This is a genomic window from Telluria sp. ZB4P34 (genome assembly GCF_059686055.1).
Map to the genome: position 1 here is coordinate 56,716 of NZ_JCASIF010000013.1, position 55,333 is coordinate 112,048.

Consider the following 55,333-nt stretch of genomic DNA (forward strand, 5'->3'; position numbering starts at 1 on the left):
ATCAAGGCGGTCTACGCCGAGCTGCTGATCCCGGTGGTCAAGAACCTGGACGTGACGCTGGCGATCCGCCGCGACCACTACAGCGGCATCGGCAGCACCACCAATCCGAAGGTCTCGTTCCGCTACCAGCCGATCCCGCAGCTGCTGTTCCGCGGTTCGTACAACGAGGGCTTCCGCGCCCCGTCCTTCAACCAGCTGTACAACGGCGTCACCGAGTCGCCGTACGCCGGCAAGGACCTGGTCGACCCGGCCAAGTGCCCGAGCGGCCTGGTCGACGCCACCAAGCCCGGCTGCGAATCGATCACCCCGACCATCCTCACCGGCGGCAAGTCGGACCTGGGTCCGGAAACCGCCAAACAGGGCACCGTCGGCGTCGTGATCGAGCCATTCAACTGGTTCTCGGCCAACGCCGACATCTGGGAGATCCGCAAGCAGAACACCATCGACTCGTTCAGCACCGCGACCATGGTGGCGAACTACAACCTGTTCTCGGAGCGCTTCCTGCGTTTCCCTGACACGGGCCTCATTGGCGCGATCGACCAGCGCTGGGTCAACGCCGGCGAGCGCATTACCCGCGGCCTCGAAGTGGGCGCCCGCTTCAACGGCAAGTTCAGTACCGGTTCGCAGTGGACCCTGGGCATCGATGGTTCGCGCCTGCTGGAGAAGAAATCGCGCGCCACGACCAATGCCGAATTCGGCAAGAGCGAAGTGGGCCGTTTCGTCTTCACCGGCGACCTGGGCCTGAAGTGGAAGCACAGCGCCTATGCGACCTACAAGCACGGCAACTGGAACACCATGCTGCAGAACATCTATCGTTCCGGCTATGACGACCAGGTGCTGCCGGGTGTCGCGAATGGGCTGGTCAAGCCGTCGAACTACAATCCGAAGGTGGACGCCTATTCGATCTTCCACCTGACGACCACCTACACCGGCTTCAAGAACGTGACGCTGACCGCGGGCATCAAGAACATCCTGGATGAAGATCCGCCGTTCGCGATCACCTACGACAGCAACACCGGCGCAGGCAGCACCTGGGAACCGCGCGTGGCCGACCCGCGTGGCCGCGCGTTCACCCTGATGGCGACCTACAAGTTCTTCTAAGTTGATCGTCTTTGGCGGCCCGCTGTCGGGGGAGGCGCAAGCCTCCGCGGCGCGGGCCGTTTTCTTTTCAAGTCGCGTATGAAAATCAGCCGGCGCGGCTTCGGCGCTTCCGTCGCAGCCGCCATCTCCGTCCCCGGGCTTGCCGCAGCCGCGCCTGCGCGCGCCGTGAAGCGCCTCATCAAACCCCCGCGCCTGCGGCCTGGCGACCTGGTCGGCCTGGTCGCTCCCGGCGGCGTCGTCAACGACCGCCTGATCGAAAAATCCGTCCAGAATATCGAAGCGCTGGGCCTGCGCGCCAAAGTGGGTACTTACCTGGGAGCTTCCTTCGGCAACTACGCAGGCTCGGTACAGCAGCGCCTGGCCGACCTGCACGGCATGTTCGCCGACTCGGAAGTAAAGATGATCTGGCCGATCCGCGGCGGCTCCGGCTGCATCTCGCTGCTGTCGCAACTCGACTACGGCCTGATCCGGCGCCACCCGAAGATCCTGCTCGGTTATTCGGACATCACGGCGCTGCACCTGGCGATCTACAACAAGACCGGCCTGGTCAGCTTCCACGGTCCGGTGGCCTCGTCGACGCTGGCCGACTATTCGCGCGAGCACATGATGGCCGTGCTGTGCGATCCGCGTCCGCACTACACGATTCCGATGGCGCCGGAGAACGCACTGAAGGCGCAGACAGCTTCGCACTTCGGCATCCGCACCCTCACGGCGGGCACGGCGACCGGCCCGCTACTTGGCGGCAACCTGTCGATCGTGGCGGCCTTGTGCGGCACGCCATATGCGGCCGACTTCCGCGGCGGCCTGCTGTTCCTGGAAGAGGTGGACGAGGCGCCCTACCGCCTGGACCGCCTGCTGACCCAGCTCGATCTCTCGACAGGCTTTGCGCATGCGGCCGGCGTCATGCTCGGCATCTGCGAGGACTGCGCGCCGGAGGAGGGCAAGCGCTCATTGACGCTGGACCAGACCTTCGACCAGCACCTCAAGCCCTTGACCATCCCGGCGGTGACGGGCTATTCGATCGGGCATATCCGCCACCAGTTCACCATCCCGGTCGGCGTCAATGCGCGGCTCGACACCGCCAGCCAGACCGTGACCCTGCTCGAACCCGCAGTATCCTGAGGATGACATGATGATCAAACAGCTGTGTTGCGCCGTATTCTTTGTCACGCCATGCGCGGCACTGGCGGCCGATGCTGTCCTGGCGGCACGCGACGCCTCGTGGAATGCGCTGCGCCAACAGGCCGACGTGGCCGCCCTCGACCGGTTGATCGACCCGGCCTTCGTGCTGGTGCACTCGGACGGCAAGGTCCAGCACAAGGCCGACTACCTGGCCGACCTCAGCACGCGCAAGCGCGTCAATGGAGAAATCCGCAACGAAGGGGTGGCGATCCGCGAGTACGGCGACATGGCCGTCGTCAACGGCACCAGCGTGCAGTCCGCGCTTACCGACGGCAAGCCTTGGCAAGGGCGCTTCCGCTTCACCCGCGTATGGGTCAAGCGCGGCGGCGACTGGGTGCTGGTGTCGTCGCACTCCTCGCGGGTAGTCGAAGGCGGATGATCTCCGGTGCAGTCAAGGTCCGGGACGTCGCTTCAACGGTGGATGCTCCGTGATCGGCGAATTCAAGCTATGTAGAAAACTCACCAGGTCGGCCAGTTCAGATGCGGTAAGCGGGACCGGTTGACGCTCGTTGCGTCCGATGGCAGCCCGCGGCGCGTTCGCATAGTGGCGCACGACCTCCTCGAGGGTGGCGATCTGCCCCGCATGCATGTAGGGCGCGCGCTGGGCTACGTTGCGCAGTCCCGGCGTCTTGAACGCCCCCACCATGTGCGGATCGTCGGCCGCAATGAATTCCAGCTCGGCGCATTGCTCACGCCGGGCATCGCTGTACGGGCCCAGGCAATTGAACTCGTCGCGCAATACGGCGTCGATCGCCGCAGACCTGCCCGCATCGGGCCGGCTTCCCAGGCGCGGCGGTACGCCAGTGTTGTGAAAATGCTGGTCGCTCATCAAGGGGCCCGCATGGCAGCTGATGCACTGTGCCTTGCCCATGAAAAGACGCAGGCCGCGCTTTTCCGCGCTGTTCAGGGCCGCTGGAGCCTCGGGGCCCAGCCCGGTAACGCCGCCGATGTAGTCGTCCAGCCGCGAGGGCGCGAAATGCAGCGTCTTTTCGTAGGCGGCAATGGCTTTCCCCATGTTGGCGAATACGCGCGACACCTCCTGGCGTTGCAGCGGCGTCATGCTCTCCCAGGCAGCGCGTTCGGACGCGCTGCCGTTGGGGCCCGCAGCGCGCGGCCAGCCTGCGCTTGCGGGCAACGGCTGGAACACCGCTTCATAATCCGGGCGGTAGTGCTCCAGCATCACCCTGGCATACGCAACACGGTTGCCGCCGTGTTCTGCCGGATCTTCCATCGGCCCCAGGGCCTGCGACCACAGGCTGTCCTTGCGCCCGTCCCAGAACTGCCAGGCCCCGCGGGCGCTGTCGACCACGGGCATGGTCCGGCGCTTTCCGGTCGCGATGCCGATGCCCAGTGGCCGGCCATCCTGGAACTGCTGTGCAGGCACGTGGCAGCTCGCACGAGATGCGCCCGTTCGCGCTCAGGCGCTGGTCGAAGAACAGCTTCTTGCCCAGCGCCGCCGCATCCTGGCGCGACTCGACCGCGTTCGACGGATCGGGCGCGCCCTCGCCCAGGGTGCTGATATGCAGCGTCTTCATCAAGGACACTTCCCTGGCCGTCCAGCCGTCGCGCAGCACGCTGGCGATGCTGTTTCCCAGCACCGCCTGGCTGCCCGCGATGAAAATCAGGGCGCCGGCGCATGCCGGCAGCAGAAAGCGCGGCGCCACGGCTAGCCCTCGACCGGTTCGGTGACGATGGTGTTGAAGGTAACCTGATCCGTACGCTCGCCCGCCTGGATCTTCAGCTTCATTTCCCACCAACCGGTCATGCTGAACTTCACGCCATCGAGCCGGTACCGGCCATTGCCCAGGTCGGCGGTGACCCTCGGCTGCGTCGGGTAGCCATGCAGATGCTGCGGCATGCCGCCATCGACATCGATCTTCGCGCCGCTGACCGGCGCGCCGGTGGCGTTCCTGATGTCGATTTCCCAGGCATGGATCTGGTTCACAGGGATGCTCCGGACCAGCGGATGGATCGACACCTGGAACTGTCCGTCCGCCGTTACCCGGGTGGTGCGCAGATCGAGCTTGTCGGGCGGCGCCGTCATGGCGCATGCGGCGAGGCCAAGGGAGGCCGCCGCGATGAGTATCCGTTTAACGCTGAACATCATAAAATCCTTTCTGTTTGCAGAGGTCATGGCGCGACGCCGGGAGAATCCAGTATTCCGGAACGGAAGCGGCCAGGCCGGACAAAACAACCGGGAATCCTGCCAGGCCGCGCCCGGCCGGCCGCCTGGTTCTTATTTCCTTGGATGACAACGTGGTCGAGATCGGACATCAAGCATGAGCTCTCTGAACCTGACAGGACGGCACCGCGTCGTCATCGTGGCGCTGCCGCCGGTAATCGCCCTCGATGTCACCGGACCGCTCGACGTCTTCAGCATGGCCAATTCCCTGATGTCCGAGCGCGGCAAGGCCCCGCCCTACGAATTGCGCCTGGCAAGTCCGCGCGGCGAGCCGATCCCGAGCACCTCGGGCATGAGGATGTTCGCGGACTGCGCGGTGCTGGATGAGACGCTCACGACGGACACCCTGCTCGTGGCGGGCGGCCCGGGCGCCCGGCAAGCCGTCGGCGATCCCGTGCTGATGGATGGATTGCGCAGCCTGTGCGGCCGCGCCCGCCGTGTCGGATCGATCTGTACCGGGGCGTTCGCGCTGGCGGGAACCGGCTTGTTGGATCACAAGCGCGCCACCACGCACTGGGCCCATTTCGACGAGTTCGCCAACCTGTTTCCTTCGATCGAACTGGACCGGGACGCGCTGTTCGTCGACGTCGAAAGCTGCCATACGTCGGCCGGCATCTCGGCGGGCATCGACTATGCGCTGGCGCTGGTCGAGTCCGACCTCGGCCGGTCCATGGCGCTGGATGTGGCGCGCAACCTGGTCGTCTTCCTCAAGCGCCCTGGCGGCCAGGCCCAGTTCAGCGCGCAGCTGGCCGTGCAGTCGAGCGCGGCGGACACGGACCGCTTCGATGAACTGAACCGCTGGATCGAGAACAACCTCGCGCTCGAGCTGTCCGTCGAGCTCCTGGCGGAGCGGGTCGCGATGAGTCCCCGCAATTTCGCCCGCCGCTTCGTCGAGAAGATGCGGATGGCGCCTGCCAAGTACGTCGAGCTGCTGCGCGTCGATGCGGCGCGCCGCATGCTGACCGATACCGACCTGCCGCTTGCACGGGTGGCCCAACGCTGCGGCTTCGGTTCGGCCGAGACGATGCGGCAGGCCTTCCACCGGCACATCCGGTCTGCCCCGGGCGATTTCCGCGCCCGCTTCCAGAGCGCCCGCTCCGCCGACCCCGCTGCTGCCCGGCAGGACCCATGACGGGATCCGCTGTTTACTTCATGCCGCGCGTGTACTCGAAGTCATAGGCGACGCCGTCGGCCGTATTGCGCCCATAGTCGCTGTCGATGCCGTCCAGCACACGGTCGAATACACGCGCCGTGGGTTCGGTCGGCAGTGCCGGCAGCATGCGCGATGGCCTGGTGGTGGTGGCCACGCCGTCGGGGATGAAGCTCAGTCCGTTCCTGGTCACGAAGGGGGCGTCGCTGGATGCAAGCGCGAGCGCGCGGCTGCGCCCGGTGCGCGAGTAGGCATCCATCGTCAAGGCCAGCGCCACGTCGTCGACGCCGGCACGGACCGGCACGCCGACGCTGTCGGCCGAGTGGAACCATCGGTTCGCATACGCTGTCGTGAAGTGTCCGGACAGGTTGTGCCCGAAGCGCGGAACGAAACGTTCGCTGTCATGGCCCGGCCCCCAGTCGGCGACGCCATACCGGGCCGCGACCGTGGCCGCCCGTTCGCGCCCGGCGATGGCTTCCACCAGGGCGAGCGCGGTCGGTATGGCGGCGCTGATGCCTGCGCTCGACATGACGTTCCCGTCGACGACATAGCGCGTATTTTTCAACCAGACGGTGTCCGGAAACTCCTTCGTGCGCATCTCGTGCGTGAACCAGTGCGCAGTGCCGCGCCGGCCGTTCATCAGGCCGGTCCTGGCCACCACCAGCGCGCCATCGCAGATGCTGACCACCAGGGCGCCTTTTGCGCCCTGCGCGGCGATCCATGCCAGCAGGGTCGGTTCCGCGCGGTCGGCGACGGCCGGCACGACGACGATGTCGGCCCCGGTGGGATACTGGACGTCGAATTGGGCCAGCGTCCCATGCGGCAGCAGTTTCAGAGAGGTGGGCCGCATGGTGACGGGGCCGGGCCGAACGGCCAGCGCATGCACTTCGGCAGTGCCGGCTTCGCTCAGGATGCTGTAGGGGATGACGAAGTCGGTCATCTCGGTGCCGCGGTTCTCGCCGACCACGGCAACGACGGGGCGCGTGCGCCCCTCACGCGGCTGGAAGCGGCCAATCGATTCGGGCGAGGCCTGATCGGCGTGCAGCCGGGATTCCGGAAGGGTCTCGAACGCAGCGGCGCCGTGCCAGGGCATGATGGCCAGGGCCGCGTTGAGCGTGAGCAGCGTAATGAATTTGGATACGGGCATGGTGGTCCTCTGAAGTGGTTGAGCAGCACCATGGTGCCGCCCCGCCGCCGCTTCAAACGGACAAGATGCCAAACGATCCTGCCAAGCGCCAAGCGCCATGCGCGGCATCGGCGCGGCGAGCAATCAGGCCAGCCGAATGCTCATCGACACCGCCCCGACGGATGCTCCGCCGATGCGATACAGGTCCGGGGTCGCGCCGGTTTCGGTGAAACCGGCGCGTGCGTAGAGGCCGCGCGCCTTGTGGTTCTGCGCCAGCACCTCGAGGTCGACCCAGGCGAAGCCGCCGGCGCGGGCCCAGGCCAGCGCCTCCTGCACCAGGCGCGTGCCCAGGCCGGCGCGGCGCAGGTCGTGGCGCACGCCCATGCCGAGCAGGGTACGGTGGCTGCAGGCCGGTTCCGGACGGCCGCGCAGGTCGATGTGGCCGGCGATGCGGCCCGCCGCGTCGAGCGCGATCCACAGCTGGCGCCAGCCCGGCTGGCCGACTGGCGTGGCGACGCCGGCCGCGAAGCGCTCGCGCAGCGCCTGCGGCACGCCATCCGGCGTGGGCTCCATTGGCTGGAACAGCAGGCCGTCGCATCCGTTTTCCGCCAGCTGTTCGCCCAGGTAGGCGAACAGCGCCGGCAGGTCATCCGCCGTGGCGGGACGGATGGAGACCGCTTGTTGCGTCACAGCGCGCGGGCGATCAGGATCTTCTGGATGTCGCTGGTGCCTTCATAGATCTGGCACACGCGCACGTCGCGGTAGATGCGCTCGACCGGGAAGTCGGCCACATAGCCATAGCCGCCGAACACCTGCATGGCGCTGGAGACCACGCGCTCGGCCATCTCGGAGGCGAACAGCTTGGCCATCGCGGCTTCCTTCAGGCACGGCAGGCCAGCATCCTTCATCGACGCCGCATGCAGGATCAGCTGGCGCGCGGCTTCGATCTGCATCGCCATCTCGGCCAGGCGGAACTGCACGGCCTGGTGGTCGAAGATCGGCTGGCCGAAACTGGTACGGTCCTTGGCGTAGACAAGCGCGGCTTCGTACGCCGCGCGCGCCATCCCGACCGACTGCGAAGCGATGCCGATGCGTCCACCCTCGAGGCCCGACAGGGCGATCTTGTAGCCCATGCCTTCCTGGCCGATCAGGTTTTCCACTGGGACGCGAGCATTGTCGAACACGATCTGCGCCGTGTCCGACGAGTGCTGGCCCATCTTCTCTTCGATGCCGGCCACGATGTAGCCCGGGGTGTTCGTCGGCACCCAGAACGCGCTGATGCCCTTCTTGCCGGCCGCCTTGTCGGTGACCGCCAGGACGATGGCCACGTCGCCGTACTTGCCGCTGGTGATGAACTGCTTGCTGCCATTGATGACGTAATGGTCGCCATCCCGCACTGCCGTGGTGCGCAGCGCCGAGGCGTCGCTGCCGGTGTGCGGCTCGGTGAGAGCAAAGGCGCCCAGCATCTCGCCTTGCGCCAGCGGGCGCAGGAAGCGCTCCTTCTGCTCGTCGTTCGCATACATCATGGCGATCGAGCAGACCGGGCAGTTGTTGACCGAGATGATGGTCGAGGTGCCGCCGTCGCCGGCCGCGATTTCTTCCAGCACCAGCGCCAGCGACACGTAGTCGAGGCCCGCGCCGCCGTACTGCTCCGGCACCGCGACGCCGAAGGCGCCGAGTCCGGCCAGTTCCTTCAGCTCGTCTTTCGGAAAATAGTGATCGCGGTCCCAGCGGGCGGCGTTCGGGGCCAGGCGCTCCTGTGCATAGCTGCGCAGGGCGTCGCGGATCATCTGGTGTTCTTCGCTCAGAATCATGGTGTCTCGTTGGTTGTTATGCGTTGTCTGGGATTACCACGGGATCGGCGTGCCGTCGTGGTCGAGGAAGGCGCCATTGCTGGACTTGTCGAGCCTGGCCAGCGTGGCGCGCAGGTCGCGCACGCTTTGTTCGGGCGTGAGGGTGGCGCCGGCGCCGCCCATGTCGGTCTGGACCCAGCCCGGGTGGAAGGACACGCAGGTTGCTCCTCGCGCGCCATAGGTGATGGCGGCGTCCATCAGCACCGAGTTGAGCGCGGCCTTGCTGGCGCGGTACAGGGTGCCTTCGGTGGCGTTGCGCGCGCCGATCGAGCCCATTTTCGAGGACAGCACGGCCAGCTTGCCGCGGCTGTCTGCCAGCAGCGGGCCGACGATCGGGATCAGGCGCATGGCCGCCAGCACGTTGGTGTGCATGACGGCGTCGAATTCGGGACCGGTTGGGAAGCTTGAACCGCGCGGACCGTAGACGCCGGCCACCAGCCAGGCCACGTCGACCTTCTCGTCGTCGAGCCGCCAGCCCAGCGCGGCAATCGAGTCGGCGCTCAGGACATCGAGCTGGTGGGCGGTCGCGCCCAGGCGGGCCAGTGCGTCGCAGTCTTCCTGCTGGCGCGCGGTGGCGATCACGCGCCAGCCGTCTTCGCGGTATTGGCGCACCATCTCGTGGCCGATGCCGCGCGAGGCGCCGAGGATCAAAGCGGTGGGCATGGAAAACTCCTTAGGTTGTTCGTAGGGTGGGCGGGTCTCCCGCCCACGCGTTCAACCAACCCGTGCGTTAACAATATGCCGGTTGTATTTGGACGCGTGGGCGGACAAGCCGCCCACCCTACGGATTACACCAATTCGATCGCCATCGCCGTCGCTTCGCCGCCGCCGATGCACAGCGATGCCACGCCGCGCTTGCCGCCGGTGCGCTTCAGCGCGCCCAGCAGGGTGACGATGATGCGCGCGCCCGAAGCGCCGATCGGGTGGCCCAGGGCGCAGGCGCCGCCGTGGATGTTGACCTTGCCGTGCGGGATGTCGAGGTCGCGCATGGCGGCCATCGGCACCGCGGCGAAGGCTTCGTTGATCTCGAACAGGTCGACGTCGCCGGCCGTCCAGCCGGTTTTCTTGAACAGCTTCTGCATGGCGCCGATCGGGGCGGTGGTGAACAGGTTCGGTTCCTGGGCGTGGGTGGCGTGGCCGAGGACGCGCGCGATCGGGGTCAGGCCGAGTTCCTTGGCCTTCGATTCGCGCATCATGACCAGGGCGGCGGCGCCGTCGTTGATCGACGAGGACGAGGCGGCGGTCACGGTGCCGTCCTTCTTGAATGCCGGCTTCAGGGACGGGATCTTGTCGACCTTGGCCTTCATCGGGCCCTCGTCCTTCTCGACCAGCAGTTCGCCGGTACGGGTGGCGACGGACACCGGCGCCACTTCCCAGTTGAACCAGCCTTCGTTGTTGGCGGCCTGGGCGCGCTTGACCGATTCGATCGCGAAATTGTCCTGCTCTTCGCGGGTGAACTGGTAAGTGGCCACGCACTCTTCGGCGAAGGTGCCCATCGAGCGGCCTTCGCCGGTCTTTTCGTTGCGCGAGTAGGCGTCTTCCAGGCCGTCGAGCATCATGTGGTCGAACATCGGCGCATGGCCGATGCGGTAGCCGCCGCGCGCTTTCGGCATCAGGTAGGGAGCGTTGGTCATCGATTCCATGCCGCCCGCGACGACGATGTCGGCGCTGCCGGCCACCAGCTGGTCGTGGGCGAAGATCGCGGCCTGCATCGCCGAGCCGCACATCTTGGAGAGGGTCACGGCGCCGGTCGACAGCGGCAGGCCGGCCTTGATCAGCGCCTGGCGCGCCGGGGCCTGGCCCTGGCCGGCCATCAGGCAGTTGCCGAAGTAGACGTGCTCGACGCTGTTGGCATCGACGCCGGCGCGTTCCACTGCGGCCTTGATCGCCACCGCGCCGAGGTCGCTCGCCGTCTTCGACGAAAAATCGCCCTGGAAGGCGCCCATCGGGGTACGGGCGGCGCCGACGATAACGACTGGATCATTCATGGTTCAGGTTCTCCAAATGAGGGATAGGTGCTTGATGGCAGAAACGGATCTGCTGGGGGTAGGGGAACACGTCGTCGACGACGCCTTCCAGGATGCGGTCCTTGTGGGATTGCCAATACGCGCGGGATAACAGCTCCGCATGGTGCTTCATGAAGTAGTGCCGGATGGTCGGATTTCCAAGGAGGAAACGGCCGAACTGTTCCGGAAAGACGTCATGCCTGCCGATCGGGTACCAGGGCTCCGAGGCCATCTCGTCCTCTTCGTTGCGCGCTTCCGGGATGTCGCGGAAATTGCAAGTGGTGAGGTACTCGATTTCATCGTAATCGTAGAATACGACGCGGCCATGGCGGGTGACGCCGAAATTCTTGTACAGCATGTCGCCGGGGAAGATATTCGCGGCGACCAGGTCCTTGATCGCATTGCCGTATTCGATCACGCCATGCTCGATGCGTTCCTCGTCGCCGGCAGCCTGGGCCTCGGTCAAGTAGAGATTCAATGGCACCATGCGGCGCTCGATGTAGAGGTGGCGCACGATGATGCGCTCGCCTTCGGTCTCGACCAGCGATGGGGCGAACTCCTTCAGTTCGTTCAGCAGCTCTTCCGAGAAGCGCGCCAGCGGGAAGGCGACGTCGGAATATTCGAGGGTGTCGGCCATGCGCCCGACCCGGTCGTGGTGCTTCACCAGCAGGTATTTTTCCTTGACCTGGGCGCGCGTGGTGTCCTTCGGCGGCGGATAGAAATCCTTGATCACCTTGAACACGTAGGGGAAGGAGGGCAGCTCGAACACCAGCATCACCAGGCCGCGGATGCCGGGCGCGATGCGGAACAGGTCGGAGCTGTGCTTCAGGTGCTGCAGGAAGTCGCGGTAGAACAGGGTCTTGCCCTGCTTTTGCAGGCCCAGCACCGTGTAGATCTCGCTGCGCGGCTTGCGCGGCATCAGGCTGCGCAGGAAGCCCACGTAGGCCGACGGCACTTCCATGTCCACCAAAAAGTAGGCGCGCGTAAAACTGAACAGCAGGGTGATGTGGTAGACATCAAGCAGCACCGTGTCGAGCACCAGTTTTCCCGAGCGCTCGTGCAGCACCGGGACCACGAAGGGATAGTCGCGCGGACCGTTGATGACGCGGCCGACGATGTAGGCACCCTTGTTGCGGAAAAAGGGGTTGGACAGCACCTGCAGCTGCAGGTTCGATTCCGCGCGGTCCAGGCCGAATGCCGCGACCAGGCGCGCCTCGACCTGCGCCACGTCGCGGTCGAGGTCGGCGAAGGGCACGCCGAACTGGAAGTTGGTCACCACCCGGCGCAGGGCGAGGCGCAGGCCGTCGGCGGCCGGGTAGTAGACCCGGTAGGTCGGCAGGTGTTCCTCGGTCTCGATGTACTCGGTGGAGATCACCGGGCGCACGAAGATGTAGTCGTTATGGTAGTAGCTGCGGTGCAGGATGATGCAGGTGACCGAATTGAAGAAGGTCTCGGCCAGTTCCGGCTGCTTGTGGCCTGCCAGCTGCCCGATGTAGTGCAGCTTGGTTTCGCGCCAGACGCGGTCCGTGAGTTCGTCGGGCTCGTACGCGTCCTGCAGCACTTGCACGCATTCCTGCACGCGCCGGTCGTAGTAATCGATGCGTTCGCGCGCGGCTGCCTGGGCGGTGGCCCAGTCGGCCGTCTCGAAGTGGCGCCGCGCCGCCTGGCTGGCCTGGCGGAACAGGCGATAATGCTTGTCGAAGCCGTCCAGGATGGTGCGCGCGATGTCGAAGGCGATCTGGGAAGACAGCAGTTTGGGGAACGCTTGCTGGGTCATCGTCGTCTCGCGGTAGGATGGTCGGCTTTGCCGACCGCGCGTTCAACGAAAGCCGGCATATCGATAACGCATCGGCTGGCTGGACGCGCGGTCGGGAGGACCCGACCACCCTACGACATACGCCATTAATATGTTTTACATCGTCTCGCCGAACAGCTCGCGCCCGATCAGCATGCGGCGGATTTCGCTGGTGCCCGCGCCGATCTCGTACAGCTTGGCGTCGCGCCACAGGCGGCCGACCGGGTATTCGTTGATGTAGCCGTTGCCGCCCAGGGTCTGGATCGCTTCGCCCGCCATCCAGGTCGCCTTCTCGGCGCTGTACAGGATGGCGCCGGCGGCGTCCTTGCGCAGGGCGCGCACCTGCTCCGGCGAGGTCGCGCGGTCGCAGGCCTGGCCCACGGCATACACGTAGGCGCGACACGCCATCATGGTCGAATACATGTCGGCGATCTTGCCCTGCATGAGCTGGAATTCGCCGATCGCCTGGCCAAACTGCTTGCGCTCGTGGATGTAAGGCACCACCGAATCCATGCAGGCCGACATGATGCCCAGCGGACCGCCCGACAGCACGGTGCGCTCGAAGTCCAGGCCCGACATCAGGACGTTGACGCCCTTGCCGACGCCGCCCAGCACGTTCTCGACCGGCACTTCGCAGTCCTGGAACACCAGTTCGCCGGTGTGCGAGCCGCGCATGCCCAGCTTGTCGAGTTTCTGCGCGATCGAGAAGCCCTTGAAGCCTTTTTCGATCAGGAAGGCGGTCATGCCGCGCGGGCCGGCTTCGAGGTCGGTCTTGGCGTACACCACCAGGGTGTCGGCGTCCGGGCCGTTGGTGATCCACATCTTGGTGCCGTTCAGGACGTAGCGGTCGCCCTTCAGCTCGGCCTTGAGCTTCATGCTGACGACGTCGGAACCGGCGTTCGGCTCGGACATGGCCAGCGCGCCCACGTGCTCGCCCGAGATCAGCTTCGGCAGGTACTTGCGCTTCTGCTCTTCGTTGCCGTTGCGCTTGATCTGGTTGACGCACAGGTTCGAGTGGGCGCCGTAGGACAGGCCGACCGAGGCCGAGGCGCGCGAGATTTCTTCCATGGCGACGATGTGCGCCAGGTAGCCCATGTTGGCGCCGCCGTACTCTTCGCTGACTGTGATGCCCAGCAGGCCGAGCTCGCCCATCTTCTTCCACAGGTCCATCGGGAACTGGTCGCTGTGGTCGATCTCCGCGGCGCGCGGTGCGATTTCGGCTGCCGCGAACTGTTGTACGGCTTCGCGCAGTGCGGCGATGTCTTCGCCATGGTCAAAGGTCAGGCCTGGGAGATGCAGCATGTCGTCCTCGTGAACGGTGGTTGAGCAGAATACGATGCATGATACTCGCCTCTTACGTTAACGTAAACGTCAACTAGATGGCGAAAAAACGGGAGGTCGAACCTCCCAGGCCCAGTCAGGCGGCGTCCTTGCTTTCGACGCTTTCTTCCAGCAGGCGGCGGCACTCTTCCTCGTGTGCGGAGATTTCCTCGAGCGCCATCTCGATGTCGGCGCGCTGTTGTTCCAATGTCACGCGCTGGTGGGCAAGCACGCCGAGGAAGCGGTTGATCTGGGCGACGGTGTCGCGCGGCGACTCGTACATGTCGACGATGCTCTTGATCTCCGACAGCGTCAGTCCAAGACGCTTGCCGCGCAGGGTGAGCTTGAGCCGGGTGCGGTCGCGCGGTGTGTAGACACGGTTGCGTCCGCCCACGCCTTCGCGCTTGGGGCTGAGCAATCCCTGGTCCTCATAGAAGCGGATCGCGCGGGCAGTGATGTCGAATTCGCGGGCCAGTTCGGCGATGGTGTAGGTAACCATGGAGCTATGGGATAGGAAAGCTGGGCAAGGGAAGCAAAACAAGTAATCGCTTACAATCGACTCTGCGCATTTCCGTTTACGTTAACGTAAGTGTGCGCCATTGCATTGTAGCGCGACCGCCTGTCGACGAACACGAAAGTTTTCCATGAATTCCCTCGAAGCCCAGCTCCACTACCCATTCGGCGACACCATTCCGGCGCCGGGCGTGATGCAGGAAGTGGCGCCCGGCCTGGCCTGGATCCGCATGCCGCTGCCATTCGCGCTCGACCACATCAACCTGTGGCTGCTGCGCGACGAACAGGAGGGGCGTGCCGGCTGGAGCGTGGTCGATTGCGGCGCTGGCACGGAGGTGACGCGCGTGGCGTGGGAGGAAGTGCTTACTAACGGGTTGCAGGGCGCGCCCCTGCTGCGCGTCTTCGCCACACACTGCCATCCGGACCACGTCGGCCTGTCAGGCTGGTTGAGCGATCGCTTCGGGGCGCCGTTCTGGACCACGACCGGCGAATTCGCCTTCGCCCGCATGATGGCCGCGGCCCTGCCGGGCGTGGACGGGCCATCGGCCATTCCGCATTTCGAGCGCCATGGCCTGCTCGACCCGGCCATGCTGGAACAGATGCGCAGCCGCCGCAACTACTACCCTTCGCTGGTACCTGCCGTGCCGGACGCCTATACCCGCCTGCAGGACGGCGACACGGTCGAGGTGGGCAGCCGTGCATGGCGCGTGATCACCGGCTTCGGCCATTCGCCGGAACATGCGTCCTTGTATTCGGAAGAATTGAACGTGCTGATTTCCGGCGACATGGTGTTGCCGCGCATCTCCACCAACGTGTCGGTGTTTGCGGTCGAGCCGGAAGGCAATCCGCTTGCGCTCTACCTGGCCTCGCTGGAAAAATTCACAAACTTGCCTGAAGACACGCTCGTGCTGCCCTCGCACGGCAAGCCCTTCCGCGGCCTGCACACCCGGATCACGCAGCTGCGTGCGCACCATGCAGCCCGACTGGCCGAAGTCATGGCTGCCTGCACCGAGCCGAAGTCCGCCGTCGACATCGTGCCCTTGATGTTCCACCGCCAGCTCGACGCCCACCAGCTCAGCTTTGCCCTGGGCGAAGCACTGGCGCACCTGCATAAGCTATGGCGCGACGGCGCGCTGCGGCGGATGACCGGCGCCGACGGCGTGATCCGCTTCGTCCTGGCCTGACGAACCCGTTCTAATAAAAAGAACATTTAACGATTGTGCATAGTTTTATGCAGGGAAACGTGCGGCCGTCGTGTCCAAATTTCCGTTAAGTTATATTTTCATTCCCCAAATGGGGAATTGAGGTAAGATTTTCGTGCTGTACAAAATGCAAATTCTATTAAAAAATCACATCTTTGTTACTTTTTAAGGGTATGATTGTCCGCGCGGCTTCTCAGCAGTAAGAAGCCGGTTGTCCGACATGAATCTAAGCTCCACAATGAATTCAACTAATGAACGGGAGAGCTTCAGTGAGCGCCTGCAGCAGGCGCTGAAGAATGCTCACTACTCGCCCGATAGCCCTACCCGCCTTGCCAGGGAATTCAATATCCGTTTTGAAGGCCGCCCGATCACCGTCCATGCTGCGCGCAAGTGGCTGGTAGGCGAGGCCATTCCCACCCAGGAAAAACTGCGCATGATCGCCCAATGGCTGGGCGTGCCTGCCGACTGGCTGCGCTTCGGCGGCGCGGAACATGCCGCCGGCGGCAGCGACGGCAATAGCGGCGCGGCACGTTTCGAATCGGCCGACGTCAAGCTGATTGCAGATTTACAACGCCTCGATGAGCATCACCGCCAGCTGGCGCGTGAGTTCATCCGCATGCTGGTGCGGATGAATCACCAGAAGCCGGAGCTGAAATAGTTTCGCGATTGCACTTTTCGTGAACCTGGAACGGCACAAACGGCCGTAGCTGGGTCATAATCCGTCAGTGGCGAGCGGATCCGCCGCCACCGGGTCACGTCAAGGAGCAGCTGCCGCATGCGAAACAACTACGCCAACACCGCCCAGCTCAAGGAACTGATGACCGCACCGCCCATGACGGCGGCGCGCCATGCCGAGGTGATGCGACAACGCAATGCCCGGCGGCGGATGATCGAGGAAGCGCGCGAGGCGAAGAAGGCCGACGAACCGTTCGACGGCGACAAGCGCTGAGCTGAGTTGCTGCTGCGGGCAGCGCTTGCAGCCCTGGCAACGCTTTCAGTCGCCCTGCGCGTCTTTCATGCCGCCCCAGCGGGAGGCGTGGGCGTTATCGAGCCCGAGAAGGTCGACCGCCCGGTCGATCGTATGCTCGACCATCTCGTCGATCGTCGCAGGACGGTGATAAAAGCTCGGCAGGGGCGGAAACACGATCCCGCCCATTTCCGTCACGGCCGTCATGTTGCGCAGGTGCGCTAGATTGAATGGTGTTTCGCGCACCATCATCACCAGCCGGCGTCTCTCCTTCAGCATCACATCCGCGGCACGCGCGACCAGGTTGTCCGACAGTCCGTGGGCGACGGCTGCCAGCGTCTTCATCGAACAGGGCGCGATCACCATGCCATCGACCTGGTAGGATCCGCTGGCGATCGAGGCGCCGATGTCGCGGTTGCGGTGGACGACATGGGCCAGGCTTTCCGCGTCGCGCCGCTGCAGGCCGAGTTCCTGGTGCAGGGTGAGGGAGGCGGCGTCGGACATCACCAGGTGGCTTTCGACGCCGGGAGTGGCGTACAGGCGCCGCAGCAGCTGCACGCCATAGACCGCGCCGGTTGCGCCGGTGATGGCGACAATGATCCGGCGCGGGCGGTCGCTCATGCGATCAGCCGTTCTTCAGCAGGGTCAGCAGTTCGCCCGATTCGTACATCTCGTTCATGATGTCGGAGCCGCCGATGAATTCGCCGCGCACGTAGAGCTGCGGGATGGTCGGCCAGTTCGAGTAATCCTTGATGCCCTGGCGGACTTCGGCGTCGTCCAGCACATTGACGGTGGCGATGTTGTCGACGCCGCAGGCTTTCAGGATCTGGATGGCGCGGCCCGAGAAGCCGCATTGCGGGAACTGGGCGGTGCCCTTCATGAACAGCACGACCGGGGTGTTGGTCACGGTGTCTTTGATCCAGGTTTGAACGTCGCTCATGATATGCCTTCAGTGGGAATGGATAAGATGCCGTCATTTTATAAGAATTCGGCAGGGCGGGCATGGGGCGGCGGCAGGTTGTGACAATCCACGCGTTTTTTGCCGAAAAACGCCGATATGATGCCGGTATGCCATCAATACTGGAGCCGCCATGAGCACGTCTCGGGGTTTCGCCTCCATGCCGTCGCCGCTGCTGTGGATCATGGCGGCGTTGTTCATCCTGCCTGGCGTGTACGACCTGCTGACGGGGATGTTCCACGATCCGCTGGAAGACATCCTGCTCGGCCTGGCCCAGCTACTGGCCGGCGGCTTCCTGCTGTACTGCGCCGTGCAGGCCGGGCGCGACCGGCGCATCGAGCTCGCGTCCGACCGCACCACCCTGGTCGGCTTCGCCTGTTTCGGCCTGTTCTGCCTGTGCTTCATGGTGAAGATGGGGGCGAGCGCCGTACGCATCCTCGCCTGACCGGGACGGCCGCCTCGGCCGGGCGCTTTGGCCGCCGACCGCGACTGCGGTATGATCGCGCGCATCCCTCATTCCCAGGTCCAGCCATGCAACAGCCACCCCGCCGCGGTCCCAACGCCGTCACCAACTTCCTGATCGCCGCCCTGCTCGGTATCCCCGGCCTGTTCAACCTCGTCGGCGGCATCAACCGTGGCGGCGCCGGCGAAATCATCTGCGGACTGGCGGCGCTCGGCTACGCGCTGCTGCTGGTGCGCGACGGGCTGTCGATCCGCAAGACGGGCCGACCGGCCATGCCGCAATCGCGCATGCTCCTGATCGGCTTCGGCTTCCTGAGCGTGTACATGGTCGGGCTGTACCTCAAGCACGCGGGCTGAGGCAGTAGGGTGGTCGGCAGAGCCGGCTACGCGCCCCGGACCACCCTACGCATTACTTGCGCAGCTTGGCGAAGGCCGCCGCCATTGCGCCGCTGGCGTTCGACGCCGGTTTTTCCTGGCGCTGGTGCTGGTCCACGCGCTTGCGGTCCTCGCGGTCGCCGCGCTGCTGCGGCTGCGCACCCGGCTGGGGCGCCGCATCCGACAGGCGCATGGTGAGTGCGATGCGCTTGCGCTTGACGTCCACTTCCAGCACCTTCACCTTCACCACCTGGCCGGCCTTCACCACGGTGTGCGGGTCCTTGACGAAGGTGTTCGACAGCGCCGAGATGTGCACCAGCCCATCCTGGTGGACGCCGATGTCGACGAAAGCGCCGAAGGCGGCGACGTTGGTCACCACGCCTTCCAGGATCATGTCCGGACGCAGGTCCGAGATGGCTTCCACGCCTTCCTTGAAGGTGGCGGTGGTGAATTCCGGACGCGGGTCGCGGCCCGGCTTTTCCAGTTCCTTCAGGATGTCGCTCACGGTGGGCACGCCGAATTTTTCGTCCGCATACCTGGCCGGGTTCAGCGACTTGATCAGCGCGCCGTCGCCGATCACCGCCTTCATGTCGCGCTGGATGTCCGCCAGGATCCGCTCGACCACCGGATACGATTCCGGGTGCACCGCCGAGGCGTCGAGCGGGTTCTCGCCATTCATCACGCGAAGAAAACCCGCCGCCTGCTCGAAGGTCTTCTCGCCCAGGCGCGGCACCTTCCTGAGGGCGGCGCGCGAGGCGAACGCGCCCTGCATGTCGCGGTAGCTCACGATGCTCTGCGCTACGCTGGTCGATAGACCCGAGACGCGCGCCAGCAGCGCGCTTGATGCCGTGTTCACGTCCACGCCCACCGCGTTCACGCAGTCTTCCACCACCGCGTCGAGCGAGCGCGCGAGCTGGGTCTGCGACACGTCGTGCTGGTACTGGCCGACGCCGATCGACTTTGGGTCGATCTTCACCAGTTCCGCCAGCGGATCCTGCAGGCGGCGCGCGATCGAGACCGCGCCGCGCAGCGACACGTCGAGTTCCGGCAGCTCGCGCGAGGCGAATTCCGAGGCCGAGTACACCGAGGCGCCGGCTTCCGACACGACGATCTTCTGCAGCTTGAGCTCCGGATTCTGCTTGATGAGGTCCTGGGCCAGCTTGTCGGTTTCGCGCGAGGCGGTGCCGTTGCCGATCGAGATCAGGGACACCTTGTGCCTGGCTGCCAGCTGGCCCAGCACATGCAGGGCGCCGTCCCAGTCGTTGCGCGGCTGGTGCGGGTAGACCGTGGCGGTATCGACCACCTTGCCGGTCGGGTCGACCACCGCCACCTTGACGCCGGTGCGCAGGCCCGGGTCCAGGCCCATGGTGGCGCGTGGACCGGCCGGGGCGGCCAGCAGCAGCGCCTTGAGATTGCGGGCGAAGACCCCGATCGCATCGAGTTCGGCCTTTTCGCGCAGCAGTCCCATGAGTTCCGTCTCGATGTACATGAAACTCTTCACGCGCCAGGTCCAGCGCGCGGTATCGAGCAGCCATTTGTCGGCCGGGCGGCCCGCGCCCTTGATGCCGAAGGCGGCGCAGATGCGGCTTTCGCACGGGTTGTGCGGCGCGTCCCATTTCGGTTTTTCCGGCTCCGAATCGAGGCGCAGGGTCACGTCCAGCACACCCTCGCGCCGGCCGCGCATCAGGGCCAGCGCGCGGTGCGAAGGGATGGTGGACAGGGTCTCCGAATAATCGAAGTAGTCGGCGAACTTCTCGCCCGCGTCCGCCTGGCCGGCCACCACTTTGGACTCGACCACGCCATGCTCCTGCACGTATTCGCGCAGCGATTGCAGCAGGGCCGCGTCTTCGGCGAAGCGCTCCATCAGGATCTGGCGCGCCCCGTCCAGCGCCGCCTTGGTGTCCGGCACACCCAGGTTGGCGACGCCGTCCGCGTTGGTGAAGGCTTCGCGCAGGTAGCTCGATGCCGCTTCCTCCGGGTTCAGTGCCGGGTCGCCCAGCAGGGCTTCGGCCAGCGGCGCCAGGCCCGCCTCGATCGCGATCTGCGCCTTGGTGCGGCGCTTCTGCTTGTAGGGCAGGTACAGGTCTTCCAGCCGGGTCTTGTCCTCGGCATGGGCGATCGCCTCGAGCAGCTCGGGCGTCATCTTGTTCTGTTCCGTGATCGACGCGACGATTGTCGCGCGCCGGTCTTCGAGTTCGCGCAGGTAGCGCAGGCGCTCTTCCAGCAGGCGCAGCTGGGTGTCGTCCAGGCCACCGGTGGCCTCCTTGCGGTAGCGCGCAATGAAGGGGACGGTGGCGCCTTCGTCGAGCAGGGCGACGGCGGCGGCGACCTGGGCGGGTCTGGCGGAGAGTTCGAGGGCGAGGCGTTGTTCGATGGATGGCAGCATGGTGCGATGGTGTGCGCGCGATGCCGGGTTCGGGTCCGGCGCGCATGTCTCTAAAAGGTCAAGCAAACAATGATACGCAAACGCGGTGGATACGCCAGTCTTGACAGCGGCACTTGATCATGCGAGAACAGTCGGCTGCACGCGAATGCGAGAAGATGCGGCGCATGCACTTGGTTGGTGCGGACAAGTTTTGTCCGCTACGTGCGATTCCGAACAAAACGGAAGCGTCCGTATGAAGGATAATGTTCTTTATTGTCGTTTTTAATACAGACACACGAGACCCATGCACACAGTCGATGATCATCGCGAGAACGCTAGCGACGCACCCGCAGCTGCACCCGCCGTCGCCCGCGCTCCCGCACGCGCTCCCGCCTTGCCTGCACCGGTGGTGAGCTGGCTGCAAAGGGTCGAGGCAGCGGCGCATCCGCAGCCCAAGCTGACCGACGAGGTCGCCGATCCGAAGGCCGTGCAGTACAAGTTCGTCTACGTGATGGCGCCCACCAGCGGCGGTCGCCACGTCGCCATCTGCCTGTGCAAGGCGCGCCTGCGCCCGAACGGCGACGTTGCCGCCGCCAGCCCGGTGAGCGAAGTGTTCTCGCTGCTGTCGGCGCCGCCCGCCTACCTCGAAGGCGACGACGTCGACCTGGTGCGCTTCTTCATTGCCATGCGCAGCGGTTCGGCCCAGGGCACCAGCGCCACCGAACCGAAAGGCAAGGTCGGCGCCATCCTGCTCCAGATGCTGCTCGAACAAGGCAAGCTGCTGTGGGCGAACTCGTGGTCCGACATGGCCAACGGCCTGGTCTACCCGCTGCAGGCCGGCCCGAGCCGCCTGGCCAGCCTGGCCTGGCGCGACGAAGGCCGCGTGGCCAAGCTGGGGTGGTCGGTCGAACCGGCCAATGGCGCCACCCATAGCGGGGCCGACCTGATCGACTACATGCTGCCGACCGACCCGCCGTGGTACATCGACAACCTGTCGATCGGTCCGCTCGAACTCAATCGCGGCGGCATCGACATCTCGCTGGCCGAACTGCAGGCCCTGGTGGCCCAGGCGCCGACTCTCACCGGCACCGACAAGAAGCGCGTCTCGCAGCTGCTGCTGGCGCACGGCCTGCAAGGGCTGATGCCGCTGCCGCAGCCGCTTACCCAGCGCCTGCGGAATGACGTCAAACCGATTCCGCACCTGCTGCTGGACTCAGTGCAGCTTTCCGACGGCGGCACGCCGCGTTGGCACGACTTCGCCGTGCTGGCCTACGACTACGACGGCCAGCGCGTATCTTTCGATCCGGCCCAGCGCGTGGTGCGCCAGATCGGCGACGTCACCGAGGTCATCGAACGCGACCCGAAGGCCGAAGCCGCGGCCCTCAATCGACTCAATGAGATCGGTTTCCGCAAGCCGGTCACCGCGCCCTTCAACGCCATGGCCGGCGCCCTGGTGCTGGACAGCCAGGCGCACTGGCTGCGCTTCGCCGAGGACGACCTCGACGCCCTGTCCGACGCCGGCTGGCACCTGCAGAAGTCGGCCAAGTACCGCTACGACACGGTCGCCGTCGAGGAGTGGTATGCCGACATCGACGAGCCGGAAGAAGCAGGCAATGCCTGGTTCGAACTGGAGCTGGGCATCGTGGTGGCGCGCCAGCGCGTGCCGCTGCTGCCGGTGCTGGTGCAACTGATCCGCAGTGCGCCTGCCGACTTCGACCCGGCCGTGCTGGCCGCCCATGCCGAAGTCGACCAGATGCTGGCCACGCTGCCGGACGGCGCCCGCGTGGCGCTGCCATGGGGCCGCCTGAAGCCCATCCTCGCCACGCTCGGCGAGCTGTACTTCAACGACAAGATCAAGGGCCGCATGCGCATGTCCACGCTGGACGCGGCGCGCCTGGAAGACCTGGCGCGCGGCCTCGAGCTGCGCTGGACCGGCGGCGAGCGCCTGCGCGAGACCGGCCGCAAGCTGAGCCAGTTCGGCTCGGTGAAGAAGGTCGAGCCGCCGAAAGGCCTGCAGGCCACGCTGCGCGACTACCAGCTCGACGGCCTGTCGTGGATGCAGTTCCTGCGCGAGTACGACCTGGGCGGCATCCTGGCCGACGACATGGGCCTCGGCAAGACCGTCCAGACGATCGCGCACATCCTCATCGAGAAGGAAGCGGGCCGCCTCACCAGCCCGGCCCTGGTGATCGCCCCGACCAGCCTCATGACCAACTGGTTCGACGAAGCCGCACGCTTCGCCCCGAGCCTGAAGGTGCTGCTCCTGCAGGGCAAGGAGCGCATGGACCAGTTCGACCAGATCGACAGCGCCGACATCGTGCTGACCACCTATGCGCTGCTGCCGCGCGACGAGGAAAAGCTGCGCGAGCACCACTATCACCTGGTGATCCTGGACGAATCGCACTACATCAAGAACACCCGCTCCAAAGCGGCGCAAACGGCCGGCTCGCTGAATGCGAACCACCGCCTGTGCCTGTCCGGCACCCCGCTCGAAAACCACCTGGGCGAGCTGTGGTCGCAGTTCCACTTCCTGCTGCCGGGCCTGCTGGGTGATGAGAAAACCTTCAACAACCAGTTCCGCCATCCGATCGAGCGCCAGGACGACACGGTGCGCCGCGTCCTGCTGAGCCGCCGCATCAAGCCCTTCCTGCTGCGCCGTACCAAGGATAACGTGGCCAAGGAACTGCCGGAGAAGACCGAGATGGTGCGCCGCATCGAGCTGTCCGGTCCGCAGCGCGACCTGTACGAGACCGTGCGCCTGGCGATGGACAAGAAGGTGCGCGACGAGATCGACCGCAAGGGCGTGGCGCGCAGCCAGATCGTCATCCTGGAAGCGCTGCTCAAGCTGCGCCAGGTCTGCTGCGACCCGCGCCTGGTCAAGAACATGCCGGGCAAGAAGAACTCGGCCGCGGTGTCGGCCAAGCTGACCGACCTGATGCAGATGGTCGAAGACCTGCTGCAGGAAGGCCGCAAGATCCTCGTGTTCTCGCAGTTCACCAGCATGCTGTTCCTGATCGAGGAAGAACTGGCCGCGCGCGGCATCCACTACGCGCTGCTCACCGGCGAGACGCGCGACCGCTCGGCCCAGGTGGCCGCCTTCCAGCAGGGCGCGGTGCCGATCTTCCTGATCAGCCTGAAAGCCGGCGGCGTCGGCCTGAACCTTACCGCAGCCGACACCGTCATCCACTACGACCCGTGGTGGAACCCGGCGGCCGAGAACCAGGCCACCGACCGCGCCTGGCGCATCGGGCAAGATAAACCCGTGTTCGTCTACAAGCTGATCGCCAAGGGCACGCTGGAAGAAAAGATCCAGCTGCTGCAACAGAAGAAGTCGGAGCTGGCGCAGTCGATCCTGTCCGATGGGGAATCGCAGAAGATGGCGCTGACCCAGGAAGACCTGCAGGCGATCTTCGCGCCGCTCGAAGACTGAGCTGATCAGTCCTGATGAAAAACGCGGCGCTTGGCATCAGCCAGCGCCGCGTTTTCCGTAGGGGTGATCTGGTCCGGCGGACCAGATCACGCGCATGCCGACCGCGCGTTCAACCAGCATCGAATTAGCCAGTACAGCTATTCTTATGTGGTTTGAACGCGCGGCCGGCGCTCACGCTGAAGGCAACTCATCGTTCAGAGTGGAGCCGCCCACCCTACGAAAAAGGCTGCTGGTTTGCACCAGCCGCCTTGTCATTTCAGTTTTCTCGTAACGGCGAATTACTTGTAAAACGCCTCAACCTTGCCCTTCAGCTTGATCAGCATCGGCTTGCCCTTGCGGTCGAGCGTGCGGCCGGCGGCGACCTTGATCCAGCCTTCGCTGATGCAATACTCTTCCACGTCGTGGCGATCCTTCTCGTTGAAGCGGATGCCGATCTCGTGCTGGAAGACGTCGCGGTGATGAAAAGGGCTGCTCGGGTCGATCGAGAGCCGGTCCGGGAGTGGGGGGAGGGTAGCGGTATCGTTCATAGACGCGAATTATCCACCAACTGCGCGCGCCGCGGCGCATTTTTCATCACCCGGTCATCCCCGTCCAGTAGGCTGCCGGGAGGCGTCTATACAAGCCGGCACAAGCGACGATATACTGACAAACAATTACATTGTTTCATCGATAACAGAAAGCACCAGATGACCCGTCGTACGGCTGCCGATTCACCTGCTCCGGCCGATCCGGAGCGCGCTGGCGCCGGCACGGCCGGCATTGCTTCCCACTTCCGCACCATTGCCGAACTCGATGGCGGCATCGCCTTCAGCATCGCGCTGCCCGTGTACGCGCTGCACTACCTGAGCCCGGCATTTTCGACCGTGCTGGGCCACGATGCCGCTGCGCTGGAGGCGGCGCTTGCGGGGCGCAGGCACGAAGCACTCGCACCGCTGGCCGAGCACCTCGCGGCAAGCGGGAAGGGCGCACCGGGCGAGCACCGCATCGAGGAAGTCGACGTGCGTAATGCCGACGGCCATCCGGTCGGCCTGCAGGTGATCACCACGGTGCTGCGCAACGAGGACGGCAGCCACGCGTTGGTGGGACTGATGCGCGACCTGTCGGCGCAGCGCGCCCACCTGGCCGACCAGCGCCGCTTCGCAAGCATGCTGAACCACGAATTCCGCACGCCGCTCGCGACCATCGATGGCGCGATCCAGCGGCTGGAAGCGACTGCGCATGGCGCCGACGAATCGGTGCGCCAGCGCTATCGCAAGATCGCGGTCGCGGCGGACCGCCTGATCGCCATGCTCGACGAATACCTGTCGCCCGACCGCATGGCCGCGATCGGCAAGGTGCGCCAGCCGAACACGATCGCCGCGCGCGAACTGCTGGATGCGGGCGTGAAGCAGCTGCGCGAGGCGGGGCGCCCGGCAAGCGTCGCGGCGGACGAACTCCGGGACGAGGCCATGACGGGCCTGCGCGGCGAACCCGAGGGCTTGCGGCTGGCGCTGAAGGTCCTGGTCGACAACGCGCTGCTGTTTTCGCCGCCCGGCACGGCGGTAGCCTTGGGCGCGCACCGCAGCGGCAGCGGTATCGAATTCACGGTGCGCGACACGGGAGGCGGCGTGGCGCCGGAAGACGCGCCGCACATCTTCGACAAGGGCTACCGTGGCCGCAATGCCGTCGGCCTGCCCGGCAGCGGGCTGGGGCTGTACATGGCGCGCTCGATTGTCGAAGTCCATGGGGGCATGCTGCGCCTGGGAAGCCAGGAGGGAGGATCCGAATTCCGGCTCTGGCTGCCCACCATGCATATTAGCGGACAACAACAGCTTGCCTCATCCTCTCCCAACAGTGATAATCGGACCGATCAATAACATGTCCCATTCATGACGCAGATACTGATTGTTGAAGATAACGGCGAATACGCGGACGATATGGCTGAATTCCTGCGGGAACTCGACCATGAGGTCGCGATCGCCAAGACCGCGAGCGAGATGTGGGCAGCGCTGACGCGCACGCCGGCAGCGGTCGTCGTTCTCGATCTCGGCCTGCCGGACGAAGACGGCTTCAACGTCATTCCACGGATGCGCCAGCTGTACCCCGAAATCGGCCTGCTGGTACTCACTGGCCGGGTCGCGTTCGACCACCGCATCCTCGGCCTGCGCCTGGGCGCCGATCACTACCTGACCAAGCCGATCAAGTTCCCGGAACTGGCCGCCCACATCGAGGCGCTGGACCGCCGCGTGCGTCCCGCCGACCCGGCGCCGGCGCCGAGCAAGTGGACGCTGCGCGTGAGCGCGCGCCAGCTCGAGCTGGGCGGCAAGATGATCGACCTCACCGAAAAGGAGTGCAACTTCCTGCACCTCCTGACGATCAACACCCGTCCCGTGCCGCGCCACGTGATCGTCGCCGGCATGGGCGGCGAAGACCCGGACGCCAGCCGCCGCGTCGACATGCTGGTCTACCGCCTGCGCAAGAAAGCACGTTCCGGCCTCGGCCAGGACCTGCCCCTGCGCAGCGCCTACGGCGAAGGCTACAGCCTGTCCGCCGGCTTCACCCTGGCCTGACCCCTTATTGGGGTCAGAGTTGAATTTCCAAGCAATTTCCCCAAATCGGCCTATTTTTAATGAGGGTCAGAGTCGAATTATTGACCAATTGACCAGAAGATAATTAGGGTCAGTGTCGAATTATTGAGCAATTGATCGCTTCAAGGAGCGGGATGGAATCAGAGCGGCAGCCGGACGCTAATTGGGGACAGAGTCAGCGCTATTTTCTGCCATCTTGATATTAAATAGGGACAGAGTAAAATTTCTCAGCTAGAATGCCTGCTCGACTTTTGAGCACGTCATGGCACGCCTTCCCCGACTCATCATCCCGAACCAGCCGCATCACGTCATCCAGCGTGGTAACAACCGCCAATGGATCTTTCGCGAAGAGGCGGATTATGGGCGTTTCCTCGCCTGGCTGAAGGAAGCAGCGCGCTTCTACCAGGTGGCGATCCATGCCTATGTGCTCATGCCGAACCACATTCACCTGCTCGCGACCCCGTCCGACAATGTCGGGCTGGCGCTGATGATGCAGAAGGTCGGCCGCTTCTACGTTCCCTGGTTTAATCATAAGTACGAACGCACCGGCGGCCTGTTCGAAGGGCGCTTCCGCACCTCGCTGATCGATACCGAACACTATTTCCTGGCCTGCAGCCGCTACATCGAACTCAATCCGGTCCGCGCCGCCCTGGTGGCGGCGCCGCTGGACTATCTCTGGTCGAGCTACGCCCACCATACCGGCGTGCGCACGGATGGCCTGGTAACCGACCACCTGCTCTACTGGGGACTGGGAAACACCCCGTTCCAGCGCGAAGCGGCCTATACCGACCTGGTCATGCAGGGTATTCCCCAGGACGAAGTCGATTTCGTGACTACTTCGGTGCTGAAGAACCAGCCCCTGGGTTCCGATGCTTTCAAGGCCGAACTGGAACAGCGGACGAAGCGGCCGATCCTGCCGGCCAAGCGTGGACGGCCATTCAGGGAACCGATCCCGCCCCTTCCACAGGCTTGAATTCCTGCCAGCACCGTACAGGCACGAAAATTCGTGCCTTTTTTATTCTGCATCCATTCGAGCCGGGCTGAAGGCCTCTTTGTAACATCCTGAGCTCGCCATAACAAGCGCGCAGGTCATCTCTTCAGCTATAAAATCAAGGACTTATCGATCATCGAGCGCAGCCTTGTCGCTCCGCATTGACTCTGTCCCCAATTAAACGCAACTTCAAAAAGTTGTCAAACAATTCGACTCTGACCCTAATTATTCTTGTTGCCGTTTGTGTTGCATTGCACTATTCTCGATTTTCGACCCCCTGAAAAGATGTGGAGATTGCCTCATGATTGCCCAAGGTTTGTACGATCCCGCCAATGAGCACGATGCCTGCGGCGTCGGTTTCATCGCCCATATCAAGGGCAACAAGAGCCACTCGATCATCGAGCAGGGCTTGCAGATCCTGAAGAACCTCGACCACCGCGGCGCGGTCGGCGCCGACGCGTTGATGGGAGACGGTGCCGGCATCCTGATCCAGATCCCGGACCAGTACTTCCGCGACGAGATGGCCAAACAGGGCGTGGAACTGCCGCCGCCTGGCGAGTACGGGGTCGGCATGGTGTTCCTGCCGAAGGAGCACGCCTCGCGCATCGCCTGCGAACAGGAAATCGAACGCGCCGTGCGCATCGAAGGCCAGGTCGTGCTCGGCTGGCGCAACGTGCCGGTCGACGACACCATGCCGATGTCGCCCTTCGTCAAGAAAAAGGAGCCGGTGATCCGCCAGATCTTCATCGGCCGCGGCCCGGACATCATGGTGACCGACGCCCTGGAGCGCAAGCTCTACGTCATCCGCAAATCCTCCGGGCACGCGATCCAGGCCCTGAAGCTCCTGCACGGCAAGGAGTTCTTCGTGCCCTCGATGTCGGCCCGCACCATCGTCTACAAGGGCCTGCTGCTGGCCGACCAGGTGGGTGTCTACTACAAGGACCTGCAAGACCCGCGCTGCATCTCGGCACTCAGCCTGGTGCACCAGCGCTTCTCCACCAACACCTTCCCGGAATGGCCGCTGGCCCACCCCTACCGCCTGATCGCGCACAACGGCGAAATCAACACGGTGAAGGGCAACTTCAACTGGACCCGCGCGCGCGAAGGCATGCTGAAATCGGCCGTGCTTGGCGAGGACCTGGGCAAGCTGTTCCCGCTCATTTACGAAGGCCAGTCCGACACCGCCTGCTTCGACAACGCGCTCGAACTGCTGGTGATGGCCGGCTACCCGGTCGCCCAGGCGATGATGATGATGATCCCGGAAGCCTGGGAGAACCACACCTCGATGGACGACAACCGCCGCGCCTTCTACGAATACCACGCCGCGATGATGGAACCCTGGGACGGCCCCGCCGCCATGGCCTTCACCGACGGCCGCCACATCGGCGGCACCCTGGACCGCAACGGCCTGCGTCCGGCGCGCTACGTGATCACCGAGGACGACCTGGTCGTCATGGCCTCGGAATCGGGCGTGCTGCCGATCCCCGAGTCGCGCATCGTCAAGAAATGGCGCCTCCAGCCGGGCAAGATGTTCCTGATCGACCTCGAAGCCGGCCGCATCATCGACGACAAGGAACTGAAGGACACCTACTCGAACGCCAAGCCGTACAAGGCCTGGATCAAGTCGGTGCGCATCAAGCTCAATGAGATCAAGCTGTCCGAAAGCCAGGCCGCCCAGCATCGCGCCAAGGATGCGCAAGGCGCGCAGGGTGAACGCGCGCCGATCCCCCTGCTAGACCGCCAGCAGGCCTTCGGCTACACCCAGGAAGACCTGAAGTTCCTGATGGCCCCGATGGCGGTGCTGGCCGAGGAAGCCACCGGCTCGATGGGCAACGACTCGCCGCTGGCGGTGATGTCGAACAAGCTCAAGCCGCTGTATAACTACTTCAAGCAGCTGTTCGCCCAGGTGACCAACCCGCCGATCGACCCGATCCGCGAAAGCATGGTGATGTCCCTGGTTTCCTTCATCGGGCCGAAGCCGAACCTGCTCGACACCAACAACGTCAACCCGCCGATGCGCCTGGAAGTGGCGCAGCCGATCCTCGGCTTCGACGACATGGCGCGCCTGCGCGCGATCAGCCTGCACACCGGCGGCAAGTTCAAGTCCTATGAACTGAACATCTGCTACCCGGTTGCCTGGGGCAAGGAAGGCATCGAAGCCTGCCTGGCCTCGCTGTGCGCCGAAGCCGTGGACGCGGTCAAGTCGGGCCATAACATCCTGATTGTCTCGGACCGCAACATGTCGGGCGAACAGGTCGCGATTCCCGCGCTGCTCGCCACCTCGACCATCCACCAGCACCTGGTGGGCCGCGGCCTGCGCGCCTCCACCGGCCTGGTGGTCGAAACCGGCTCGGCCCGCGAGACTCACCACTTCGCCCTGCTGGCCGGCTACGGCGCGGAAGCCGTGCATCCGTACCTCGCGCTCGAGACCCTGGCGGACCTGGCGCACAACCTGCCGCACGAAATGGACGCCGACAAGGCGATCACCAACTACACCAAGGCGGTCGGCAAAGGCTTGATGAAGGTGATGTCGAAGATGGGCATCTCCACCTACATGTCCTACTGCGGCGCCCAGATCTTCGAAGCCGTGGGCCTGAACAAGTCGCTGGTCGACAAGTACTTCCGCGGCACCTCCTCGACGGTCGAGGGCATCGGCCTGTTCGAGGTGGCGGAAGAAGCGCTGCGCCTGCACAGCCTCGCCTTCGGCAACGACCCGGTGCTGGCCAATGCGCTTGATACCGGCGGCGAGTACGCTTTCCGCGTGCGCGGCGAAGACCACCTGTGGACCCCGGACGCGATCGCCAAGCTGCAGCACTCGACCCGCGCCAACAACTACAGCACCTATAAAGAGTACGCGCAGATCATCAACGACCAGAGCCGCCGCCACCTGACCCTGCGCGGCCTGTTCGAGTTCAAAATCGATCCGTCCAAGGCCATCCCGCTGGAAGAAGTCGAGCCGGCCAAGGACATCGTCAAGCGCTTCGCCACCGGCGCCATGTCGCTCGGTTCGATCAGCACCGAAGCCCATGCTACGCTGGCCATCGCCATGAACCGCATCGGCGGCAAATCGAACACCGGCGAAGGCGGCGAAGACCCGCGCCGCTACATGGGCGAATTCAAGGGCATCAAGATCGCCAAGGGCGAGACCCTGGCCTCGATCCTGGGCGCGGACCGCGTGGTGGCCGACATCCCGCTGGAAGAGGGCGATTCGCTGCGCTCGAAGATCAAGCAGGTGGCCTCGGGCCGCTTCGGCGTCTCCGCCGAGTACCTGGCATCGGCCGACCAGATCCAGATCAAGATGGCGCAAGGGGCAAAACCGGGCGAAGGCGGCCAGCTGCCGGGCCACAAGGTGACCGAGTACATCGCCAGCTTGCGCGTGTCGGTGCCGGGCGTGGGCCTGATTTCGCCGCCGCCGCACCACGACATCTATTCGATCGAAGACCTGGCGCAGCTGATCCACGACCTGAAGAACGCCAACCCGAACGCCTCGATCTCGGTGAAGCTGGTGTCGGAAGTCGGCATCGGCACCGTCGCCGCGGGCGTGTCGAAGGCCAAGGCCGACCACGTGGTGGTCGCCGGCCACGACGGCGGCACCGGCGCGTCGCCGCTGTCCTCGGTCAAGCACGCCGGCACCCCATGGGAGCTGGGCCTGGCCGAGACCCAGCAGACGCTGGTGCTCAACGGCCTGCGCAGCCGGATCCGGGTTCAGGCAGATGGACAGATGCGTACCGGCCGCGACGTCGTGGTGGCCGCCATGCTGGGCGCCGACGAGATCGGTTTTGCGACGGCGCCGCTGGTGGTGGAAGGCTGCATCATGATGCGCAAGTGCCACCTGAATACCTGCCCGGTGGGCGTGGCGACGCAAGACCCGGTCCTGCGCGCCAAGTTCCAGGGTAAACCGGAGCACGTGGTGAACTACTTCTTCTTCGTCGCCGAAGAAGCGCGCCAGATCATGGCGCAGCTGGGTATCCGCACGTACGACGAACTGATCGGCCGCACCGACCTGCTGGACAAGGCCAAGGCCGTCGGCCACTGGAAGGCGCAGGGCCTGGACTTCTCGAACATCTTCTACCAGCCGAAGAACGATTCACCGCGCGCGCTGTTCCACACCGACGGCCAGGACCACGGCCTGGACAAGGCGCTGGACCACAAGCTGATCGCGCAGGCCAAGGCCGCGCTGGAGAAGGGCGAGCGCGTCTCCTTCATTTCGCCGGTGAAGAACCTGAACCGCACCGTGGGCACCATGCTGTCGGGCGAAGTGGCCAAGCGCTACGGCCATGCCGGGCTGCCGGACGACACCATCCACATCCAGCTGCAGGGCACCGCCGGCCAGTCGGCCGCAGCCTTCCTGGCGGCGGGCATCACGATCGACCTGGTCGGCGAAGGCAACGACTACGTCGGCAAGGGCCTGTCGGGCGGCCGCATCATCGTGCGTCCGAACACCGAATTCCGCGGCTGGGCGGTGGACAACATCATCGTCGGCAATACGGTGCTGTACGGCGCCATCTCCGGCGAAGCCTTCTTCAACGGCGTGGCCGGCGAGCGCTTCGCGGTGCGTAACTCGGGCGCCGTGGCGGTGGTCGAGGGTTGCGGCGACCACGGTTGCGAATACATGACCGGCGGGACGGTCGTGGTGCTGGGCGAGACCGGCCGCAACTTCGCGGCCGGCATGTCGGGCGGCGTCGCCTACGTGTACGACCCGAAGGGTGAGTTCGAAGGCAAGTGCAATATGACGATGGTGAACCTGGAGCCGGTGCTCACCACCAAGCAGCAGGGTCAGGAAGGCCAGGCCGGCTGGCACAGCCAGACCCGCAACGGCGAGCGCGAGTCGGATGAAGTCATCCTGCGCCGCCTGATCGAGCGCCACTTCAAGCACACGGGTTCCACCCGCGCGCGCAACCTGCTGGACGACTGGGCCAATAGCCGCGGCAAGTTCGTGAAGGTCTTCCCGACCGATTACAAGCGGGCGCTCGAGGAGATGCACAACTCGAGCATGGAAGAAGCGAACGACAAGATCGAGATGGCCGCCTAGCGCCTAACAATTCCCCCCATGGCTGCGTTGCATCGTCTCGCCGTACTATCGTACTGTCTTCGACGATGCGCCTTGCCCTGGTGGTTTTGTTAGACGCTTTCAATCGGAGATAAGGAAAACAACGTGGGCAAAATTACTGGCTTCATGGAATTCGAACGGCAGGAAGAGGGCCACCTCGAGCCGACCGATCGCGTCAAGAACTACAAGGAATTCGTGCTAACCCTGACCGACGGCCAGGCCAAGGTGCAGGGTGCGCGCTGCATGGATTGCGGCATCCCCTTCTGCAACACGGGCTGCCCGGTCAACAACATGATCCCGGACTGGAACGACCTGGTCTATCACGGCAACTACCGCGCCGCCGTCGAGAACCTGCACTCGACCAATAACTTCCCCGAGTTCACCGGCCGTATCTGCCCGGCGCCCTGCGAATCGGCCTGCACGCTCGGCATCAACGACGACCCGGTCGGCATCAAGTCGATCGAGCGCAAGATCGCCGACAGCGGCTGGGAGCACGGCTGGATCGTGCCGCAACCCGCAAGCGTCAAGACCGGTAGGAAGGTTGCCCTGATCGGCTCCGGCCCGGCCGGCCTGGCTGCTGCCCAGCAGCTGGCGCGCGCCGGCCACGACGTGACCGTGTTCGAAAAGAGCGACCGCATCGGCGGCCTGCTGCGCTACGGGATCCCCGACTTCAAGATGGAAAAGGGTTTGATCGACCGCAGGGTCGAACAGATGAAGGCGGAAGGTGTAGTCTTCCGCACCAGCGTCCTGGTCGGCAAGGATTTTCCGGCCACGGTCAGCAACATGGCGCGCGACACCATCTTCCCGGAAGACCTGGAAAAAGAATTCGATGCAGTCGTCCTGGCAGGCGGCGCCGAGCAGCCGCGCGACCTGCCGGTGCCCGGCCGCGAGCTGAAGGGCGTGCATTTCGCCATGGACTTCCTGCCGCAGCAGAACCGCGTGAATGCGGGCGACAAGCTGAAAGACCAGATCAAGGCCACCGGCAAGCACGTGGTCGTGATCGGCGGCGGCGACACCGGCTCCGACTGCGTCGGCACCTCGAACCGCCATGGGGCAGCGTCGGTCACCCAGTTCGAACTGATGCCGATGCCCCCGGAGCAGGAAAACAAGCCGCTCGTCTGGCCTTACTGGCCGACCCGCCTGCGCACCTCGTCCTCTCACGAGGAAGGCTGCCAGCGCGACTGGGCGGTGGCAACCAAGCGCCTGGAAGGCAAGGGCGGCAAGGTGGAAAAGCTGGTCGCCTGCCGCGTCGAATGGAAGGATGGCAAGATGGTCGAGGTGCCGGATTCCGAATTCGAGATGAAGGCCGACCTGGTCTTCCTGGCCATGGGCTTCGTCTCGCCGGTGCAGAACGTGCTGGATGCCTTCGGCGTGCAGAAAGATGCACGTGGCAACGCCCGCGCCATGACCGAGGGCGAGCGTTCCTACCAGACCTCGAAGCCGAAGGTGTTCACCGCCGGTGACATGCGCCGCGGCCAGTCGCTGGTGGTGTGGGCGATCCGCGAAGGGCGGCAGTGCGCCCGTGCGGTCGACGAGTTCCTGATGGGCAGTTCGGTGCTGCCACGTTAATCAAGTTCCTACCCCGGCATAGGCGGCTTCGGCCGCCTTTTCTTTTGGCCTCCCATGCCGACATGGCAGTGTGGACGGCTTCCAACAGCCTGGGAGATTTTGCTGCTGATCGACATGCTTATGTGCGTGTCCGCACAACGGTTACCCAAACAATGTTCGTACGCTAGGACGTATTGCAGCGCGTCATGCGACACCATATGCCCCTGTTACCGAAAAGATACATGCGCAAATGTATGGTTCCTTCGCCGTGCGAAAATGTTGATATAATTCAACAAATGTAGAATTGGCACATATACATATCTCTTTAAAAACAAGAGTTTATCGACGAAAGTATCTGACCCATCGGTTATTTTTCTTGCAATAGTGGATTGGAAGACTGGTCGGAAATGGCCCACCTCAAGCGGGGCTTGCGCTTTCTGCACTACAATAACGAATTACCCAAATTCCAAACACGCTGTGTCCAACTTAGTCGAAATCCGCGATCTGCACTTTGCGTACGGAGAGCGTTCCATCCTGTCGAACCTGCGCATGGACTTCCCACGCGGGAAGCTCGTTGCCGTCATGGGTGGCTCGGGCTGTGGCAAGACCACGGTCCTGCGCCTAATCGGCGGCCAGATCCGTCCGCAACGCGGCGAGGTGCGCGTGGGCGGCGAAGTCGTACACCAGCTCAATACCGAAGGCCTGTACCGCCTGCGCCGCCGCATGGGCATGCTGTTCCAGTTCGGCGCACTGTTTACCGACCTGTCGGTGTTCGATAACGTCGCCTTCCCCCTGCGCGAGCACACCGACCTGCCGGAAGAAGTGATCCGCGACCTGGTCCTCCTGAAGCTCAATGCCGTCGGGCTGCGCAATGCGCACCGCCTGAAGCCGGCCGAAATCTCCGGCGGCATGGCGCGCCGCGTCGCCGTGGCGCGCGCGGTGGCGCTGGACCCCGAACTGATCATGTACGACGAGCCGTTCGCCGGCCTCGACCCGATCTCGATGGGCGTTACCGCCAACCTGATCCGCAACCTGAACGATGCGCTCGGCTCAACCTCGATCCTGGTGTCGCACGACGTGCATGAATGCTTCGCGATTGCCGACTACATTTATTTCATGTCTGCAGGGAAGATCGTTGCGGAAGGCACACCAGCCGACTTGCGCGTTTCGGAAGACCCTTACGTCAAGCAGTTCGTCAATGCCGCTCCAGACGGGCCGGTGCCCTTCCACTATCCGGGCAAGTCGCTGGCCGACGATCTCGGCCTGGGAGTGCGCAAATGATCACACGCTTCCTGGGATTTATCGGTCGCCATGTCCGCGAAGCCATTGCCAGCGTCGGTTTCGCCACCCGCGCCTTTTTCAACCTGCTCGGGGTGTCGCCCGGCGCCTTCCGGCGCCCGGCCCTGATTTCGGAACAGATCCATTTCATCGGCAATTATTCGCTGGTGATCATCATCGTGTCCGGCCTGTTCGTCGGCATGGTGCTTGGCCTGCAAGGCTATTACACGCTGAACCAGTACGGCGCCGAGCAGGCGCTGGGACAGGTGGTGGCCCTGGCGCTGGTGCGCGAGCTCGGCCCGGTCGTGACGGCGCTGCTGTTCGCCGGCCGCGCCGGCACCTCGCTGACCGCCCAGATCGGCCTTATGAAGGCTGGCGAGCAACTGTCCGCCATGGAAATGATGGCGATTAATCCGGTCCAGCGCGTGCTGGCGCCGCGCTTCTGGGGCGGCGTGATTGCCATGCCGATCCTGGCCGCCATTTTCTCGGCCGTGGGTGTGTTCGGCGGCTACCTGGTCGGCGTGCAGCTGATCGGTGTTGACCCGGGTGCGTTCTGGTCGCAGATGCAGGCTGGCGTGGATGTGCGCGCTGACGTACTGAACGGGGTACTGAAAAGCTTTATCTTCGGCGTTGCGGTCACGTTTACGGCGCTGTTCCAGGGTTACCAGACCAAGCCGACCCCGGAAGACGTGTCGCGCGCTACCACGCGTACCGTCGTCATCGCGTCGCTGATGGTCTGGGGCCTGGACTTCATCATGACCGCATTGATGTTCAATAAATAAGAGTTACTAGGGTATTCGTATGCATCGCAAAACTATCGACGTCTGGGTTGGCCTGTTTGTCCTGTTGGGCCTGGCTTCGCTGCTGTTCCTGGCCCTGCAGGCAGGCAACATGAGCACCATCTCGTTCAGCAAGACCTATGCCGTGACCGGCAAGTTCGACAACATCGGCGGCCTGAAGCCGCAGGCGCCGGTCAAGAGTGCCGGCGTGGTGGTCGGCCGGGTGGGTGAAATCACCTTCGACGACAAGACCTATCAGGCGCTCGTGCGCCTCGATATGGAGCCAGGCTATAAATTCCCGAAAGACAGTTCGCTAAAGATCTTGACTGCCGGCCTGCTGGGCGAGCAGTACATCGGCATCGAACCGGGTGGCGACACCCAGAACCTGGTCAACGGCGACCGCATCAACCGTACCCAGTCGGCGACGGTGCTCGAAGACCTGATCAACCAATTTATCTATAGCAAGGCCGCTGAAGGAAAGGAAGGTAGTGAATGACCAACACGCCACACCGTACCCCCGGCCGCATGCATGGCTGCGCGGCGATCGCTGCCGCCCTGCTGCTGACCGGCTGCGCCACCACGGGCAATCCGCAGGACCCGCTCGAGGGCTATAACCGCACCGTGTTCCGCTTCAACGATGCGGTCGACCGCACCGTGCTGAAGCCGACCGCCACCGCCTACAAGAACGTGGCGCCAAGCTTCGTGCAAACGGGCGTCAACAATTTCTTCGGTAACCTGTCCGACGCCTGGACCGCGGTGAATAACCTGCTCCAAGGCAAGGCCAAGGACGGCATGGGCGACGTGACCCGCGTTGCCGTCAACTCGACATTCGGCATCTTCGGCCTGCTCGACATTGCCTCGGAAGCGGGCATTCCCAAGCACAACGAAGATTTCGGCCAGACCCTGGGCGTCTGGGGCTTTCCAAGCGGCCCCTTCTTGATGTTGCCGATCCTGGGCCCATCTACGGTGCGTGACACTGCCGCGCTGCCGGCCGATTTCGGCGGCGACATCTGGAAGTACAAGGAACCGGCCAACTGGCGCAACATCGGCGCCGCCGTGCGCGTCGTCGACAAGCGCGCCACCCTGCTGGACGCCGGCAACCTGCTGGAAGACGCCGCGCTGGACCGTTACGAGTTCATTCGCGACGGCTACATGCAGCGTCGACAGAGCCAGGTCTACGACGGCAACGTGCCGCGCCAGGCCGAGGAACAAGAAGCGGCGACCAGCAATGCGGAACCGGCAGCCGACCCGGCAGGCACGGGGGCGGCAAAGCCCTCCGAAACGCAGCCGTCGAAGTAACAAGTCCTTACATACCGGTGTCATCCGTGAGCCGGCAAGAAGAGTTAACCGGGGACATGCTGCGCCGCTTGAAGCCGGCGCGGCCCCCAACGATAAGGAAACTACATGAAACCCATCATCCAACTGATCGCAGCAGCAAGCGCCACGATTGCCTTTGCCACGTCGGCCATCGCCGCCGAAGCGCCGGACGCGCTGGTCAAGCGCATCAGCGCCGAGGTCATCGACACCGTCAAGGCCGACAAGGACATCCAGGCCGGTAACCGCAACAAGATCATGGACCTGGTCAATTCCAAGATCCTGCCGCACGTCGACACCGAAAAGATGACCCAGCAGGCGGCCGGCCGCTTCTGGCGCCAGGCCACTCCGGAGCAGCAAAAGGCACTGACCAAGGAATTCACCACCCTGCTGGTCTACACCTACTCGGGCGCCCTGTCGACCATCAAGAATGAAACCGTCGAGTTCAAGCCGATGCGTGCGGAAGCCGGCGCCACCGACGTCGAAGTGCGTTCGCAGGTGAACGTCGCCCGCGGCGAGCCGATCACCCTGAACTACCGCCTGGCCAACGGCCCGCAAGGCTGGAAGATCTACGACATCAACGTGCTGGGCGCGTGGCTGGTCGAGACCTACAAGAGCACCTTCGCCAGCGAGATCAACAAGAACGGCGTCGATGGCCTGATCAAGAAGCTGGCCGAGCGTAACCAGCAGCTGGCCGCCAGGCCGCTGAAGGCATCGAAGTAATGGCCGAAGCCAATCCGATGCTCTCGCTCGATGCCCTGACCTTCCAGAGCGCCCGTGGCGCCCTGGAGCAGGGCTGCGCGGCGATCGCCGCCGGCGAAACCGTGTTCGACCTGGGCGGCGTGAGTGCCGCCGATTCGTCCGGCGTCGCCGTGCTGCTGGCCTGGCAGCGCCGCGCGCTCAAGGCAGGGCAGCGTCTTACCTTCATCAACGTTCCCGGGAACGTGCAGAAGCTGGCTGCGCTGTATGGCGTGGAACAGCTGATTCCGCAGTCGTAAGTCGTTTCTCGCAGGGTGGTCGGCTCTGCCGACCGCACGTTCAGCCAGCCCGAGAAAAGTCGTATCCGCTGACCAGATGTGATTTGGACGCGCGGTCGGCGAAGCCGACCACCCTACCACCCCCCCCCCCAGCAAAATCCCCCGCCGGCCTCTTGCATTCTTGATTTCACCTATAATGGGCCGTTTCCCCCGCACGGTCAGGCGCGCCCGCGCCGTCCCTCCCAACAAGAATGACAGCGATCCAGATTAACAGCGTCGAGAAAAGCTACAAGGGCTTCAAGGCCCTCAAGGGCGTCTCGATGACTATCGAGGAAGGCGAGTTCTTCGGCCTTCTCGGGCCCAACGGCGCCGGCAAGACGACCCTGATCTCCACCGTGGCCGGCCTGATCCGCCCGGACGCAGGCAGCGTCAGGATCCATGGCCACGACGTGGTGAGCGACTTCCGCGAAGCGCGCAAGCGCCTTGGCGTGGTGCCGCAGGAGCTGGTGTTCGATCCCTTCTTCACCGTGCGCGAAACGCTGCGCCTGCAATCGGGCTACTTCGGCATCAAGAACAACGACGCGTGGATCGACGAGGTCATGCACAACCTCGATCTCACCAACAAGGCCGACGCCAACATGCGCGCCCTGTCGGGCGGCATGAAGCGCCGCGTGCTGGTCGCCCAGGCCCTCGTGCACAAGCCGCCGGTGATCGTGCTGGACGAACCCACCGCGGGCGTCGACGTCGAACTGCGCCAGACCCTGTGGAAGTTCATTGCGCGCCTCAACCGCGAAGGCCACACCGTGGTGCTGACCACCCACTACCTCGAGGAAGCCCAGGCCATGTGCCAGCGCGTCGCGATGCTGAAACTCGGCGAAGTGGTGGCGCTGGATACCATGTCGGCCCTGCTGCGCCGCGTATCGGGCTCGCAGCTGGTAGTGCACCTGAAAAGCGGCGACCTGCCCGACGGCTTGCGCCACCTGGTCTCGCACGACGAGCATGATCTGAATAACGGCGGCGGCAACCGCTACACCTTGCGTGTCAACGACGCCAGCGAAGTCGAGCCGATCCTGGCGCAGCTGCGGACCAGCGGCGCCGTGGTCGACGAGATGGGGCTGGAGCAGGCCGACCTGGAAGACATTTTCCTGCAAATCGTGGGCGACAAACAAGCGGGAGGACCGCAATGAATCCGTTCTCCGTGGGTTTCCGCACGCTGTTTTATAAAGAGTCGCTGCGCTTCTGGAAGGTGGCGACCCAGACCATCGCCGCGCCGGTCGTCACGGCCATGCTCTACCTGCTGATCTTCGGCCACGTGCTGGACGGCCGCGTCGAGATGCTGGACGGCGTCAGCTACACCGCCTTCCTGGTCCCGGGCCTGGTGATGATGAGCGTGCTGCAGAACGCCTTCGCCAACTCGTCCTCGTCGCTGATCCAGTCCAAGATCACCGGCAACCTCGTGTTCATCCTGCTGCCGCCGCTGTCGCATGTCGAGATCCTGTCGGCCTATATCGCCGCCTCGGTGCTGCGCGGGCTCGCGGTCGGCTTCGGCGTGTTCGTCATCACCGCCTGGTTCGCCCACCTGAGCTTCGTGGCGCCGCTGTGGATTATCCTGTTCGCCCTGATGGGCGCGGCCATCCTCGGCACCATGGGCGTGATCGCCGGCATCTGGGCCGAGAAGTTCGACCAGCTGGCGGCTTTCCAGAACTTCCTGATCATGCCGGCCACCTTCCTGGCCGGGGTGTTCTATTCCATCCAAAAACTGCCGCCGTTCTGGCTCGCGGTCTCGCATTTCAACCCGTTCTTTTATATGATTGACGGGTTCCGCTATGGATTCTTCGGCAAATCCGACGTCTCGCCCTGGACCAGCCTGGCCATCGTGTCGGTGTTCTTCGTGGTGCTGGCGGCCATTGCGATCAATATGCTCAAACGTGGCTATAAGTTACGTCACTAATTGCGTCATTAAAGAATTTACTTGGAGTTTCCCGTGGCGACCACACCTGAACTGATCCACAGCTACATCAGCGCCGGCCTCGACTGCACCCACCTGCAGGTGGAAGGCGACGGCCAGCATTTCACCGCGATCATCGTGTCCCCGAGCTTTGCCGGCAAGCGCCCGATCCAGCGCCACCAGCTGGTGTACGCCGCGCTCGGCGACCGCATGCGTGAAGAGATCCACGCGCTGTCGATGAAAACCCTGACCCCCGAAGAATACGGAGGCTAAGCGATGGACAAGCTCCAGATCGTTGGCGGCAAGCGCCTGAATGGCGACATTTCCGTGTCGGGCGCGAAGAACGCCGCACTGCCCATCCTGTGCGCCGGCCTTTTGAGCAGCGGCGACCTCGAACTGTCGAACGTGCCGCGCCTGCACGACGTGCGCACCATCCTCAAGCTGCTGGCCCAGACCGGCCTGAAGGTCACCCAGGACGACGAACGCGTCACGCTCAACGGCGCCAACATCACCTCGCTGGAAGCGCCGTACGAGCTGGTCAAGACCATGCGCGCCTCGATCCTCGTGCTGGGGCCCCTGCTGGCGCGCTTCGGCCAGGCCAAGGTCTCGCTGCCGGGCGGCTGCGCCATCGGTTCGCGCCCGGTCGACCAGCACATCAAGGGTCTGCGCCAGATGGGCGCCGAGATCACCATCGAAGGCGGCTACATCCATGCCAGGACGAACGGCAAGCTCAAAGGCGCGCGCATCCACACCGACATGATCACGGTGACCGGCACCGAGAACCTCCTGATGGCCGCCACCCTGGCCGAAGGCGAGACCGTGCTGGAAAACGCCGCGCGCGAGCCGGAAGTCACCGACCTGGCCAACCTGCTGGTGGCGATGGGCGCGAAGATCGAAGGCATCGGCACCGACCGTCTCGTCGTCCAGGGCGTCGACAGCCTGCATGGTGCGCAGCACGCCGTGATCTCCGACCGCATCGAAGCCGCCACTTTCCTGTGCGCGGTAGCGGCTACCGGCGGCGACATCATGCTGCGCAACACCCGCACCGACATCTTCGACGCGGCGCTCGACAAGCTGCGCGAGATCGGCGTTCAGCTCGACGTGGGCCGCGACACCATCCGCGCGCGCATGGACCGCCGTCCGCATCCGGTGTCGTTCCGCACCACCGAATACCCGGGCTTCCCGACCGACATGCAGGCCCAGTTCATGGCCGTGAACATCCTGGCCGACGGTTCGAGCCGCGTCACCGAGACCATTTTCGAAAACCGCTTCATGCACGTGCAGGAGATGAACCGCCTCGGCGCGCACATCTCCACTGAGGGCAATACCGCCTTCATCAAGGGCGCCGACCGCCTGGTGGGTGCGCCCGTGATGGCGACCGACCTGCGTGCGTCGGCTTCCCTGGTGATCGCCGGCATGGCGGCGCAGGGCAGCACCCTGATCGACCGCATCTATCATCTCGACCGCGGCTACGACCGCATGGAAGTCAAACTCTCTGCTGTCGGCGCCGACATCGTGCGCATCAAGGAATGACCATTACCAGCACATCTCTCGAGCCGGGCCTGATCCTGGCGCTTTCCAAGGGCCGCATTTTCGAGGACACCCTGCCGCTGCTCGCGGCGGCGGGGATTACCGTCACCGAGAACCCGGAAACCTCGCGCAAGCTGATCCTGCCGACCAACGACCCCGGCGTGCGCGTGCTGATCGTGCGCGCCAGCGACGTGCCGACCTACGTCCAGCACGGCGCGGCCGACTTCGGCGTGGCCGGCAAGGACGTGCTGCTCGAGCACGGCGGCGAAGGCCTGTACCAGCCGATCGACCTGCGCATCGCCTGCTGCCGCATGTCGGTGGCGGTGAATGCCGGCTTCGACTACGAGACCGCGGTGCGCCAGGGCGCGCGCCTGCGCGTGGCGACCAAGTTCGTCAACACCGCGCGCGAGCACTTCGCCAGCAAGGGCGTGCACGTCGACCTGATCAAGCTGTACGGCTCGATGGAGCTGGCGCCGCTGGTCGGCCTGTCCGACGCCATCGTCGACGTGGTCTCCACCGGCGGCACCCTGCGCGCCAACAACCTGGTCGAAGTCGAGAAGATCATGGACATTTCCTCGCGCCTGGTAGTCAACCAGGCTGCGCTCAAGCTCAAGCGCGAGCGCCTGCAACCCATCCTCGATGCCTTCCAACGGGCATCCTCACAACAAGGCTGACAGCACCATGGCAGTACAGATCCGCAAGCTCGACTCCACCGCACCCGACTTCAGGCAGGCGCTCGATGCCCTGCTGGCTTTTGAAGCCGAAACCGACGACGCCATCGAATCGAGCGTCGCGAAGATCCTGGCGGACGTGAAGCATCGCGGTGACGCTGCGGTGCTGGAGTACACCAACCGTTTCGATCGCATCCCGAACGGCGGCGCCGCCTCGATGGCAGCCTTCGACGTCAAGCAGGCGGAACTGGATGCGGCGCTGGCTTCGCTGCCCGACGCCCAGCGCAATGCGCTGCGCACCGCTGCCGAGCGCATCCGTGTCTTCCACGAGCGCCAGAAGCAGGAACTGAACGGTTTTACCTTTACGGAGCCCGACGGCACCGTGCTGGGGCAGCGCGTGACCCCACTGGACCGCGTCGGTATCTACGTTCCTGGCGGCAAGGCCGCCTATCCCTCGTCCGTCCTGATGAACGCGATCCCGGCCCAGGTGGCGGGCGTGCAGGAAATCGTCATGGTGGTGCCGACCCCGGACGGCGTAAAAAACCAGATGGTGCTGGCCGCCGCCGCGATCGCCGGCGTCACTCGCGTCATCACCATCGGCGGCGCCCAGGCGGTCGGCGCACTGGCCTACGGCACCGAAACCATCCCGGCCGTCGACAAGATCGTCGGCCCCGGCAATGCCTACGTGGCCGCCGCCAAGCGCCGCGTGTTCGGCGTGGTCGGCATCGACATGATCGCTGGTCCGTCCGAAATCCTGGTGCTGTGCGACGGAACGACCGACCCTGACTGGGTGGCAATGGACCTGTTCTCCCAGGCCGAGCACGACGAACTGGCCCAGGCAATCCTGCTGTGCCCGGACGCCGACTATATCGCGCGGGTGGAAGCGAGCATCCACAAGCTGCTGCCCACCATGCCGCGCGCCGCGACCATCACCACCTCGCTGAGCGACCGCGGCGCCCTGGTCAAGGTGCGCGACATGGAAGAGGCGTGTGACATCGCCAACGCCATCGCCGCCGAACACCTCGAAATCTCCGCAGAAGATCCGCTCAAGTGGGCGGATCGCATTCGCCATGCCGGCGCCATGTTCCTCGGCCGTTTCTCGTCCGAGTCGCTGGGCGACTACTGCTGCGGCCCGAACCACGTGCTGCCGACTTCGCGCACCGCGCGCTTCTCCTCGCCGCTGGGCGTGTACGACTTCCAGAAGCGTTCCTCCGTCATCCAGGTGAGCGAGCAGGGCGCCCAGACGCTGGGCAAGGTCGCGGCCGAACTGGCCTACGGCGAAGGCCTGCAGGCGCACGCCCGCAGCGCAGAACTGCGGCTGCAACCCGTACCCCCGCAATCATGAGCACCTGGGTCGACCAGGTCTTCTGCGAGGATGCGCTGGCCGGCCTGGCGCGCATCCCGGATGGGTCCATCGACCTGATCCTGACCGACCCGCCCTACAACCTCGGCAAGGACTACGGCAACGCCTCGGACCAGCAGGGCGTCGAGGAATACCTTGCCTGGACCGAGCGCTGGATCGACGCCGCGCTGCCCAAGCTGAAAGCCAACGGCAGCCTGTACATTTTTCTCACCTGGCGCTTCGCGCCGGAGATCTTCGTGATGCTGAAAAAGCGCATGACGATGATGAACGAGATCATCTGGGACCGCCGCGTGCCCTCGATGGGCGGCAGCGTACGCAGCTTCTCCTCGGTGCACGACACCATCGGCTTCTTCGTGAACCGCAAGGATTACTACTTCGACCTGGACGCCGTGCGCATCCCCTACGACGCCGAGACCAAGAAGGCCCGTTCGCGCTCGATCTTCATCGGCGCCAAGTGGCTGGAAGTCGGCTACAACCCGAAGGACGTGTGGAGCGTGTCGCGCCTGCACCGCGAGCACCCGGAGCGCGCCGACCATCCCACCCAGAAGCCGCTCGAGATCATCGAGCGCATGGTGAAAGCGTCCTGCCCGCCGGGCGGCATCGTGCTCGACCCTTTCATGGGCAGCGGCACCACCGCCGTCGCGGCGCGCCAGGCCGGGCGCCATTTCACCGGCTTCGAACTGAATCCCGCCTACTGCGACATCATCCGCGGGCGCCTGGCTGCGCCCGAGGTACCGGTCGCAGGTAAAAAACGCAGGAGCGCGAAGAACGCTCCTTTGAACGAGGAAACCGCATAAAAATGAGCACAAGCGTGAGCACAAGCGCGAGCATGATCGACCGGCTGATCGAGAATACCATCCGCGAAGACGTCCGCAACACCGCGACCTACCATGTGCCGGACGCGAGCGGCTACATCAAGCTGGACGCGATGGAAAACCCCTACCAGCTGCCGGATGGCTTGCGTGCAGAGCTGGGCCGGCGCCTGGCCGATGCTGCGCTGAACCGGTATCCACCGCCTTCCTATACCACGCTCAAGCAGAAGATCCGTGCCGGCCTGGGCGTCCCTGACGGCTACGACGTCGTGGTCGGCAACGGGTCGGACGAACTCATCTCGATGCTGGCCATGGCCGTGGCGCGTCAGGACCGTCGCGCCGTGATCATGGCGCCGACCCCCGCCTTCGTCATGTTCGCGCGCTCGGCCCAGTTCGCAGGCGCGGATTTCGTCGGTGTGCCGGTCAAGGCCGACTTCTCGCTCGACCTGCCGGCGATGCTGGCCGCCATCGAACGCCACCGGCCCGCGCTGGTGTTCCTGGCTTATCCGAACAACCCGACCGGCAACCTGTTCGATGCCGACGACATGGTCGCCATCATCCGCGCGCTGGGCGAGACCGGCATCGCCGTGGTGGACGAGGCCTACCAGCCGTTCGCGAAGAAAAGCTTCATGGGGCGCCTGGCCGAGTTCCCGAACCTGGCCGTGATGCGCACCTTGTCCAAGCTGGGCCTGGCCGGCATCCGCCTCGGCTACCTGTCGGGCGACCCCAAGCTGCTGGAGCAGCTGGAGAAGGTGCGCCCGCCCTACAATGTGAACGTGCTGACCCAGGTGGCGGCCGAGTTCGCGCTCGACCACCTCGACGTGCTGAACCAGCAGGCCGAGCTGCTGAACGCCGAGCGCACCCGCCTGGCCGCCGAACTGGCGGCGCTGCCGGGAGTCGAAGTGTTTCCATCGGCGGCGAATTTCATCTCGATGCGGGTGCCGGATGCCGACAGGATCTGCTCCGAACTTCGCGCCGGAAAGGTGTTGATCAAAAATTTGAGTAAAATGGACAGGATGCTGGCCGACTGCATCCGCGTTACGGTCAGCACCCCCGACGAAAACACCGCGTTCCTGAATGCCCTGAAAGCGTCCCTATAGTCCCTACAGCGCAGCTCATCCGAGAGCTGCAACGACGAGCCCCAGCAATGACCCGCACCGCCGACATCACGCGCAACACCAACGAGACGCAGATCCGCGTCTCGATCAACCTCGACGGCACCGGCCGCCAGAAGCTCAACACTGGCGTTCCCTTCCTCGACCACATGCTCGACCAGATCGCGCGCCACGGCATGATCGACCTCGAAGTCGAGGCCGTCGGCGACCTGCACATCGACGCCCACCATACGGTCGAGGACACTGGCATCACCCTCGGCATGGCCGTGGCCAAGGCCGTCGGCGACAAGAAGGGCATGGTGCGCTACGGCCACTCCTACGTGCCGCTCGACGAAGCGCTGTCGCGCGTGGTCATCGATTTCTCGGGCCGTCCGGGCCTGGAAATGCACATCCCCTGGACGCGCGCCATGATCGGCACGTTCGATGTTGACCTGACGGGCGAGTTCTTCCGCGGCTTCGTGAACCACGCCGGCGTGACCCTGCACATCGACAACCTGCGCGGCGTGAACGCGCACCACCAGTGCGAGACCGTGTTCAAGGCCTTCGGCCGCGCGCTGCGCATGGCCACGACGCTGGACGAGCGCGCCGCCGGCATCATCCCGTCGACCAAAGGCAGCCTGTAAGAAGACCATCATGACGAACAAGATTGTGGTGGTCGACGGCCTTGGCAACCTGCGCTCGGTAGCGCAGGCGCTGCGCGCCGCCGCGCCCGAAGCCGACATCCTGGTGTCCAACAATGCCCGGGATATCGATGCGGCCGACCGCATCGTGCTGCCGGGGCAGGGCGCCATGCGCGACTGCATGCGCAGCCTGCGCGAATCCGGGGCCGAAGAGGCCCTGCTGCGCGCGGTGAAGAACCGCCCGGTGATGGGCGTGTGCGTCGGCGAGCAGATGCTGTTCGACGCGAGCGAAGAGAACGAGGGCACGCCGGGACTGGGCCTGTTGCCGGGCAAGGTGGTGCGCTTCCAGTTGCATGGAAAACTGCAGGCCGACGGCTCGCGCTTCAAGGTGCCGCAGATGGGCTGGAACCGCGTGCGCCAGACCCGCGCCCACCCGCTGTGGGACGGCGTCGAGGACGGCGCCTATTTCTACTTCGTGCACAGCTATTATGCTGCGCCCGACAACCCGCTCCATACCATCGGCGAGGCCGACTACGGCGGCATGTACGCCTGTGCCGTCGCGCGCGACAACCTGGTCGCCACCCAGTTCCACCCCGAGAAGAGCGCGGCCGCCGGCTTGCGCCTGTATCGCAATTTCATCCACTGGAAACCGTGAGTTTCCAATCAACCCCGACGTCAACCAACCGACAACGATCATGCTGCTGATCCCTGCCATCGACCTGAAAGACGGTCACTGCGTTCGCCTGAAACAAGGCGACATGGACCTCGCCACCGTGTTTTCCGAAGACCCCGCCGAGATGGCGCTGCACTGGCTCAAGAAAGGCGCGCGCCGGCTGCACCTGGTCGACCTGAACGGCGCGTTTGCCGGCAAGCCCAAGAACGAGGAAGCGATCAAGTCGATCCTGAGCGTGGTCCAGGACTATGCCGAAGAAATGGGCATCGACGAGATCCCCGTCCAGCTGGGCGGCGGCATCCGCGATCTCGACACCATCGAGCGCTACCTGGACGACGGTATCACCTACATCATCGTCGGCACCGCCGCCGTGAAGAACCCGGGCTTCCTGCACGACGCCTGCGGCGCCTTCCCCGGTTCGATCATCGTCGGCCTGGACGCCAAGGACGGCAAGGTCGCCACCGACGGCTGGAGCAAGATGTCGGGCCACGAAGTCATCGACCTGGCCAAGAAGTTCGAAGGCTACGGCGTCGAATCGATCGTCTACACCGACATCGGCCGCGACGGCATGATGGGCGGCGTGAACATCGAAGCGACCGTCAAGCTGGCCCAGGCCGTGAAGATCCCGGTCATCGCCTCGGGCGGCGTGCACAACCTGGCCGACGTCGAAGCGCTGTGCGCCGTGCAGGACGAAGGCATCGAGGGCGTGATCTGCGGCCGTTCGATCTACGAAGGCACGCTCGACCTGACCTCGGCGCAGCTACGCGCCGACGAACTGACCGAGGGCGCCCAGGCCTAAGCCGTATGCTTGCAAAACGCATCATTCCCTGCCTCGACGTCACCGGCGGCCGTGTGGTCAAGGGCGTCAACTTTACCGAGCTGCGCGATGCCGGCGACCCGGTCGAGATCGCGCGCCGCTATGACGGACAGGGCGCCGACGAAATCACCTTCCTCGACATTACCGCATCGAGCGACGGACGCGACCTGATCCTGCCGATCATCGAAGCCGTGGCCTCCACCGTGTTCATCCCGCTCACCGTCGGGGGCGGCGTGCGCAAAGTCGAGGACGTGCGGCGCCTGCTCAATGCCGGCGCCGACAAGGTGTCGATGAACACCTCGGCCGTGACCAACCCGCAGCTGGTGTTCGACGCCTCGCAGAAGCACGGCTCGCAGTGCATCGTGGTGGCGATCGACGCCAAGCAGGTCGCACCCGGCAAGTGGGAAGTGTTTACCCATGGAGGCCGCAACGCGACCGGCCTCGACGCCGTCGAATGGGCGAAAAAGATGGAAAGCCTCGGCGCCGGCGAACTGCTGCTCACCTCGATGGACCGCGACGGCACCAAGTCCGGCTTCGACCTCGGGCTGACCCGCGCCGTGTCCGACGCGGTCGGCATCTCCGTGATCGCCTCGGGCGGCGTGGGCGGCCTGCAGGACCTGGCCGACGGCATCCTCGAAGGCCACGCCGACGCGGTGCTGGCCGCCAGCATCTTCCACTATGGGCAGCACACGGTCGGCGAAGCCAAGCGCTTCATGCGCGAGCGCGGTATCCCGATGCGTCTCGACTGAAACGAACCGACATGACATACAAGTGGCTCAACAAGGTCCGCTGGGACGAGAACGGCCTGGTGCCGGTGATCGCCCAGGAGGCCGCGACCGGCGACATCCTGATGTTCGCCTGGATGAACCGCGACGCGCTCGCCAAAACGGTGGAGCTGGGCGAAGCCGTCTACTGGAGCCGTTCTCGCAAGAAGCTGTGGCACAAGGGCGAGGAATCCGGCCATACCCAGAAGGTGCTGGACATCCGCCTCGACTGCGACGAAGACGTGGTGCTGCTCAAGGTCGAACAGACCGGCGGCATCGCTTGCCACACCGGGCGCCATTCCTGCTTTTTCCAGAAGTTCGACAACGACAGCGAGGACTGGCAGGCGGTCGCCCCGGTCCTGCAGGACCCCGACACCATTTATTCCCAGAATAAGAAATCCGACATCCCATGAGTGACATTCTGGCCCGCGTAGCGGCCGTGATCGAAGCGCGCAAGCCGGAACACGGCGGCGATCCTGCGACGTCCTATGTTGCCAAGCTGTTCAGCAAGGGCGACGACGCCATCCTGAAGAAGATCGGCGAAGAAGCCACTGAGACGGTGATGGCCGCCAAGGACGCACGCGTTTCGGGCGACGCCGCCAAGGTCCTGTACGAGACCGCCGACCTGTGGTTCCACTCCATGGTGCTGCTGGCGCAGTTCGGCCTGACGCCCCAGCAGGTAATCGACGAGCTGGGCCGGCGCGAGGGCGTGTCGGGAATGACCGAGAAAGCGTCGCGTCCTGATCAATGACCGATCAGTAAGCGTTCCCGTAGGCTTGCCATGCCGGCAGGCGATGTCATAATCAGGCCATCACCGTCATACCGGTGTCATGCGCCATCGGTAGGATGCACGGGTTTCCTGGGTGTGAACTGCGGGAAACGCTGTCATAAAGATCTGGAGACAAGATGGACAACTGCATTTTTTGCAAGATCGTCGCCAAGCAGATTCCGGCCAGCGTCGTCTACGAAGACGACGACGTGCTGGCCTTCAAGGACATCAACCCGGCTGCTCCGGTGCACCTGCTGGTAATCCCGAAGCAGCACGTGGCCACGCTGTCCGACTGCGGCATGGAACACGCGGCCGTGCTGGGCAAGATGCTGGCGCTGGCGCCGAAGCTTGCAGAAGAGCATGGTGTTGCCGTCAAGAGCGATGCCGACGGCAGCTTCAGCGGCGGTTTCAAGACCCTGATCAACAGCGGACCGGACGGCGGGCAGGAGGTCTATCACCTGCACCTGCACATGTACGGCGGCAAGCGTCCGTGGCGCGGTCTCGGCACCTGAGTTTTAATGGGGGCAAGACGCCCCTACATGGCGTATACTGAAACGTACGCTTTCCCGATTTACAGGCGCAGGCGCCTTGCAAGGAGAAAAACATGGGCTCGTTTAGTATTTGGCACTGGGTGATTGTCCTGGTCGTCGTGATGCTGATTTTCGGCACCAAGAAGATCGGCAACATCGGTTCCGACCTCGGTAAGGCCGTCAAGGGCTTCAAGGACGGCATCAAGAGCGACGACGACAAGGCGAACACGCCGGGCAACACCACGGGCGCCCAGTCGACCCAGCAGGTGGCCGACAAGTCGACCATCGACGTCGACACCCGCGAAAAGACCCGTCATTAATCGTCGGGCATGATCGATCTCGGACTGTCGAAGCTGGCGATCATCGGTGTTGTCGCGCTGATCGTCATCGGGCCTGAAAAGCTGCCCAAGGTGGCGCGCATGGCGGGCACCCTGTACGGGCGCGCCCAGCGCTACCTGCACGACGTGAAGTCCGAGGTCAGCCGCGAGATCGAACTCGACGAGCTGCGCAACCTGCACAAGGACGTGCACGAGAGCGCGCAGTCGTTCAAGTCCGAGGTCGAGCAGTCCATGCACAGCCACGTCGACGAGGTCGAAGCGATGTGGGACGGCAGGGAACACGTTTCCTCGTCATCCTCCTTGCACTCGTCTTTCGTGAGCACCGCCGCCATTGAACGCAAGGCGCGCGATTTCCGCCGCAAGAAGCTGGTACGTACTTCGGCAGTGCCGGCCTGGTACAAGCACCGCAACGGCGGCAAGACCCATGTGCTATCCGGCGCCGCACGCGTACGCAAGTTCCGGCCCTCCAGCAAATCCAAGATTTCCTTTTTCTAGATGACCGACGAAGCTGCAGGCGAAGACACCTTCATTTCCCATCTCGTCGAACTGCGTGACCGCCTGGTCAAGGCGTCGATCGGGATTGCCCTCGCCTGCGTGGCCCTGTTCATCTGGCCAGGGCCGTCGGAGGTCTACGACCTGCTGGCCGCGCCGATGGTCGCTGCGCTGCCGGCCGGCTCCACCATGATCGCCACCGGCGTGATCTCGCCCTTCCTGGTGCCGATGAAGGTTACGCTGCTGCTCGCCTTCATCCTGGCGCTGCCCTGGGTGTTCTACCAGTTGTGGGCTTTTGTTGCCCCCGGCCTGTACACGCACGAGAAGCGCCTGGTGTTGCCGCTGGTGATCTCGTCCTCGCTGCTGTTCATTGGCGGCGTGGCATTCTGCTACTTCTTCGTGTTCGGCCGGGTGTTCCAGTTCATCGGCGAATTCGCGCCATCCTCCATCGCGGTGACGCCGGACATCGAGAACTACCTCGACTTCGTGATGTCGATGTGCCTGGCCTTCGGCTTCACCTTCGAGGTGCCGGTGGCGGTGGTGATCCTGGTGCGCATGGGGATCGTCAGCATCGAGAAACTGAAGGAAATCCGCTCCTACGTGATCGTCGGCGCCTTCGTCATTGCCGCCATCGTGACCCCGCCTGACGTGGTCAGCCAGCTGGCGCTGGCCATCCCCATGTGCCTGCTCTATGAGCTGGGCCTGCTGATCGCGCCGATGTTCTCGCGCATGACGCAAGCGCCGGAAGAACACGCCTGACACGGCCAGTCCGGCCGTGTACCACTACATTTGTCTCGTCGGAGAATTTTACAATTCCGCCAGGTGATGTCACGACCTTAAAATTAAGTCATTGTTTTTAATACAATGTTCCTGACGGCACGATCTTTGCTTATTGATAAGCTATTGCCACGTTAGGAAATTCAATGACCATTTCTCCCAATCTCTCCATCAAGCGGCTGATCGCCGGTCTGTCGCTGGCAATCGCCAGTTCCTTCGCCTCGGCGGGCGTACTCGAGAATTTCGATAGCGGGACCGTGCACGCCGGCTGGAACAAGAATGCAGGCACGGTCTCCGCTGCGGCGGCGCACGACGGCGCTTTCGGCCTGGTCATGGATTCGCACGACTGGATGGTGAACACGGGCTTCGCCGTCTCCAAAGGCGACACCCTGTCGGTCTGGCTGCGTCCCACCTTCTCGGCCAGCCCCAACGCTTTCTATTTCGGATTCGGCGCCGATGCCGACGGCACCCATTCCTTCGTGGCGGCCCCCGCCAGCGAGGAGTTGCTGTTCCAGGACAATGCCGGCTACGGCTTCGACATCCCCGACATCGCCGTCGCGCCACAGACCTATACGTCGAGCTGGTACAAGGCGGTGATCAGCTGGCATACGGACGACAGCGCGACCGGCTACCTGTACGGCGAGGATGGGGTGACGCTGCTGAATACGCTGGATGTCACCGGCCTGGTCCGCTCCTCGGGCGGCATCGCCCTGCGCGGCTTCGGCGGCTGGCACATCGACACCATTTCGGTGGAACAGGGAAGCGAGGTGCCCGAGCCGGCCGGCATGGCGCTGCTCGGCCTCGGCCTGGCAGGCCTGCGCCTGGCCCGCCGCCGGCGCCGCGCCTGAACCGTCCCAGGTCGCGCCTGGCCCGCATCGCCTCCGGTACGGGGCGGCAGGCCAGGACGGCGGCGTTTACTGCATCAGTTCCGCGATCATCTTCACCGGCGCATTGCCGTAGCTGAGGAACTGGTCGTGGAATTCCTTCAGGTTGAAGCGCTCGCCCAGCTGCTGCCTGCGGCGCTCGCGCAGCTCCATGATCTGCTCGTAGCCGCTGTAGTAGCTGGTCAGCTGCACCGACGTGAGCGTCACGCGGCGCCACTTCTCGTCCGCTTCCTGGCGCGTCTGGAAGGCCTGGCGCACCAGCAGGTCGATCGCTTGCGGCTGCTGCATGCCGAGCACGTGGACGCTGTAGTCGAGGATGGTGTTGGTCACGCTGCGCAGGTTCCACTTCGAGTACATCAGCCACATCTCGGGTGCGTTGTCGCCATAGCCGGCTTCCAGCATCATGCGCTCGCCGTACACGGCCCAGCCCTCGACCATCGCGCCGTTTCCGAACAGTGACTTCACCAGCGACGGCGAGCGGTTCGCATGCACCAGCTGGGCATAGTGGCCCGGAATCGCCTCGTGGATGTTCAGGATCTGCAGGATCCACTCGTTGTATTCGCGCAGGCTGCTCTCGGCCTGTTCAGGCGTGAGGTTGTCGAGCGGCGTGACGTTGTAGTACGTCTTGTCCTTCGGGCGATAGGGGCCGGGTGCATCGATGCTGGCGCCGGCCACGCCGCGCTGGTACATCGGGGTCTCGCGCACTTCCAGCGGCTTGCCGGCGTCCAGCGTGAGCAGGTTTTTCTCGGTGACGAACTCGTGCAGCGCCGGGATCTGGCGGCGGATCTCGGGCAGGAAGTTCTCGCGCGAGACATGGCGCGCGGAGAGTTTGTCGATCATCATGCCGATCTTCTGGAAGCGGTCGCGCGGCTTGGCCACGCCCGCCATGTAGCGCGGCCAGAGTTCGTCCGAGATCGTGTCCATGCGGGTGAGCAGTTCCTCGCGCGTGGCGAGCGCCTTGCGGAAGGTCTGTTCGGCGCTGCTGGACGACTGGATCTCGAGGGCGAACTTCTGCTCGTACAGCTCCTTCCCGGCGCGGAAGGGGCGCGGCGCATTTGCCCCACCCTTGGCATTCCTGTCCAGCGCGTCCAGGAAGTCGACATAGGCCAGCACCGCGGTGCCGGCGTTGGCGATGCGCTGCGCAAAGATCGCCTTTTCCTGCGCGTTCAGGTTCGACTCCTGCGCCGCCTTGCCCAGGTCGGCCAGCACCGCGATGGTGCCGGCGGCCTGCGCGATGGCGAGCTGGGTGTGCTCGCGGGTCGGGTTGACGATCGAAGCCTGGGCTGCAGCGTAGTAGGCCGGCACCGTGGCCAGGCGCTTGAGGATGGTGCGCAGGCGCTGCGGCTTGGCGGCGTACTCGGTGTTCAGGATCAGGTCGAGCGGCTGGGCGATGTTATACAGCGCCGGGTTCCACGCGTATTCGCGCCAGGTCGTCAGGTTCCAGCGGTCCTTCTCCAGCTTGTTCACCAGCAGGGCCAGGTCGGTGCGCTGGCGCGGCGATAGCTGCCGGGCGTCGAGCTTGCTGAATTTGTCGAGCCACTCGTTGGCGAAGGCGAGCTTTTTCGTACGCGTGGCGGCATCCGGAATGGTCAGGGTGGCGGCCTGGTCGAACTTGCCGACATAAATGCCGCCTTCCGGGTCGATGCGCCACAGCGCCGTCAGGTACTGCATGCTCATCGTGTCGAGGCGGCGGTCGAGGCGCTTTTCGGACGCGCCGGCGGTCGGGGCAGCCGCGGCTGCGGTGCCTGCCGCGGCTGCGGTGGCTGCTGCGGCAAGCGCCTTCTTCCTGACCGGGGCTTTTATTGTCGACTTGCCAGCCTTGGACTTGACCACCTTGGCCGCCTTGGCCTTGCCCTTGGCGGGCTTGGCAGGCTTGGCGCTGGCCGGCGCCAGCGCAAAACTCGCCAGCAGGACTGCCAGCGCAATCTTCGTTTTCATCATCTGTTCGAACCCTGTCATCAAAAGGTCGGCTTCGGCCGCGCGGCAAGCGCAAGCCAGAACCACGGAAGAGTAGCACCATTCAGTTCGCTTGCGGGCGGCTGAAACATTCGGACACCTGGCGCTGCCTAATCCAGGGCGCCGGCGCGCAGCTTCTGCTGGTGAATGGCATTGACCGCTTCGACGGCCCGGCGCCCGTGCGCGATGTGGTGCAGGACGATCTCGCTGCCCCTGGTGAAGCGGTGGCCGATGCGGATCGTGGTGGAACGCGTCGCCCAGCTGACGAAGCCGTTGACGTAGCTGGCTTCATCCATGTCGCGCCACTTCACGCCGGACACGCCCCGCTTCCACGGCAGCACGCCCGAGACCACCCAGACGCCGACCTCGTCGTAGTACAGCTGCACGCTGCGGATCGTCAAGAATCGGTAGGCGACCACCAGGGCCGACAGCCCCAGCACCGCGGCGGCGGCGATCTCGTTCCAGCGGAAGGCCAGCGGGAAGGCGACGAAGAACAGCAGCGCGGCCAGCGCGGCCACGCCCGCATAGGCCAGCCAGGACTTGACGCCGATGACGTGGGCTTGCGCAGGCGTTGCCGCTTTATCCAGTTCCATCTGCCTTGACTCTTCCATAAAAGCGGCATGATACATGGATTGCCTTGGGGCGCCAGTAGGGTGGTCGGCAGAGTGAACTGACCCCAGAAAGTTGGACACTAACTTTCTGGGGTTTTATGGGGAAGTACACACCTGCCTTCAAGCTGATTGTCGTGCAACGGTATCTTGAAGGCTCGATGGGTTACCGGAC

Annotated in this window: 55 protein-coding genes and 1 pseudogene (1 of these 56 cut by a window edge); 40 read left to right on the forward strand and 16 right to left on the reverse strand. The window is 64.5% G+C overall.

Going from position 1 to position 55,333, the window contains the following annotated elements; genetic code table 11:
• From AC56KL_RS18395 to AC56KL_RS18405, 3 genes are all read left to right on the forward strand, one after another.
• Positions 1 to 1,101, forward strand: the end of a protein-coding gene (locus tag AC56KL_RS18395) for a TonB-dependent receptor domain-containing protein (RefSeq protein WP_497181617.1). 1,752 nt of this gene lie to the left of the window's left edge; only the last 1,101 of its 2,853 coding nucleotides appear in the window; the start codon falls outside the window, past its left edge; its stop codon occupies positions 1,099 to 1,101.
• A gap of 78 nt (positions 1,102 to 1,179) precedes the next feature.
• The gene (locus AC56KL_RS18400; protein WP_497181618.1) at positions 1,180 to 2,223 is read left to right on the forward strand and encodes a S66 peptidase family protein; all 1,044 of its coding nucleotides are present in this window, start codon (positions 1,180 to 1,182) and stop codon (positions 2,221 to 2,223) included.
• Positions 2,224 to 2,230: 7 nt separating this feature from the next.
• Positions 2,231 to 2,662, forward strand: a complete 432-nt coding sequence (locus AC56KL_RS18405; protein ID WP_497181619.1) for a nuclear transport factor 2 family protein — start codon at positions 2,231 to 2,233, stop codon at positions 2,660 to 2,662.
• A 12-nt stretch (positions 2,663 to 2,674) separates the two neighbouring features.
• Here the strand turns inward: AC56KL_RS18405 and AC56KL_RS18410 are convergent.
• A pseudogene (locus AC56KL_RS18410) lies at positions 2,675 to 3,818 on the reverse strand (cytochrome-c peroxidase).
• A gap of 131 nt (positions 3,819 to 3,949) precedes the next feature.
• Positions 3,950 to 4,417 carry a FixH family protein gene (locus tag AC56KL_RS18415; RefSeq protein ID WP_497181620.1) on the reverse strand — a complete coding sequence of 156 codons (468 nt, stop codon included), beginning with the start codon at positions 4,415 to 4,417 and terminating at the stop codon, positions 3,950 to 3,952.
• 145 nt (positions 4,418 to 4,562) lie between these two features.
• Between AC56KL_RS18415 and AC56KL_RS18420 the strand changes: the two genes are divergently transcribed.
• Complete coding sequence (locus tag AC56KL_RS18420) at positions 4,563 to 5,597, forward strand: GlxA family transcriptional regulator (RefSeq protein WP_497181621.1); 1,035 nt, start codon at positions 4,563 to 4,565, stop codon at positions 5,595 to 5,597.
• A 13-nt stretch (positions 5,598 to 5,610) separates the two neighbouring features.
• Here AC56KL_RS18420 and AC56KL_RS18425 read toward each other — a convergent pair whose 3' ends face one another.
• The 8 genes from AC56KL_RS18425 to AC56KL_RS18460 all read right to left on the reverse strand — a co-directional run bounded on the left by AC56KL_RS18425 (position 5,611) and on the right by AC56KL_RS18460 (position 14,214).
• On the reverse strand, positions 5,611 to 6,762 hold the full coding sequence (locus AC56KL_RS18425; protein ID WP_497181622.1) for a DJ-1/PfpI family protein: 1,152 nt from the start codon (positions 6,760 to 6,762) through the stop codon (positions 5,611 to 5,613).
• Positions 6,763 to 6,885: 123 nt separating this feature from the next.
• Entirely contained in the window at positions 6,886 to 7,431 is a 546-nt protein-coding gene (locus AC56KL_RS18430; protein ID WP_497181623.1) for a GNAT family N-acetyltransferase, read from the reverse strand.
• Entirely contained in the window at positions 7,428 to 8,555 is a 1,128-nt protein-coding gene (locus AC56KL_RS18435; RefSeq protein ID WP_497181624.1) for an acyl-CoA dehydrogenase family protein, read from the reverse strand. The genes AC56KL_RS18430 and AC56KL_RS18435 overlap by 4 nt, the downstream gene beginning before the upstream one ends.
• Positions 8,556 to 8,588: 33 nt before the next feature.
• Positions 8,589 to 9,257, reverse strand: coding sequence for an SDR family oxidoreductase (locus AC56KL_RS18440; RefSeq protein WP_497181625.1), 669 nt, complete (start codon positions 9,255 to 9,257; stop codon positions 8,589 to 8,591).
• A 125-nt stretch (positions 9,258 to 9,382) separates the two neighbouring features.
• Positions 9,383 to 10,582 (reverse strand): acetyl-CoA C-acyltransferase, encoded by a 1,200-nt coding sequence (locus tag AC56KL_RS18445; protein ID WP_497181626.1) that lies wholly within the window; start codon positions 10,580 to 10,582, stop codon positions 9,383 to 9,385.
• Positions 10,575 to 12,377 (reverse strand): bifunctional isocitrate dehydrogenase kinase/phosphatase, encoded by a 1,803-nt coding sequence (gene aceK, locus AC56KL_RS18450; RefSeq protein ID WP_497181627.1) that lies wholly within the window; start codon positions 12,375 to 12,377, stop codon positions 10,575 to 10,577. The genes AC56KL_RS18445 and aceK overlap by 8 nt, the downstream gene beginning before the upstream one ends.
• A 135-nt stretch (positions 12,378 to 12,512) precedes the next feature.
• Positions 12,513 to 13,697, reverse strand: a complete 1,185-nt coding sequence (locus tag AC56KL_RS18455) for an isovaleryl-CoA dehydrogenase (protein ID WP_497181628.1) — start codon at positions 13,695 to 13,697, stop codon at positions 12,513 to 12,515.
• 115 nt (positions 13,698 to 13,812) lie between these two features.
• Positions 13,813 to 14,214 carry a MerR family transcriptional regulator gene (locus tag AC56KL_RS18460; protein ID WP_497181629.1) on the reverse strand — a complete coding sequence of 134 codons (402 nt, stop codon included), beginning with the start codon at positions 14,212 to 14,214 and terminating at the stop codon, positions 13,813 to 13,815.
• A 145-nt stretch (positions 14,215 to 14,359) separates the two neighbouring features.
• Between AC56KL_RS18460 and AC56KL_RS18465 the strand changes: the two genes are divergently transcribed.
• The 3 genes from AC56KL_RS18465 to AC56KL_RS18475 all read left to right on the forward strand — a co-directional run bounded on the left by AC56KL_RS18465 (position 14,360) and on the right by AC56KL_RS18475 (position 16,379).
• Positions 14,360 to 15,412, forward strand: coding sequence for an MBL fold metallo-hydrolase (locus AC56KL_RS18465; protein ID WP_497181630.1), 1,053 nt, complete (start codon positions 14,360 to 14,362; stop codon positions 15,410 to 15,412).
• Between the two features lie 238 nt (positions 15,413 to 15,650).
• Entirely contained in the window at positions 15,651 to 16,088 is a 438-nt protein-coding gene (locus AC56KL_RS18470; protein WP_497181669.1) for a hypothetical protein, read from the forward strand.
• Positions 16,089 to 16,205: 117 nt separating this feature from the next.
• Positions 16,206 to 16,379 (forward strand): hypothetical protein, encoded by a 174-nt coding sequence (locus AC56KL_RS18475; RefSeq protein ID WP_369091148.1) that lies wholly within the window; start codon positions 16,206 to 16,208, stop codon positions 16,377 to 16,379.
• Between the two features lie 45 nt (positions 16,380 to 16,424).
• On the opposite strand, the gene AC56KL_RS18480 is transcribed toward AC56KL_RS18475, so the two are convergent.
• Together AC56KL_RS18480 and grxD are read right to left on the reverse strand one after the other, a co-directional pair.
• Complete coding sequence (locus tag AC56KL_RS18480; RefSeq protein WP_497181631.1) at positions 16,425 to 17,018, reverse strand: UbiX family flavin prenyltransferase; 594 nt, start codon at positions 17,016 to 17,018, stop codon at positions 16,425 to 16,427.
• A gap of 4 nt (positions 17,019 to 17,022) precedes the next feature.
• On the reverse strand, positions 17,023 to 17,337 hold the full coding sequence (gene grxD, locus AC56KL_RS18485; protein WP_497181632.1) for a Grx4 family monothiol glutaredoxin: 315 nt from the start codon (positions 17,335 to 17,337) through the stop codon (positions 17,023 to 17,025).
• A 151-nt stretch (positions 17,338 to 17,488) separates the two neighbouring features.
• Here grxD and AC56KL_RS18490 point away from each other — a divergent pair, with 151 nt between their 5' ends.
• Together AC56KL_RS18490 and AC56KL_RS18495 are read left to right on the forward strand one after the other, a co-directional pair.
• A complete protein-coding gene (locus AC56KL_RS18490; protein WP_497181633.1) occupies positions 17,489 to 17,800 on the forward strand; it encodes a hypothetical protein in 312 nt (103 codons plus the stop codon).
• 86 nt (positions 17,801 to 17,886) lie between these two features.
• Complete coding sequence (locus tag AC56KL_RS18495; protein WP_497181634.1) at positions 17,887 to 18,174, forward strand: hypothetical protein; 288 nt, start codon at positions 17,887 to 17,889, stop codon at positions 18,172 to 18,174.
• Between the two features lie 52 nt (positions 18,175 to 18,226).
• On the opposite strand, the gene AC56KL_RS18500 is transcribed toward AC56KL_RS18495, so the two are convergent.
• A complete protein-coding gene (locus AC56KL_RS18500; RefSeq protein ID WP_497181635.1) occupies positions 18,227 to 20,578 on the reverse strand; it encodes a Tex family protein in 2,352 nt (783 codons plus the stop codon).
• A gap of 283 nt (positions 20,579 to 20,861) precedes the next feature.
• On the opposite strand from AC56KL_RS18500, the gene AC56KL_RS18505 reads away from it, so the two are divergent.
• Positions 20,862 to 23,987 (forward strand): DEAD/DEAH box helicase, encoded by a 3,126-nt coding sequence (locus AC56KL_RS18505; RefSeq protein ID WP_497181636.1) that lies wholly within the window; start codon positions 20,862 to 20,864, stop codon positions 23,985 to 23,987.
• Positions 23,988 to 24,265: 278 nt separating this feature from the next.
• Here AC56KL_RS18505 and AC56KL_RS18510 read toward each other — a convergent pair whose 3' ends face one another.
• Positions 24,266 to 24,514: a DUF3297 family protein gene (locus AC56KL_RS18510; RefSeq protein ID WP_497181637.1), complete on the reverse strand. Its 249-nt coding sequence runs from the start codon at positions 24,512 to 24,514 to the stop codon at positions 24,266 to 24,268.
• A 159-nt stretch (positions 24,515 to 24,673) separates the two neighbouring features.
• Between AC56KL_RS18510 and AC56KL_RS18515 the strand changes: the two genes are divergently transcribed.
• The 30 genes from AC56KL_RS18515 (at position 24,674) to AC56KL_RS18660 (ending at position 52,558) form a co-directional block, all read left to right on the forward strand.
• Positions 24,674 to 25,843, forward strand: coding sequence for a sensor histidine kinase (locus AC56KL_RS18515; protein ID WP_497181638.1), 1,170 nt, complete (start codon positions 24,674 to 24,676; stop codon positions 25,841 to 25,843).
• Positions 25,844 to 25,855: 12 nt separating this feature from the next.
• Positions 25,856 to 26,536: a response regulator transcription factor gene (locus tag AC56KL_RS18520; RefSeq protein ID WP_497181639.1), complete on the forward strand. Its 681-nt coding sequence runs from the start codon at positions 25,856 to 25,858 to the stop codon at positions 26,534 to 26,536.
• A gap of 280 nt (positions 26,537 to 26,816) precedes the next feature.
• Positions 26,817 to 27,527, forward strand: a complete 711-nt coding sequence (locus AC56KL_RS18525; protein WP_497181640.1) for a transposase — start codon at positions 26,817 to 26,819, stop codon at positions 27,525 to 27,527.
• Positions 27,528 to 27,846: 319 nt separating this feature from the next.
• The gene (locus AC56KL_RS18530; RefSeq protein WP_497181641.1) at positions 27,847 to 32,577 is read left to right on the forward strand and encodes a glutamate synthase-related protein; all 4,731 of its coding nucleotides are present in this window, start codon (positions 27,847 to 27,849) and stop codon (positions 32,575 to 32,577) included.
• 123 nt (positions 32,578 to 32,700) lie between these two features.
• Positions 32,701 to 34,164 carry a glutamate synthase subunit beta gene (locus AC56KL_RS18535; protein ID WP_497181642.1) on the forward strand — a complete coding sequence of 488 codons (1,464 nt, stop codon included), beginning with the start codon at positions 32,701 to 32,703 and terminating at the stop codon, positions 34,162 to 34,164.
• Between the two features lie 456 nt (positions 34,165 to 34,620).
• Complete coding sequence (locus AC56KL_RS18540; RefSeq protein WP_497181643.1) at positions 34,621 to 35,424, forward strand: ABC transporter ATP-binding protein; 804 nt, start codon at positions 34,621 to 34,623, stop codon at positions 35,422 to 35,424.
• Entirely contained in the window at positions 35,421 to 36,203 is a 783-nt protein-coding gene (gene mlaE, locus AC56KL_RS18545; protein ID WP_497181644.1) for a lipid asymmetry maintenance ABC transporter permease subunit MlaE, read from the forward strand. The genes AC56KL_RS18540 and mlaE overlap by 4 nt, the downstream gene beginning before the upstream one ends.
• A gap of 19 nt (positions 36,204 to 36,222) precedes the next feature.
• The gene (gene mlaD, locus AC56KL_RS18550; protein ID WP_497181645.1) at positions 36,223 to 36,696 is read left to right on the forward strand and encodes an outer membrane lipid asymmetry maintenance protein MlaD; all 474 of its coding nucleotides are present in this window, start codon (positions 36,223 to 36,225) and stop codon (positions 36,694 to 36,696) included.
• The gene (locus AC56KL_RS18555; protein ID WP_497181646.1) at positions 36,693 to 37,499 is read left to right on the forward strand and encodes an MlaA family lipoprotein; all 807 of its coding nucleotides are present in this window, start codon (positions 36,693 to 36,695) and stop codon (positions 37,497 to 37,499) included. The genes mlaD and AC56KL_RS18555 overlap by 4 nt, the downstream gene beginning before the upstream one ends.
• A gap of 105 nt (positions 37,500 to 37,604) precedes the next feature.
• Entirely contained in the window at positions 37,605 to 38,237 is a 633-nt protein-coding gene (locus tag AC56KL_RS18560) for an MlaC/ttg2D family ABC transporter substrate-binding protein (protein ID WP_497181647.1), read from the forward strand.
• Entirely contained in the window at positions 38,237 to 38,512 is a 276-nt protein-coding gene (locus tag AC56KL_RS18565; protein ID WP_497181648.1) for an STAS domain-containing protein, read from the forward strand. The genes AC56KL_RS18560 and AC56KL_RS18565 overlap by 1 nt, the downstream gene beginning before the upstream one ends.
• 230 nt (positions 38,513 to 38,742) lie before the next feature.
• Positions 38,743 to 39,678 carry an ABC transporter ATP-binding protein gene (locus tag AC56KL_RS18570; protein ID WP_497181649.1) on the forward strand — a complete coding sequence of 312 codons (936 nt, stop codon included), beginning with the start codon at positions 38,743 to 38,745 and terminating at the stop codon, positions 39,676 to 39,678.
• Positions 39,675 to 40,442 carry an ABC transporter permease gene (locus AC56KL_RS18575; protein ID WP_497181650.1) on the forward strand — a complete coding sequence of 256 codons (768 nt, stop codon included), beginning with the start codon at positions 39,675 to 39,677 and terminating at the stop codon, positions 40,440 to 40,442. Before AC56KL_RS18570 ends, AC56KL_RS18575 begins: the two co-directional genes overlap by 4 nt.
• A gap of 33 nt (positions 40,443 to 40,475) precedes the next feature.
• Positions 40,476 to 40,712 (forward strand): BolA family protein, encoded by a 237-nt coding sequence (locus AC56KL_RS18580; protein ID WP_497181651.1) that lies wholly within the window; start codon positions 40,476 to 40,478, stop codon positions 40,710 to 40,712.
• 3 nt (positions 40,713 to 40,715) lie between these two features.
• Positions 40,716 to 41,972, forward strand: a complete 1,257-nt coding sequence (murA, locus tag AC56KL_RS18585) for a UDP-N-acetylglucosamine 1-carboxyvinyltransferase (protein WP_497181652.1) — start codon at positions 40,716 to 40,718, stop codon at positions 41,970 to 41,972.
• Complete coding sequence (gene hisG, locus AC56KL_RS18590; RefSeq protein ID WP_497181653.1) at positions 41,969 to 42,643, forward strand: ATP phosphoribosyltransferase; 675 nt, start codon at positions 41,969 to 41,971, stop codon at positions 42,641 to 42,643. The genes murA and hisG overlap by 4 nt, the downstream gene beginning before the upstream one ends.
• Before the next feature lie 7 nt (positions 42,644 to 42,650).
• Positions 42,651 to 43,985 (forward strand): histidinol dehydrogenase, encoded by a 1,335-nt coding sequence (gene hisD, locus AC56KL_RS18595; protein ID WP_497181654.1) that lies wholly within the window; start codon positions 42,651 to 42,653, stop codon positions 43,983 to 43,985.
• A complete protein-coding gene (locus AC56KL_RS18600) occupies positions 43,982 to 44,800 on the forward strand; it encodes a DNA-methyltransferase (RefSeq protein ID WP_497181655.1) in 819 nt (272 codons plus the stop codon). The genes hisD and AC56KL_RS18600 overlap by 4 nt, the downstream gene beginning before the upstream one ends.
• A gap of 32 nt (positions 44,801 to 44,832) precedes the next feature.
• Entirely contained in the window at positions 44,833 to 45,915 is a 1,083-nt protein-coding gene (gene hisC, locus AC56KL_RS18605; RefSeq protein WP_497181670.1) for a histidinol-phosphate transaminase, read from the forward strand.
• Between the two features lie 47 nt (positions 45,916 to 45,962).
• Positions 45,963 to 46,553 (forward strand): imidazoleglycerol-phosphate dehydratase HisB, encoded by a 591-nt coding sequence (hisB, locus tag AC56KL_RS18610; protein WP_159699788.1) that lies wholly within the window; start codon positions 45,963 to 45,965, stop codon positions 46,551 to 46,553.
• Between the two features lie 10 nt (positions 46,554 to 46,563).
• Complete coding sequence (hisH, locus tag AC56KL_RS18615; protein WP_497181656.1) at positions 46,564 to 47,205, forward strand: imidazole glycerol phosphate synthase subunit HisH; 642 nt, start codon at positions 46,564 to 46,566, stop codon at positions 47,203 to 47,205.
• Between the two features lie 40 nt (positions 47,206 to 47,245).
• Entirely contained in the window at positions 47,246 to 48,022 is a 777-nt protein-coding gene (gene hisA, locus AC56KL_RS18620; protein ID WP_497181657.1) for a 1-(5-phosphoribosyl)-5-[(5-phosphoribosylamino)methylideneamino]imidazole-4-carboxamide isomerase, read from the forward strand.
• Positions 48,023 to 48,027: 5 nt separating this feature from the next.
• Positions 48,028 to 48,789 (forward strand): imidazole glycerol phosphate synthase subunit HisF, encoded by a 762-nt coding sequence (hisF, locus tag AC56KL_RS18625; RefSeq protein ID WP_497181658.1) that lies wholly within the window; start codon positions 48,028 to 48,030, stop codon positions 48,787 to 48,789.
• Positions 48,790 to 48,800: 11 nt separating this feature from the next.
• Positions 48,801 to 49,217: a phosphoribosyl-AMP cyclohydrolase gene (gene hisI / locus AC56KL_RS18630; RefSeq protein ID WP_497181659.1), complete on the forward strand. Its 417-nt coding sequence runs from the start codon at positions 48,801 to 48,803 to the stop codon at positions 49,215 to 49,217.
• On the forward strand, positions 49,214 to 49,555 hold the full coding sequence (locus AC56KL_RS18635) for a phosphoribosyl-ATP diphosphatase (protein ID WP_497181660.1): 342 nt from the start codon (positions 49,214 to 49,216) through the stop codon (positions 49,553 to 49,555). The genes hisI and AC56KL_RS18635 overlap by 4 nt, the downstream gene beginning before the upstream one ends.
• 155 nt (positions 49,556 to 49,710) lie before the next feature.
• Positions 49,711 to 50,085 carry a histidine triad nucleotide-binding protein gene (locus AC56KL_RS18640; protein ID WP_497181661.1) on the forward strand — a complete coding sequence of 125 codons (375 nt, stop codon included), beginning with the start codon at positions 49,711 to 49,713 and terminating at the stop codon, positions 50,083 to 50,085.
• A gap of 92 nt (positions 50,086 to 50,177) precedes the next feature.
• Complete coding sequence (gene tatA / locus AC56KL_RS18645) at positions 50,178 to 50,423, forward strand: Sec-independent protein translocase subunit TatA (RefSeq protein WP_497181662.1); 246 nt, start codon at positions 50,178 to 50,180, stop codon at positions 50,421 to 50,423.
• Between the two features lie 9 nt (positions 50,424 to 50,432).
• Entirely contained in the window at positions 50,433 to 50,936 is a 504-nt protein-coding gene (gene tatB, locus AC56KL_RS18650; RefSeq protein ID WP_497181663.1) for a Sec-independent protein translocase protein TatB, read from the forward strand.
• Positions 50,937 to 51,692 (forward strand): twin-arginine translocase subunit TatC, encoded by a 756-nt coding sequence (gene tatC / locus AC56KL_RS18655; RefSeq protein WP_497181664.1) that lies wholly within the window; start codon positions 50,937 to 50,939, stop codon positions 51,690 to 51,692.
• Between the two features lie 164 nt (positions 51,693 to 51,856).
• A complete protein-coding gene (locus AC56KL_RS18660; RefSeq protein WP_497181665.1) occupies positions 51,857 to 52,558 on the forward strand; it encodes a PEP-CTERM sorting domain-containing protein in 702 nt (233 codons plus the stop codon).
• A gap of 66 nt (positions 52,559 to 52,624) precedes the next feature.
• Here AC56KL_RS18660 and AC56KL_RS18665 read toward each other — a convergent pair whose 3' ends face one another.
• On the reverse strand, positions 52,625 to 54,535 hold the full coding sequence (locus AC56KL_RS18665; RefSeq protein ID WP_497181666.1) for a DUF885 domain-containing protein: 1,911 nt from the start codon (positions 54,533 to 54,535) through the stop codon (positions 52,625 to 52,627).
• A gap of 125 nt (positions 54,536 to 54,660) precedes the next feature.
• Positions 54,661 to 55,143 carry a hypothetical protein gene (locus AC56KL_RS18670; protein ID WP_497181667.1) on the reverse strand — a complete coding sequence of 161 codons (483 nt, stop codon included), beginning with the start codon at positions 55,141 to 55,143 and terminating at the stop codon, positions 54,661 to 54,663.
• Positions 55,144 to 55,333: the final 190 nt, after the last annotated feature.

Excerpts from the sequence above, each read along its gene's own strand:
- AC56KL_RS18400 (WP_497181618.1), top strand. The coding sequence starts at position 1,180 with ATGAAAATCAGCCGGCGCGGCTTCGGCGCTTCCGTCGCAGCCGCCATC.
- AC56KL_RS18405 (WP_497181619.1), top strand. The coding sequence starts at position 2,231 with ATGATGATCAAACAGCTGTGTTGCGCCGTATTCTTTGTCACGCCATGC.
- AC56KL_RS18415 (WP_497181620.1), bottom strand. The coding sequence starts at position 4,417 with ATGACCTCTGCAAACAGAAAGGATTTTATGATGTTCAGCGTTAAACGG.
- AC56KL_RS18420 (WP_497181621.1), top strand. The coding sequence starts at position 4,563 with ATGAGCTCTCTGAACCTGACAGGACGGCACCGCGTCGTCATCGTGGCG.
- AC56KL_RS18425 (WP_497181622.1), bottom strand. The coding sequence starts at position 6,762 with ATGCCCGTATCCAAATTCATTACGCTGCTCACGCTCAACGCGGCCCTG.
- AC56KL_RS18435 (WP_497181624.1), bottom strand. The coding sequence starts at position 8,555 with ATGATTCTGAGCGAAGAACACCAGATGATCCGCGACGCCCTGCGCAGC.
- AC56KL_RS18440 (WP_497181625.1), bottom strand. The coding sequence starts at position 9,257 with ATGCCCACCGCTTTGATCCTCGGCGCCTCGCGCGGCATCGGCCACGAG.
- AC56KL_RS18445 (WP_497181626.1), bottom strand. The coding sequence starts at position 10,582 with ATGAATGATCCAGTCGTTATCGTCGGCGCCGCCCGTACCCCGATGGGC.
- aceK (WP_497181627.1), bottom strand. The coding sequence starts at position 12,377 with ATGACCCAGCAAGCGTTCCCCAAACTGCTGTCTTCCCAGATCGCCTTC.
- AC56KL_RS18455 (WP_497181628.1), bottom strand. The coding sequence starts at position 13,697 with ATGCTGCATCTCCCAGGCCTGACCTTTGACCATGGCGAAGACATCGCC.
- AC56KL_RS18460 (WP_497181629.1), bottom strand. The coding sequence starts at position 14,214 with ATGGTTACCTACACCATCGCCGAACTGGCCCGCGAATTCGACATCACT.
- AC56KL_RS18465 (WP_497181630.1), top strand. The coding sequence starts at position 14,360 with ATGAATTCCCTCGAAGCCCAGCTCCACTACCCATTCGGCGACACCATT.
- AC56KL_RS18470 (WP_497181669.1), top strand. The coding sequence starts at position 15,651 with ATGAATCTAAGCTCCACAATGAATTCAACTAATGAACGGGAGAGCTTC.
- AC56KL_RS18475 (WP_369091148.1), top strand. The coding sequence starts at position 16,206 with ATGCGAAACAACTACGCCAACACCGCCCAGCTCAAGGAACTGATGACC.
- AC56KL_RS18480 (WP_497181631.1), bottom strand. The coding sequence starts at position 17,018 with ATGAGCGACCGCCCGCGCCGGATCATTGTCGCCATCACCGGCGCAACC.
- grxD (WP_497181632.1), bottom strand. The coding sequence starts at position 17,337 with ATGAGCGACGTTCAAACCTGGATCAAAGACACCGTGACCAACACCCCG.
- AC56KL_RS18490 (WP_497181633.1), top strand. The coding sequence starts at position 17,489 with ATGAGCACGTCTCGGGGTTTCGCCTCCATGCCGTCGCCGCTGCTGTGG.
- AC56KL_RS18495 (WP_497181634.1), top strand. The coding sequence starts at position 17,887 with ATGCAACAGCCACCCCGCCGCGGTCCCAACGCCGTCACCAACTTCCTG.
- AC56KL_RS18500 (WP_497181635.1), bottom strand. The coding sequence starts at position 20,578 with ATGCTGCCATCCATCGAACAACGCCTCGCCCTCGAACTCTCCGCCAGA.
- AC56KL_RS18505 (WP_497181636.1), top strand. The coding sequence starts at position 20,862 with ATGCACACAGTCGATGATCATCGCGAGAACGCTAGCGACGCACCCGCA.
- AC56KL_RS18510 (WP_497181637.1), bottom strand. The coding sequence starts at position 24,514 with ATGAACGATACCGCTACCCTCCCCCCACTCCCGGACCGGCTCTCGATC.
- AC56KL_RS18515 (WP_497181638.1), top strand. The coding sequence starts at position 24,674 with ATGACCCGTCGTACGGCTGCCGATTCACCTGCTCCGGCCGATCCGGAG.
- AC56KL_RS18520 (WP_497181639.1), top strand. The coding sequence starts at position 25,856 with ATGACGCAGATACTGATTGTTGAAGATAACGGCGAATACGCGGACGAT.
- AC56KL_RS18525 (WP_497181640.1), top strand. The coding sequence starts at position 26,817 with ATGGCACGCCTTCCCCGACTCATCATCCCGAACCAGCCGCATCACGTC.
- AC56KL_RS18530 (WP_497181641.1), top strand. The coding sequence starts at position 27,847 with ATGATTGCCCAAGGTTTGTACGATCCCGCCAATGAGCACGATGCCTGC.
- mlaE (WP_497181644.1), top strand. The coding sequence starts at position 35,421 with ATGATCACACGCTTCCTGGGATTTATCGGTCGCCATGTCCGCGAAGCC.
- mlaD (WP_497181645.1), top strand. The coding sequence starts at position 36,223 with ATGCATCGCAAAACTATCGACGTCTGGGTTGGCCTGTTTGTCCTGTTG.
- AC56KL_RS18555 (WP_497181646.1), top strand. The coding sequence starts at position 36,693 with ATGACCAACACGCCACACCGTACCCCCGGCCGCATGCATGGCTGCGCG.
- AC56KL_RS18560 (WP_497181647.1), top strand. The coding sequence starts at position 37,605 with ATGAAACCCATCATCCAACTGATCGCAGCAGCAAGCGCCACGATTGCC.
- AC56KL_RS18565 (WP_497181648.1), top strand. The coding sequence starts at position 38,237 with ATGGCCGAAGCCAATCCGATGCTCTCGCTCGATGCCCTGACCTTCCAG.
- AC56KL_RS18570 (WP_497181649.1), top strand. The coding sequence starts at position 38,743 with ATGACAGCGATCCAGATTAACAGCGTCGAGAAAAGCTACAAGGGCTTC.
- AC56KL_RS18575 (WP_497181650.1), top strand. The coding sequence starts at position 39,675 with ATGAATCCGTTCTCCGTGGGTTTCCGCACGCTGTTTTATAAAGAGTCG.
- murA (WP_497181652.1), top strand. The coding sequence starts at position 40,716 with ATGGACAAGCTCCAGATCGTTGGCGGCAAGCGCCTGAATGGCGACATT.
- hisG (WP_497181653.1), top strand. The coding sequence starts at position 41,969 with ATGACCATTACCAGCACATCTCTCGAGCCGGGCCTGATCCTGGCGCTT.
- hisD (WP_497181654.1), top strand. The coding sequence starts at position 42,651 with ATGGCAGTACAGATCCGCAAGCTCGACTCCACCGCACCCGACTTCAGG.
- AC56KL_RS18600 (WP_497181655.1), top strand. The coding sequence starts at position 43,982 with ATGAGCACCTGGGTCGACCAGGTCTTCTGCGAGGATGCGCTGGCCGGC.
- hisC (WP_497181670.1), top strand. The coding sequence starts at position 44,833 with ATGATCGACCGGCTGATCGAGAATACCATCCGCGAAGACGTCCGCAAC.
- hisB (WP_159699788.1), top strand. The coding sequence starts at position 45,963 with ATGACCCGCACCGCCGACATCACGCGCAACACCAACGAGACGCAGATC.
- hisH (WP_497181656.1), top strand. The coding sequence starts at position 46,564 with ATGACGAACAAGATTGTGGTGGTCGACGGCCTTGGCAACCTGCGCTCG.
- hisA (WP_497181657.1), top strand. The coding sequence starts at position 47,246 with ATGCTGCTGATCCCTGCCATCGACCTGAAAGACGGTCACTGCGTTCGC.
- hisF (WP_497181658.1), top strand. The coding sequence starts at position 48,028 with ATGCTTGCAAAACGCATCATTCCCTGCCTCGACGTCACCGGCGGCCGT.
- hisI (WP_497181659.1), top strand. The coding sequence starts at position 48,801 with ATGACATACAAGTGGCTCAACAAGGTCCGCTGGGACGAGAACGGCCTG.
- AC56KL_RS18635 (WP_497181660.1), top strand. The coding sequence starts at position 49,214 with ATGAGTGACATTCTGGCCCGCGTAGCGGCCGTGATCGAAGCGCGCAAG.
- AC56KL_RS18640 (WP_497181661.1), top strand. The coding sequence starts at position 49,711 with ATGGACAACTGCATTTTTTGCAAGATCGTCGCCAAGCAGATTCCGGCC.
- tatA (WP_497181662.1), top strand. The coding sequence starts at position 50,178 with ATGGGCTCGTTTAGTATTTGGCACTGGGTGATTGTCCTGGTCGTCGTG.
- tatB (WP_497181663.1), top strand. The coding sequence starts at position 50,433 with ATGATCGATCTCGGACTGTCGAAGCTGGCGATCATCGGTGTTGTCGCG.
- tatC (WP_497181664.1), top strand. The coding sequence starts at position 50,937 with ATGACCGACGAAGCTGCAGGCGAAGACACCTTCATTTCCCATCTCGTC.
- AC56KL_RS18660 (WP_497181665.1), top strand. The coding sequence starts at position 51,857 with ATGACCATTTCTCCCAATCTCTCCATCAAGCGGCTGATCGCCGGTCTG.
- AC56KL_RS18665 (WP_497181666.1), bottom strand. The coding sequence starts at position 54,535 with ATGATGAAAACGAAGATTGCGCTGGCAGTCCTGCTGGCGAGTTTTGCG.
- AC56KL_RS18670 (WP_497181667.1), bottom strand. The coding sequence starts at position 55,143 with ATGGAACTGGATAAAGCGGCAACGCCTGCGCAAGCCCACGTCATCGGC.